A 57,671-nucleotide genomic window follows, 5' to 3' on the forward strand; every position below is an offset into this window, starting at 1 on the left:
TGCACAAGTACCTGCGATGGCTCAATGCCATTGCTCGAGACCAGGCGCCTTACGCTCCTCCGGAGATCGCTTCTGCATGACAGTTGACTCCTACAGGGAGCAGGGAGCGCAGGTTGGCGTTGCTTGCGGATGCCGGAGCGGCGACGTGGCGTCACCGCCTGCACCGCGCTCACGGCGACCGAATGAAATCCACGAACGCGCGTAGTGGCGCGGGCAGGTGGCGGCGCCCGGGGTAGTACAGGAACGGGCCGCTGAAGCGCTGCCACCATGGTTCCAGCACCGGCTCCAGTGCGCCGCTGTCCAGGTGCGGGCGTAGCCAGTCTTCGAACAGGTGGATCACGCCCAGGCCGCCGATGGCGGCGTCGATGGCCAGGTCCACCGCGGCGCCCAGGCGCACCAGTAGCGGGCCGGTCGGCTCGACCAGCACGATCTCGCCGTCGCGTTCGAATTCCCAGGCCGGGATCGCGCCGCTGGCGAACTGGCCGCGCAGGCAGGCGTGCGCGAGCAGGTCGCGCGGGTGCTGCGGATGCCCGTGTTCGACCAGGTAGCCGGGCGCGGCGGCGGTGGCGAAGCGCTGCACGCGCGGGCCGATCGGCACGGCGATCATGTCCTGCTCCAGCCGCTCGTCGTAGCGGATGCCGGCGTCGCAGCCGGCCGCCAGCATGTCGACGAAGCTGTCTTCCACGATCACTTCCAGCCTGATCTCCGGATAGGCCTTCAGGAACGGGGTGACGATCGCCGGCAGCACCAGGCGCGCGGCGACGCCCGGGACGTTGAGCCGCAGGGTGCCGCTGGGGCGGTCGCGGAAGCCGTTGACCACGTCCAGCGCCGCTTCCACTTCGCCGAGGGCGGGGACCAGGCGTTCGGCCAGGCGCGCGCCGGCCTCGGTCGGCAGCACGCTGCGGGTGGTGCGGTTGAACAGGCGCACGCCGAGGCGGGTTTCCAAGCGCCGCACGGCCTCGCTCAGGCGGGAGGCGGAGCTGCCGCTGAGCCGGGCGCCTTCGCGGAAGCCGCCGCCGCGCAGCACCGCCAGGAAGGCGAAGAGGTCTTGCAGGTCCGTGGTCATTGTTCGAGATCCCGCACAGCCCGTGCCGATTCGACCGGATTATCGCGCATCGGCGCGCGGCCTACAGTGCAGGCCTCATCCGGGCTTCGGCCCACCACTTCTGGAGGCAGTCATGAGCAAGCTTTCGACAGCTGGCACCTTTTCCCTCGGCGACCGCACGGTGACCCGCATCGGCTACGGCGCGATGCAGCTGGCCGGGCCGGGCGTGTTCGGTCCGCCCAAGGACCGCGCCGCGGCGCTGGCGGTGTTGCGCGAGGCGGTGGCCTCCGGCGTGGACCACATCGACACCAGCGACTTCTACGGGCCGCACATCACCAACCAGCTGATCCGCGAGGCGCTGCATCCGTATCCGCAGCAGCTGACGATCGTGACCAAGGTCGGCGCCGTGCGCGGCGACGACGCGTCCTGGCTGCCGGCGCAAAGCCCCGCCGAGCTGACCCAGGCGGTGCACGACAATCTGCGCAACCTCGGCGTGGATGTCCTGGACGTGGTCAACCTGCGGGTGATGGGCGACGTGCACGCGCCCAGCGAGGGCTCGATCGAAGAACAGTTCGCCGCGCTCGCGGAGCTGCAGCAGCGCGGGTTGATCCGGCATCTGGGCATCAGCAACGCCACCGCCGCGCAGGTGGTGCAGGCGCGCGGCATCGCCCCCGTGGTCTGCGTGCAGAACCACTACAACCTCGCGCACCGCGCCGACGATGCGCTGATCGACGCGCTCGGCCGCGACGGCATCGCCTACGTGCCGTTCTTCCCGCTCGGCGGCTTCTCTCCGTTGCAGTCCGACTCGCTGTCGTCCATTGCGCAGGAACTTGGTGCGACACCGATGCAGGTGGCGCTGGCCTGGCTGCTGGCGCGTGCGCCGAACATCCTGCTGATTCCGGGGACCTCGTCGGTTGCGCATCTGCGGGAAAACCTGGCGGCGGCGGAACTGTCGTTGTCGGACGATGTGTTGGCTGCGTTGGATCGGATCGGGCAAGAAGGCGGCTGAGAAAACTCAAACACAGATCAGCGTGTGTTCCGCAGCGACGCCGCCTCGCTACCTACAGAGAGAAGACGTTTGAATTCTCTCTGTAGGAGCGGCTTCAACCGCGACGAACGAAGCGGCAGATATTACGGCGACGCGAATGGTTGGATTGAAGAGCGTCCACTGTGGATGCCTGCCTTGAAAAAAATAGCCTGAGGTGCGGTGCGACTGCCTAGGTCGCCCGTACCCTCATCCGGCGCTACGCGCCACCTTCTCCCGAGGGGAGAAGGGACTTTGCTTCCGGACTGCTCAAAGCAGCGTCCCTCGATTTTCTTCCTCGACGACGGCCAGACGTTCTTCGTTACGTTGCTCAGATAGAAGACGCGACATCTTCTTCCGACAGGGCGAAATGGACAGCAAGGCGAGCCGTGGAATGCCTGCTAAGAGGCGAACGTTGAAGCGAATCAGGCCCTGATCAACGCATTGGGGTGCTCGGCCACATACGAGTTCAGCAGTGAACCCAGATTGTCCTCGTACTTGTAGAACTCGGCATCCAGCCTGTCGATCTCCGCCTCATACCCAGGCGTGCCGGAGAAGGATTCACGTTGCGACCACCTGACCCGGCGGTCTCTTGACGGCGTTGCGTTCGGAAACCACGAAACCGCTTTGGACAGAAGGTCGTGGGACTTGCCGGCGCCGACGGTTTCCAAGTGGCCAAGGATCTCGACGCAATGGTTGCCCAGCGAGTTGGTGAAAAGTTGGTCGAAGCCGCCATTGTGTACCTCTCCGTCGAAGCACCACAGCAAGTAGACAAGCCGCGCTTCAGGGGAGAGGCGATCGATATGCTCCGTAACGCCGTCGCCCTTGTCGAAGACCAGGGCGAGCGCAGTCGTGAAGACCGCATCTGCGGGATCGTCCTGCTTTATTGCATCCGCGAATCGCGTGATTTCCATAGGCCAAATTCCCGCGTTGGCCGCCCGAGGCGGCTTGAATGGACGGCCGAGCCGTCGGTCGGTTACGGCGTAAACCCCAGCCCCGTCGCCTTCACCCGCACCCGCGCCAGGATCTTGTGCGAGGTCATGTACAGCGTGCGGCCATCGTCGCCGAAGGCGCAGTTGGCGATGGGGCTGCCGGTCTTGATGCGGCCCAGGCGGCGGCCGTCGGGCGCGAACACCAGCACGCCGCCGGGGCCGGTGGCGAACAGGCGGCCGTCGCTGGCCACGGCGATGCCGTCCGGCAGGCCGGGGTTGGCGTCGCCGACGATGTCCGAGGCGTCGGCGAAGAGGCGCTTGCCGGTGACGTTGCCGCGTGCGTCGAGCGTGTAGGCGTTCCAGATCGGTCGCGCCGGGTCCGAATTGGCCACGTACAGGGTGCGTTCGTCCGGCGACAGGGCGATGCCGTTGGGCAGGCTCAGGCTGTCGTCGAGCAGGTGCACGCTGCCGTCGGTGTCCAGCCGGTACACGCCGTTGTAGCGCAGTTCCTTGACCGGGGATTTGTCGCCGTCCTTCAGGCCGTACGGCGGGTCGGTGAAGAACACCACGCCGTCGCTGCGCTGGATCAGGTCGTTGGGGCTGTTGAGGCGGTGGCCGTCGTAGGCGCTGGCTAGCACGGTCTTGCGCCGCGTGGCGGGATCTAGCCGGGCGATGGCGCGGGTGCCGGAATCGGCGAGCAGCACGGTCCCCGACGCTTCGGCATGCAGGCCGTTGGCGCCGGCCTCGCGCAAGGCGGCCAGTGGCGGGCCGGCGTAGCCGGAGGGCTTGAGGAACACCGACAGGCCGTCGCGCTCGGACCAGCGGTACATGGTGTTCTGCGGCACGTCGTTGAACAGCAGGTAGCCGCCATCGCGCACCCAGGCCGGGCCCTCGGCCCAGGTGAAGCCCTCGGCGATGCGCTCGATGCGCGTGTCCGCCGCCACGGTATCGCCGAACGCAGGGTCGAACGCGGTGACATGGCCGATGACCGGGAAGCGCGGCGCGGGCGCCTGGCTCTTCGCACAGCAGGCGAGCAATGCCAGCACGGAGGCGGCGAGCAGGACGCGGGTCGGGAATCGCATCGGGAGGTTCCTGTGTGGTGTCGGGCGATGATGCCATCGCGCGGCGCCTGCTTCTTCACTTCGGTGCATGCCGCGGCGCCGCATGCTCGCGCTGCCCGCACGGCGATGGCACCGAACTGCCGTACGCGGCAGCCACCGGGCTGCGTTGCGCGGACACGATGGCTACAATCGCGGCCACCATGCCGGCCGCGGACAGCCGCGACGGGCATTCAAGGAGAGGCGCACCATGGACCCTGTTTCCCCCAACGGCTACCGCCCGTTGCCGCCGCGCGCTGGCCACCGGCGCGGGCGCTGCGGCGCCATGGTGCTGGCTGCGGCGCTGCTGGCCGCTTGCGCCGGTGCGCAACCCCATTCCCCATCGACTACCACTGCAAAGGAGCGGGCCATGTCGGAAATGACGCCAGAACAACTGGCACAAGGCGTAGTGCGGCTGATCCTGGCGATCGGCGGCAAGCAGGACCTGACCCCGGCGCAGATCGCCGCGCATGCGGGCTTGCAGGTCGACGCCGGCGACAGCGCGCAGGAATTCAGTGCGTCCGGTCCGGTGGCCGGCGGCGGGCGCTATTCGCTGGAGTCGGTCGCCGATGCCGATGGACAGCCGCCATCGCGGCTGGACTTCGCGTTCGCGCCGGCATCCGCCGCGCCGGCGCGCTGCACGCAGCCGCTCGGCGCGTACAAGCAGGCGCTGACCGAGGCCGGTTTCGCCGCGCAGTGGATCGCGCCGCCGCGCCTGGGTAGCCCCGGCCGCTGGCACTTCGAGCGCGGCGCCGTGGTGGTGTACGCGTTCGTCGGCAAGGACGCTGCGCAGGACGACCTGCAGGCCTGCGTGTCCGCGCTGCAGATCCTGGCCACCGCATAAGGAGAGGGTGTGATGGCGAACGACGACGATCTGAAGAAGATGGTGGACAGGTTCGAAGCGGACCATGCCAAGGAAGGCCAGGCGCTGCGGCAGATGCTGGACAACACGCCCGAGCTCAAGGCGCGGGTGGAGCAGGCGATCGAGCAGAAGCAGCTGTCCGGGTTCGGGCCGCATCCGCGCAACGGTGGCGGTTCCTACAATTCGGAAACCGGCCAGATCCAGCTGCCGATGGACGTGCTGCGCACCGCCAAGATGGATGCGCCGCGAGACGATTCGGCCAATACCGCGCGGATCATCCTTGGCCACGAGATCGGCCATGCAATCAACAAGGTGGAAATCGAGAAATCCGACGCGGCGTTCAAGGACAGGATCGACGAGATCGCCAAGTCGCCCTCGCCGCATGACTACACCGCGGCGCTGAAGGCGCACGCTGCCGAGGAGCGCACGCGCGAGTCCAAGGACGAGATCGCCGGCGTCAACACGCTGGCCGACTACGTCAAGCACAGCAATCCCAAGGCGACACTGAAGGACCTGTACAACGCCAGCACGGAGATGGCCAACTACATCGACAAGGACGGCGAGGGCGCCAAGGCGACCTACAAGGCCAAGGATGGATTGACCTTCGGCAACGACCTGAAGATCGACGCGAACGCGCCGAAGAACGTGGAGACGATGGGCAAGCTGTTCTACGACGCGCGCGGCTATCCGCAGCACTACGGCGCGCGCGACCTGGGCATGGTGGCTGAGGCCGAGGATGCGGCGCAGTTGCGCGATCCCAAGCGTGCGCAGCCGGAAGTCCGCGCCGACCTGAAGGCGCTGGGCATCGACCAGGGCAAGGTACGGCCGGAGTGGATCCCGAACGGTTTCCGCGATACCGGCGCGACCCCGCCGGCGCCGCGCGCCGCCGCACCCGCGGCCGAGCCGACCGGTGCGGACCGCGCCCTGCACGACAAGGTCCGCGGCGGCGTCGCGCAGGCCGAGCAGGCGATCGGCAAGGGTTGGGACGACAACAGCGAACGCATGACCGCCAGCCTGACCCTGCTGGCCAGGCAGAACGGTTTCAGCGAGCGCGACCAGCTGTCGGTGGGGTTCAACCGGCCCACGGCGACGCACCCGGGCGGGGAACTGGCGTTCGTGTATCGCGACGGCCACACCGCCTCGCCCGATCCCTACGCCAATCGCGCGCAGATGCCGACCAGCGAGGCGATCGCGCGGCCGGCGCAGGAAACCTACCAGCAGCTGCAGGAGCAATCGCTGCAGCAGGCGCAGACCCAACGCACGGTGCAGGCGCAGGAACAGGCCACGCAGGCGCAGACCCAGGCCCAGGCGCCGCAGGTGTTGACGCGCTGAGCCACCGCCGGCGCGGTGGTACGTGCGCTGGCCTTCGCGGCGGTGCGGCTGGTTGCCTGACAAAAGGCCAGCGCGTGCTGCGGCGGTCGAAGCGGTTGCGTCTGCGCAGGTGCTCGTTGGCGAACTTGCGCGCCTGCTCGACGTCACGGGCGATGCGCTTGGGCTGGTGTTCCGCCCGGGCGCGCTACTGCGCCTGCGCCGGCACCGCCAGCACCGCGTCGAACGCAGGCTTGGGCTTGCGTTCGCGGTCGAACAGCAGCGGATAGTTGCGGCGCCCGGGCACCGGGTAGTCGTTCTTCCACGACATGCCGTCGTCCACGCCCCACACGCTCACTCGGGTCAGCTTGTCGCGCTTGCGCCAGAACAGCCGAAATAGTTCGGCGTAGCGGTCGCGCAGCTGCGCCTGCACGTCCGCCGGCAGGCCGTCGCGATACGGATCGAGGTAGCGCCTGAACTCGGGCAGCTGGAACTGCTTGTGCGCCATCCCGGTGCCGATCACCTGGCCTTCCTTGGTCAGCGGCAACACGTCCACGTCGAGCTCGGTGATCATCACCTTGACCCCGAGCGCGGCGTAGGCGTCGATCGCCGCCTCGATATCGTGCTGGCTGGGGTAGTCCAGGCCCCAGTGGCCCTGCATGCCGACGCCGTCGATGCGGATGCCGGCGCGCTGCAGCATCTTCACCATGCGCACGATGCCGTCGCGCTTTTCCGGGCGCCAGGCGTTGAAGTCGTTGTAGTACAGCTGCGCATCCGGCGCGTACTGCGCGGCGAAGCGGAACGCCTGCCGCACCAGTTCGTCGCCGTCGCCGACCCGCTCCACCCACTTGGTGTTGCGGTAGCTGCCGTCCTCGTCGATCACCTCGTTGACCACGTCCCAGGCCTGCACCTTGCCGACGTAGCGCCCGGCCACCGCCTGGATGTGCGCGCGCATGCGTTCGAGTTGCGCATCGCGCCCATTGGGCTTGCCCTGCGCATCGACGAAGAACCAGTCCGGGGTCTGGTTGTGCCAGACCAGGGTGTGACCGACCACGAACATGCGGTGGCGGCGGCCGTACTCGACGAAGGCGTCGGCGGCGGCGAAATCGAACACGCCGGGACGCGGATTGACCACTTCGGCCTTCATCGCGTTCTCGGCGGTGATCGCGTTGAACTGCTGCGGCACCAGCGCGGCGGAGGCCGCGTCCTTGCCGGAGACGATGTCGGCGTTGACCGCGGTGCCGATCAGGAACGCGCCGGCGTAGGCGTCCTTGAGGCCACGGCCGTCCGCGGCTACGTTCGGCGTGCGCGACGTGGCGGCAGGCTGGTCGGCGGCACCCGCCGTCGCCGTGCCGAGCAGGCAGGCCAGCAGCAGGGTCGCGATGCGCTTCTTGCGTAATGCGGGCATGGCGGTGGTCCTTGTTCGAGCGTGGTGGGTGTCACGCGAATGCGGAGTACGTGTGCAGCAAAGTGCAGGCGGCGCCTGCATGCCGGCGGGCGCGCCGCTCATGGCTGCACCCGCATCTGCGTGCTGGCGGCCTGCAGCGTGTCTGATTCGACATGCAACGTGATGGTGCCGGTCTTGCCCGGCAGCGCGCGCACGATCGCCAGGGCCAGGCCGTTGAACGCGTTGCGCGCGGGCGCGGCGAACGATTCCAGGTCGGTGGGATCGCCGTTGTCGGTGGCGACGAGTTCGCCCGGACCCTCGACACGGAAGCGCAGGCGGTCGCCCGCGGTGGGCGCGGGAATGCCGTCGCGGTCGAGCAGGCGCACGGTCACGAAGGCCAGGTCGCGGCCGTCGTTGCGGAGCGTGGTGCGGTCCGGCGTGGCCTGCAGCCGCGCCGCGGGGCCGGCGGTACGCACGCGCTCGCTGGCCCAGGGCTTGCCGTCCTTGTAGGCCTGCACGCGCAGTTCGCCCGGCGCGTAGACCACCTCGTCCCAGCGCAGCCGGTATTGCAGCGGCGCTTTTTTCTTACGCCCTTGCGAGACGCCGTTGACGAACAGTTCGGCCTCGTCGCCGGAGGTGAACACGTGCACCGGCGTGACCTGGCCCTCGCGGCCCGGCCAGGTCCAGTGCGGCAGCAGGTGCGCGATCGGCAGCTCCGGGCGCCAGCGCGCCTGGTACAGCCAGTAGCGGTCCTTGGGAAAGCCCGCGAGGTCGAAGATGCCGGAGTAGGAACTGCGCGAGGAGTAGTACGGGGTCGGTTCGCCCAGGTAGTCGAAGCCGGTCCACACGAATTCGCCGGCGACGTACGGATGCCGGTCGAGCGAGGCGAACACCTTGTCGGCGCTGGCGCCGAAATCCACCGCGTGCAGTTCGTAGGCGCTGACCTGGTGCGCCGCAGAATCGCCACCGCGGCCGTCGCGTACCGGCGCGCTGCTGTCCACGGTGACTGGGAACAGGTACACGCCGCGGCTGCTCAGCGCCGAGGCGGTCTCGCTGCTGAAGATCGGCTTGTGCGGGAAGCGCGCGTGGAACAGCGGATACTGCGGCGGCTTGCGGATGCGCTCGGTGCCTGCGAACTCGGGCGTGTCGCGAATGCCTTCGCCCTGGTAGTTGAGGCCGATCACGTCCAGCGTCGCGGGCAGCGGCATGTCCGGCGCGGCGTAGTTCATCGCCGCGGTGGCCAGGCGGGTGGGATCTTCTTCGTGCACGATGGCCTGCAGCCGTCGCGCGATGGCGGCGCCGGCCTCGCCGGTGTATTGCTCGCCGACTTCGTTGCCCACGCTCCACAGGATCACCGAAGGGTGATTGCGGTCGCGGCGCAGCAGCGCGCGCAGGTCCGGCTCGTGCCAGTCGGCGAACAGCAGGTGGAAATCCAGCGGGGTCTTCTTCATTTCCCAGCTGTCGAAGAGTTCGTCGATCACCAGCAGGCCCATGCGGTCGGTCAGTTCCAGCAACTCCGGCGCGGGCGGGTTGTGGCTCATGCGGATCGCATTGGCGCCCATGCCCTGCAACAATTGCAGCTGGCGCTCGGCGGCGCGCAGGTTGAAGGCGGCGCCGAGCGCGCCGAGGTCGTGGTGGTTGTTGACGCCGCGGATCGGCACGTGTTCGCCGTTGACCAGCAGGCCGCGCTCCGGATCCCAGCGCAGCGTGCGCACGCCGAACCGGGTTTCGTAGCGGTCGACCACGCGCCCGTCCTGCGTCACCTCGGTGACCGCGACGTAGCGGTGCGGCCGCTGCGTCGGCGGCGGCCCCCACAGTCGCGGCTTGGCGATGCGCGCATCGCCGTTGAGGGTGGTGCTGGCGCGCGCGGCGATGCGTGCGCTGGCCGGCGCGATCCGCGCGACCGGCGCGCCTTGGCGCTTGCCGTTGGCGTTCAGCGCGTAGATCGCGCTGGCCACCTGGACCTGCGCATCGCTGTCGCCGCTGTTTTCCAGCGTCACCGCCAGCTGCACGTCCGCCGCCTGGGCCGATACGCGTGGCATGGCGACCTGCGTGCCCCACTGGCCGACATGCACCGGCGCGGTCTTGCTCAGCCACACGCTGCGGTACAGGCCGCCGCCGGGATACCAGCGCGCCGACTCGGGCGGATTGTCCAGGCGGATCGCCAGTTGGTTGCTGCCGCCAGGGATCAGGTACGGGGTCAGGTCCACGCGCCAGGAGCTGTAGCCGTACGGCCAGCCGCCGACCAGGTGGCCGTTGAGCCAGACCGTGGCGTGGGACATCGCGCCGTCGATGTCGAGGAATACCGCGCGGCCGCGGTCGCTGGCGGGAATGTCCAGGCGCTTGCGGTACCAGCCCACGCCCCAGCTCGGCAGCCGGCCCATGCCGCCGTACGGCCCGTCCTTCAGGAACGGCCCGGCGATCGCCCAGTCGTGCGGCAGGTCCACGCGGGTCCACGCGCTGTCGTCGAAATCGGCGCGCACGAAGGCCACGTCGCCGCCCGGGTCGCCGGGCGGGCGTTGGTGGCGTCGCGCCGGGTCGGCGATGAAGGCGTTGCCGGTGGGCAGGATCCATGGCTTGAGCACCGGTCGGGTGCGCGTAGCGAGGCGGTCGGCGGCGTCGGGACGGGCATCGGCCACCTTGCCGTCGGCGCTGCGTTCGATCTCCGGGCGCACGTCGTAGTCCAGCGTGTCGCCGACGCCGGGCGCGTCGCCGCGATGGAAGCGCCAATCGGCATCCAGCGACAGCCGCTCGCGCGGCGACGGCGGCGTGGGTGCCGCGATCACGCTGCCGGCGGCGAGCCAGGCCAGCGCCAGCAGCGTCGCGATCGCGCGCCGCAGCGCGCGCCTGGGCGTCGTCACGGTCGCCTGCGCATCTTCGCGCGCCGGCGCGCCGGCAGCGCATGCCGCACCCGCCATCACAGCTTGTAGGCCCGCTTCGGCAGCCGGTAAGCCAGGTCGATCGCGATCTCGGTCGCCTCGTCCTCGTCGAGGCGATGCTCGGCCACCAGTTTGGCCAGGAACGCGCAATCGACGCGGCGGGCGACGTCGTGCCGCGCCGGGATCGACAGGAACGCGCGGGTGTCGTCGTTGAAGCCGACCGTGTTGTAGAAACCGGCGCTGCTCAGGGTCTGCTCGCGGAAGCGCCACATGCCTTCGGGCGCGTCGTGGAACCACCAGGCCGGGCCGAGCAGCAGCGACGGATAGTGCCCGGCCAGCGGCGCCAGTTCGCGCGCGTAGGTGCTCTCGTCCAGGGTGAACAGGATCAGGGTGAAGCCCGGGGTGTTGCCGAAGCGGTCCAGCAGCGGCTTGAGCGCGTGCACGTAGTCCGTGCGCAGCGGCAGGTCGGCGCCCTTGTCGCGGCCGTAGCGCGCGAACAGGTTGCGGTTGTGGTTGCGGAAGCAGCCGGGATGCAGCTGCATCACCAGGCCGTCGTCCACGCTCATCGCCGCCATCTCGGTCAGCATCTGCGCGCGGAACAGTTCCGCGTCCGCGGCGCTGGCGCCGCCGCCGCGCACGCGCGCGAACAACCGTGCCGCTTCGGCCGCGGGCAGGTCGGCGGTGGCCGCGCTGGGATGGCCATGGTCGGTGGAGGTGGCGCCCATCTGCGCGAAGAACGCGCGGCGCTGGCGATGCGCGCGCAGGTAGCCGTCCCAGGCGTACACGTCTTCGCCGGTCAGCTCGCCGAAACGATGCAGCGCCTCGGGGAACTGCTCGTGCTGCGGATCGATCACCGCGTCGGGGCGGTAGGCGGTGAGCACCCGCCCGCCCCAGCCGCTGGCGCGGATCGTCGCGTGGTGCTGCAACGGATCCAGCGGCGATTCGGTGGTGGCGATCACCTCGATGCCGAAACGATCGAACAGCGCGCGCGGCCGGAATGCCGGCGTCTGCAACGCTTCGCCGATGTGGTCGTAGTAGAGGTCGGCGCTGGCCGCGTCCAGGCGCACGCGCAGTCCGAACACCTCGTGGAAGACATGGTTCAGCCACAGCGCCGAGGGCGTGCCGCGCAGCAGCTGGAAGCGCTCGGCGAACACCCGCCAGGCCGCGCGCGGATCCACCGCGGCGCGGCTGCCGTCGGCGCGCGGGATGCCCAGCGCGTCCAGGTCCACGCCCTGGCTGTAGAGCATGCGGAACACGTAGTGGTCGGGGACCAGCAGCAGTTCGGTGGCGTTGGCGAACGGCGCATCCGTGGCGAACCAGGCCGGGTCGGTATGTCCGTGCGGGCTGACGATGGGCAGCGCGGCGACCTGCGCGTACAGGCGCCGCGCGATCGCGCGCATGCCCGGCTCCGGCGGTAGCAGGCGGTCGGGATGCAGGGACAGGGCGGGGGAGGACAGGGTCATGGTCGGGATGCGCGTAGGGAGTGATGGTCGGAAGAGGTGGGCGCCGCGCCACGGCATGCTGGCGGCATCATCGCGCAACCGGGCCGGCGCCGGCCGCGCGCTGCCGCCGTCGCGGAGCGGCCAGGCGGACGCGTGGCGGCGACACATCGCGAGGGCCTTGCACTCGCGTTTGCCGCAGCGGCATCACTCCGCCCCTTCCAGCCGTGCCGGCTGCAGCCGCGGCGCCAGCCATTGCACCAGCGCCAGCGCCAGCAGGTAGGCCGAGCCGGCCATCATGAACACCGGCATGTAGCTGCCGGTGGCCTCGAGCAGGAAGCCGATGAAGGTGGCGATCAGCATCCCGCCGACCGCGCCAGCGAAGCCGCCGATGCCGACCACGGTGGCCACCGCGTGGCGCGGGAACATGTCCGAGGGCAGGGTGAACAGGTTCGCCGACCAGCCCTGGTGCGCGGCGGTGGCCAGGCCGATCAGGCCCACCGCCAGCCACAGGTTGTCGGCGCGCGCGGCGAACACGATGGGCACCACCGACAGCGCGCAGATCAGCATCGCGGTCTTGCGCGCGCGGTTGACGCTCCAGCCGCGGGCGATGAAGCGCCCGGCGATCCAGCCGCCGGCGATGCTGCCGATGTCGGCGAGCACGAAGATCACGATCAGCGGCGCGCCGAGCTGCAGCAGGCTCAGCCCGTACTCGGCATGCAGGAACTTGGGCAGCCAGAACAGGAAGAACCACCAGATCGGATCGGTGACGAACTTCGCCACCACGAACGCCCAGGCCTGGCGGTGGCGCAGCACCTGCGCCCAGCTCAGGCGTTGCATCGGTTCGGGCGGGTCGCTGCGGATATGCGCCAGTTCCGCCGCGCTCAGGCGCGGCTGCTGCTCCGGCGCGCGGTAGGTCAGCCACCACACCGCCAGCCAGGTGGCGCTGAGCGCGCCGGTGAACAGGAACGCCGACTGCCAGCCCCAGGCGCTGGCGATCAGCGGCACCAGCAGCGGCGCGACGATGGCGCCGATGTTGGAGCCGGAATTGAAGATGCCGGTGGCCAGCGCGCGCTCGCGTCGCGGGAACCATTCGGCCACGGTCTTGATCGCCGCCGGGAAGTTGCCCGATTCGCCCAGGCCCAGGAAGAAACGCGCGATCGCAAAACCCACGACGCTGGCCGCCAGCGCATGGCTCATCGCCGCCAGGCTCCAGATGCCGATCGCCAGCGCATAGCCGGCGCGCGTGCCGAAGCGGTCGATCACCGCGCCGCTGCACAGCAGGCCCAGCGCATAGGCGGCCTGGAACGCGGTGACGATGTAGCCGTATTCGATCTCGTTCCAGCCGATCTGCGTCTGCAGGAATGGCGCCAGCACGCCGAGCACCTGGCGGTCGATGTAGTTGATGGTGGTGGCGGCCAGCAGCAGCGCGCAGATACGCCAGCGCATGCGCCCCAGGCGCGCGCCGGCGGTCGTCGGCGCGGCGGTGTCGGCGCCGGGCAGCGGCATCATGCGCGCTGCACCGATGTTGCGCGTATGCGCCGCACAGCGCGCTGCGGATGCCGGCAGCGCACGGCGGCGCGCGCGCGGGCGTGTCGGATGGTGCGATGCAGTCCGCAAACTGCGCTGTTCCCGGGTCGATGCATGCGCTTGGATCCCCGCAGGATGCGGCGGCCGCCGCGATTGGTAGCGCTATCAGTAACATGCCGGCGCACGCGATCCATCGTGCACAGCAGCATGAAACACGATGAGGTCGCATGGTGCCCATCGCGCATCGGCCATACCGCGACGCACGTTGGCTGGCCCGTGGCGGCACGGCCAGCCATATGTTGCCGTGCAGCGTGACACCCATCTTGGTAGCGCTACCATCTCGGCCACTGTCCGCATGGGCAGCGAAGTCGCTCAGGTTTTTCCGTCGCTCGGCAATTCGTCGGCTGGCCGCTCCGCGTGGCATCGCAGAGCCGCAGGTCACCTGTTTTGGGGAGGATCACGGTGAAGAACAGTTACGCGCGCACCACGTTGTCTCACGCATTGGCCACGGCGCTGCTCGGCATGGCCGCGGGTACGGCCTGGGCGCAGACCGCCCCGCCGGCACAGGCGCCCGCGGCGCAGGCGACCGCGCCGGCAGCGGCAAGCGACGATGCGGTGAAGCAGCTGGATACGGTGACCGTCTCCGGCTATCGCCGCAGTATCCAGTTCTCCACCGACGCCAAGCGCGATTCGGTGACCTTCAGCGACACCGTGTTCGCCGAGGACATCGGCAAGTTCCCGGACATGAACATCGCCGAGTCGCTCAACCGCATTCCCGGCGTGCAGCTCGCGCGCGACGTCAACGGCGAAGGCCTGAACATCGCCATCCGCGGCCTGGGCACCAGCTTCACCAAGACCACGCTCAACGGCTCCAGCATCGCGACCGCCTCGATCGGCATCAACGCGCAGAACCAGAACCGCGAAGTGGATCTGAATCTGTTCCCGACCGAGTTCTTCACCCAGCTGACGGTGAGCAAGACGCCGACCGCGAGCATGCTCGAAGGCGGCGTGTCCGGCGTGGTCGACATGCGCAGCGCGCGGCCGTTCGACCGGGTCGGCACGCACCTGACCTACCAGTTGCAGGGCGACTGGAACAGCACCAGCGAGAAGACCACTCCGCGCGGCGCGCTGATGGGCAGCTGGACCAACGAGGCCGGCACCTTCGGCGCGCTGTTCGGCGTGGCCTCGGTGCGCAGCAAGATCGGCGTGGAAGGCTTCGAGACCGTGGGCTGGACCAATCCCGGCCTGACCTACACCCAATGCGGCCTGACCCCGCCGGCCGGCACCCCGGCGACCGCGCAGCCGGCCGCGTGCAACGTCAACGGCGGCGGCAACTGGCGCATCCCCGACACCGTGCCGGTCACCGCGGCCGGCGCCGGGCTGACCCCGGGCCAGACCATCGACGCGGCATGGCTGCTGGCCAACAACCCCGGACTGAGCATCGACCAGATCAGCGATGCGCGGATCCCGCGGCTGGGCCGCAGCGTGTACATGCAGGGCGACCGCGACCGCGACTCGTCGGTGATGTCGCTGGAATGGCGGCCGAGCGACAGCGCGCATTTCTACCTGGACACGCTGTTCTCCAAGGCCAAGCGCGTTACCGACCGGCTGAGCATGAACCTGATCGGCCGCAACGGGAACATGATCCCGCTGGGCATGCAGCTGGACGGCAACAATGTCGTCACCGACGCCACCTTCGCCAACGCGCAGTACTTCCTGGAAGCGCGCCCGTACCGCGAGGAGGTCAAGTTCTGGAGCGTCAATCCGGGTGCCGAGCTGCTGTTCGGCGCCGAGCAGGACATCAAGCTCAACGTGCAGGCCAACGCCACCCGCAGCTGGATGTTCCGCGAATCGCCGAGCGTGCTGGTGACCTCGCCGTTCACCACCGTCCAGTACAGCAACCAGGGCGGCGACCAGCCGTCGATCGAAAGCCCGCTCGACCTCAACGACCCGAACCTGGGCTGGGGCTGGACCGGCGGGCGCCTGAACATCAACAACGAAAAGCGCGTCACCGAAACCCGCGGCGCGCGCGCCGACCTGCAGTTCGGCGAGGACAAGCGCAACATCAAGGTCGGTGTGGCCTACGACCAGGCCGAGCGGACGATCCAGGGCTTCGACAACAGTGCGGCCTGGGAGACGGTGGTGTGCCGCGGCGGCGGCGCCACCTGCACCGGCGGCCCCGGCTCGCTGGTACCGCAGTTGGCGCTGGCGTCGTACCTCAAGCCCGGCCCGGGCGGCTTCATCACCGTGGACTTCGACCGCTTCCTGCGCGATACCAACTACTACGCCTTGCGCGACGCCGCGCCGGAGACCAACGCCGCCAACACCGGCGCCTCCACCGGCGGCATCGAGGAAAAGAACTGGGGCTTCTACGTCGAGACCAACGCCGAGACCGACGTGTGGAACCGTTCGTTGCGCTTCAACGCCGGTGTGCGCTACGTGACCACCGACCAGACCATCAGCGGCCCGGTCACCATCGGCGGCGTGCGCCGCTACCAGGTGCTGGATTCGGACTACAAGGAACTGCTGCCATCGTTCAACGTGGCCTGGGACGTGGCCGACAACGTGGTGCTGCGCCTGTCCGGCTCGCGCACGCTGACCCGGCCCGATCCCAGCGCGATGCTGCCCAACACCAACTTCAGCGACCCGTCCGCGCAGACCGCGACCCAGGGCAATTCCAACCTGGCGCCGTACCTGTCCACCAACGTGGACATCGGCGGCGAGTGGTACACCGGCGGCGAGGGCTTCGTCGGCCTGACCGTGTTCGACAAGCGCATCGACGGCTTCACCGTCAACGGCGTGCGCCGCATCCCGTTCCTCGACCTGGGCGTGGCCTACGCCGACCTGACCGCGACCCAGCAGGCCGCGATCGACCAGCGCGGCGGCCCCAACGCGGCCACCGTGGACGTGCAGACCCAGGTCAACGCCGACGGCACGCTCAACATCCGCGGCCTGGAAGCGATCTGGGTGCAGCCGCTGGACCGCCTGTTCGACGGCCTGGGCTTCAGCCTCAACTACACCCACGTCAAGCAGGAATCCGAAGGCGACGGCATCCAGGCGGTGGCGGTGGGCGTGGCGCCGAACCTGTGGAACGGCACCGTGTACTGGGAGAAGAACAACGCCTCGGTGCGCCTGTCCTACGCCTGGAACGACGACATGATCATCTCCGGCGCCAACCAGAACGGCATCCCCGACGCGCGGCTGATGGCCGACGCGCGCGGGCAGCTGGACCTGTCGGCCAGCTACACGCTGGCGTGGATGCGCTCGGCGCCGCAGATCACCCTCAACGTCACCAACCTCACCGACGAACCGCTGCGCACCACCTTCCAGTACCCGAACGCGACCTACGACCTGTACAAGCCCGGCCGCACCATCATGCTCGGCATCCGCGGTTCGTTCTGATCGCGCCGCAGCCAATGGCCTTCACTCCCGACCCAGCCGCGCCGCAGCGGGCGGGCGAGCGGCGACCCGCACGGTCGCAGCGCCCGCGCCGCCCGCCGCAGGGCAGCGCGTTCGCCTTACCCTCGCCGGCGGACCCTCTTCCGCCGGAAGCGGGAAGCAACGCCCCCACCACCGGTTCCCCTAGGCCATGACCAACAGCGCGCACCGCCTCTCGATCACGGAAAAGATCGGCTACAGCCTCGGCGATCTGGCCGCGAACATCATCTTCCAGACCCTGATCACCTTTCTGGCGTTCTTCTACACCGACGTCTACAAGATCCCGGCCGCGTCGGCGGCGAGCATCATCTTCGTCGTCGGCCTGCTCGGCGCGTTCGTGTTCACGCCGCTGGTGGGCATCCTCGCCGACCGCACCCGCAGCCGCTGGGGCAAGTTCCGGCCATGGATCCTGTGGACCGCGATCCCGTTCGGCGCCGCCTCGCTGCTGGCGTTCACCACGCCGGATCTGGGCGAGCGCGGCAAGACCGTCTTCGCGCTGGCCAGCTATTCGCTGCTGATGCTGGTCTACGTGGCCAACAACCTGCCGTACTCGGCGCTGAGCGGCGTGCTGACCGGCAGCATGGCCCAGCGCAACAGCCTGTCCTCGTACCGCTTCGTGGCGGTGATGATCGCGCAGTTCATCATCCAGGTGTTGCTGCTGCCGCTGGTGCTGATCCTCGGCGACGGCGACAAGGCGCGCGGCTTCCACAATGCGATGGCGCTGTTCGCGGCGACCGGCACGCTGTGCTTCCTGATCACCTTCTTCACCACCCGCGAGCGGGTGCTGCCGCTGTCCGAGCGCGCCTCCAGCGTGCGCGAGGACCTGACCGACCTGGTACGCAACAAGCCGTGGCTGGTGATGCTGGCCCTGACCATCCTGGTGTTCGTCAACCTGGCGATGAAGGGCGGCATGTACGTTTACTACTTCAAGTACTACCTGGACGCCGCTGCGCTGTCGCGGTTCCTCGACGGCAGCGGTTTCAACACGCTGATCGCCGGCGCCAACGCGATGACCACCCGCGCCGGCCTGGCCGCGCTGCAATGGCCGCAGGACGCGCCGACCTCGGCGTTCAGCGCGTTCAGCGCCGGCGGCATCCTGTTCATGATCGTCGGCATCGGCTGTTCCAAGCCGCTGGCCGACCGCTTCGGCAAGCGCGACGTGTTCGGCGCCGCGTTGCTGGTCTCGACGCTGTTCCTGCTGGCGTTCTACCTGTATCCGCCCGATGCCATCGCGCTGGTGTTCGGTTCGTACATCCTGCACGGCTTCTTCTACGGCATCACCATCCCGCTGCTGTGGGCGATGATCGCCGACGTCGCCGACTACTCGGAATGGAAGAACCACCGCCGCGCCACCGCGATCATCTTCTCGGCGATGATGTGCGGGCTGAAGATCGGCCTGAGCATCGGCGGTGCGCTGGTCGCGGCGATCCTGGCGTTCTACGGCTACGATGCGGCGCTGCCGCAGCAGAGCGCCGCCGTCACCCACGGCATCCGCCTGGCGGTGAGCGTGTACAGCGCCACGCCGTTCCTGCTGTGCGTGGCCGCGCTGTTCCTCTACGAAATCAACAAGCCCATGGAAGCGCGCATCGAGCGCGAGCTGGAGGCGCGCCGCCTGCGCGCGTCCTCCGGCGCCATCGGCTGAACCCGACACGATCCCCCCGGAGCCCCACCGCGCCATGCCCCCCGCCATCGACGCCGACGACCTGCAGACCCTGGCCAGCCGCGCCATCTCGCCACCGCTGGTGACCCACATGTACACCGCCGATCCGTCGGCACACGTCTTCGACGGCGCGATCTACATCTACCCCTCGCACGACATCGACGCCGGCGTGCCGTTCAACGACGACGGCGGCCATTTCGACATGGAGGACTATCACGTGTTCCGCATGGACAGCGCCGACGGTCCGGTGGTGGACTGCGGCGTGGCGCTGCACGTGAAGGACGTGCCGTGGGCCGAACGGCAGATGTGGGCGCCGGACGCGGCGTGCAAGGACGGGCGCTACTACCTGTATTTCCCGGCCAAGCGCGCCGACGGCATCTTCCAGATCGGCGTGGCCATCGGCACGCGCCCGCAGGGCCCGTTCACCGCCGAACCGCTGGCCATCGACGGCAGCTACTCGATCGATCCGGCGGTGTTCGCCGACGACGACGGCGAGCACTACCTGTACTTCGGCGGGATCTGGGGCGGGCAGCTGCAGAAGTACCGCGACAACGTCTATGCGCAGGCGCACGAGGAACCGGCCGATGCCGAGCCGGCGCTGGGGCCGCGGGTGGCGCGATTGCGCGCGGACATGACCCAGTTCGCCGAGCCGCCGCGCGAGGTCAGCATCGTCGACGAACACGGCCAGCCGCTGCTGGCCGGCGACCATGCGCGCCGCTTCTTCGAAGCGCCGTGGCTGCACAAATACGATGGGCGCTACTACCTGTCCTATTCCACCGGCAACACCCACCTGCTGTGCTACGCGGTGGCCGACACGCCGTACGGACCGTTCACCTACCAGGGACCGATCATGCGTCCGGTGATCGGCTGGACCACCCACCATTCGATCTGCCAGTTCCAGGGCCGGTGGTACCTGTTCTATCACGACTCGGCGCTGTCCGGCGGCGTGACTCATCTGCGCTGCATCAAGCTCACCGAGCTGCACCACGACGCGCACGGGCGCATCGCGCCGATCGATCCCTACGGCGGTTGAGCGCGCGCAGGACGCCCGTGCCGCGGTGCGTAATTCCGCCGCGGCGCACGCGCAGCGCCAGCCGGCGCTGCACGTGCGCTGCGGCGCCGCCGGATTACGGCATCCACACCAGGTTCTGGGTCTGCGGATCGGCGGTGACCTTGTCGATCTTGCCGGCACCGTCGAAGGACACCTGGAACTCGCCGAAGCTGCTCCGCCAGTAGCGCCACAGGGCGCTGTCCAGGTTCGGGTTCTCGCTGCTGATCGGGTAGCCCAGCGCCATCAGCGTCTGTTCGCGGGTCATGCCCTTGGTGACGCGGCTGCTGCCGATCGCCTCGCGGATCTTGGCCGGATACGCCGCCAGCTTGAGCTTTGGATCCTGCGTGACCACGTAGCGCTTGGCGAAGGCATCGTTGTCCAGGTCGCGGCTGTAGTCGTTGCCGATCGATTGCTTCTGGCCGTCGATCAGCACGTTGACCCGGTAGCGGCCATAGCCGGTGACCTTGACCGGGGTGCCGGCGGGAATCACCCGCTTGCCGTTCTCGGCATAGTTGCTGTCGCTGATCCAGCTGCCGTCGCTGCGCATGTTGCAGCACAGGAAGCCGTCGTACTTGGCGTCGGCCGCGGCGGCCAGGCCAGGCACGGCCGTGCCCACGGCGAGGGCGAGGAACAACAGGGAAGGGCGCAAACGCATGGAGACTCCTTTCTGGGCGGCGATCCTGCCGCCGGTGATGCGGACGAGGGAAATGGCGCCGCCTCCGCCGCGGCGCCGCGTGCATTGTGCCGGCAACCGCGCCGCCGACAAAGCGCCGCCGCGGCGCACGGTGACGGCAGACCCGTCGCCTGTGTATGCTCGGGCCTCGTGGAAGACATGACGCCCGCCGAGATCTCCCTGCGCATCGACGCCCTGCGTCGCGAGCACCGTGCGCTTGACGAACAGATCCAGCGCACCCCGGCCAACCTCGACGACGAACTGCAGGCCAAGCGGCTGAAGAAGCGCAAGCTGCAGCTCAAGGATTGCATCATGCGCCTGGAAAACCTGCTGATTCCCGACGAACCGGCGTGAGCGCGGCGACGTTCTTCAGTATCGGCCACTCCACCCGTGGCCTGGACGCGTTCCTGGAGATCCTGCACGGCGCGCAGATCGAGCAGCTGGCCGACGTGCGCGCGTTTCCGTATTCGCGGCGCTTCCCGCAGTTCGACGGCAGCGCATTGGCGCGCACGCTGGCCGCCGAGGGCATCGGCTACCAGCATTTCCGCGCGCTGGGCGGGCGCCGCGGCAAGCAGCCCGGCGTGGACCCGCAGCGCAACGGCCATTGGCGTAGCGTCAGCTTCCACAACTACGCCGACTACGCGCTGGGCGCCGAATTCGGCGAAGCGTTCGCGCAGCTGCGCGAACTCGGCAGCCGCGGCGCGTGCGCGGTGATGTGCGCCGAGGCCTACTGGCGCCAGTGCCACCGCCAGATCGTCTGCGATCACCTGCTGCACCACGGCCACCCGGTGATCCACCTGATCGATGCCAAGCGCCGCGAGCCGGCCACCCTCAATCCCGCCGCACGTACCGACGCGCACGGGCAACTGGTCTATCCGCCGGATGTCGCGCCTGCAGGGCCGGTCACCGGCGATCTGTTCGGCGGCTGAGCCTTCGATCCGTACGACGTCACCTGTAGGGGCGGCTTCAGCCGCGACAGGGTCTTACTGGTGGTGTCTGTCGCGGCTGAAGCCGCTCCTACAGGTCTGTGCTAGCCGCGAGAAAGCGTCAGCGGATTGCGTTCGATACGGTAGCCGTTCAATCCTGCGGCACCACCGGCTCCTCGGTCTTCGCCGCTTCCGGGCTGACCCGCTCGATGGTGTGACGCAATTCGCGGCCTAGAATGAACTTGGCGTCTTTCGCCCAGGCGTCCAGGCGCTCGTCGAACAGCAGCTTGCTGTTCTCGTCCGGCCATACCAGCTTCAGTTCGCGCAGCTTCTGGATGAAGCCGCGGAACAGGGTCTTGTCGAAGAACTCCGGCGCGGCCGGGGCATACAGCAGGCTCAGGCGCTGCGCGGCCTGCTGGCACAGGCTTTCCAGTTCGCCGGCGCCGAGCTTGCCGGGGCCGTTCTTGACCAGCACCGAAATGGCGATGTAGTAGCGCTCGAACGCCTGCTGCAGCGAATGCCCGATCGCGCGCAGGCGGAACACCTCGTCGGTCTGCCCGGTGTTGCGCGCCAGCACGCCGCCGTCGTCGTCGTTGACCTGCAGCAGCAGCCCTTCGCGCACGAACACCTCAATGGTGCGCTCGATGCGCTCGGCGAACTGGTCCTCGCTCCACGGCAGGAACAGTTCGGCCTGCAGGAACGGGTACACGATGCGGCCCAGCCGCAGCAGCCCGGAGCGGCTCATGCGGCGGTTGTTCTGGAAGCAGCACGCCACCCACGAGGAGGCGGTGAACAGGTGCAGCACGTTGTTGCGGAAGTAGCTCAGCAGCACCGCGTTGTCGCCGTTGACGCTGAGCACGTCGCCGAGCGGATGCGGCGTGCGCGTCAGCACGTTGATCTCCTCGGCGTGGGCGATGATGCGCTCTGGCGAATGCGGGGTGACGGTGACCCGGTCCGAGTACGGCAGTTCGGCCAGCAGCTTCTTGCACAGTTCGATCTGCGCGATCAGGTCGGCCTCGCCCATCGCGTGCTTGGGCGTGGACAGCAGCGCCAGCGCCAGCAGGTTGACCGGATTGACGTCGGCGGCGGCGTTGATGTGCACCTGGATCTGCTGCGCCAGCGCATCCACGGTGCCGTTCAACCAGTTCGGCTTCTCGTCCTCGCCCAGCGGCTGGCCGTCCCATTCCGGCGCGCGCTGCGCCAGCACCTGGCTCAACGCGATCGGCTCGCCGAAGTTCACCACCACCTGGCCATAGTTCTGCTTGAGCACCTTGGGGATGCTCCACAGCAGGCCCCAGATCGATTCCTTCTCCTTGGGCCGGCCGCTGAGTTCGTCGAGATAGCTGTTGCCTTCCATCAGCTTCTCGTAGCCGACGTAGATCGGCTGGAACAGCACCGGCTTGCGCGGCTGGCGCAGGAACGCGCGCAGGGTCATCGCGATCATGCCGCCCTTGGGCTGCAGCAGCCGGCCGGTGCGCGAGCGCCCGCCCTCGACGAAGTATTCGATCGAGTAGCCGCCGGCCACCAGCTGCGCCACGTATTCGCTGAGCACCGCCGAGTACAGCGCGTTGCCGCGGATCGAGCGGCGGATGAAGAACGCGCCGCCCTTGCGCAGCAACTGCCCGACCACCGGCAGGTTGAGGTTGATGCCGGCCACGATGTGCGGCGGCACGATGCCGCGCTCGTACAGCAGGTAGGACAGCAGCAGGTAGTCCATGTGGCTGCGGTGGCTGGGCACGTAGATCACTTCGTGTCCGGGCGCGGCTTCCTTCAGCTTGTCCAGGTGGTGCACCAGCACGCCGGCGTAGATGCGGTTCCACACATGGGTGAGCAGGAAGCTGGCCGAGCGCACCACCGGGCTGGAATAGTCGGCGGCGATTTCCCAGGCATAGGCGTGGGCCTTGCGCCAGGCGTCCATCGGCTTGCTGTTGTCGCGCTTGGCCTGTGCGGCGATCGCCTCGCGCACCGGCTCGGCGGCCAGCACCTGGTCCACCAGCAGGCGCCGGGTCGACAGGTCCGGCCCGATCACCGCCTCGCGGATGCGCCGGAAATGGGTGCGCAGCACGCGCTGCAGCTTGCGCACGGTGCGCTCCGGCGGCAGCCCTTCCTCGATCGTCTGCCGCATCGACACCGGCGGGGCGAAGCGCACGATGGTGCTGCGGCCGTTGAGCAGCACGCCGAGCAGGCGCCGGAAGCTGCCGACCAGCGCCCAGTTCTCCGAGAACAGCACCGCGAACCAGCCGCTCTGCTTGTCCGGCGCGCGGCCGACGAAGATCGACACCGGCACCAGGTGGATGTCCAGGTCCGGACGCTCGCGGTGCGCCTGCAGCAGCTTGGCCAGCGAGTCGGAGTGGGTCTTGGCGCCGCGCTGCTCGGGGATCAGCGCGTTGTTGCTGCTGCGCCGCGACAGCGCCAGGTAGGCGCGCTTGCGCCCCAGCGGGTCGCCGGGCAGCGGCACCAGCGGCGACGGCAGGCCGGCCTCGCGGCAGGCCTTGTCCAGGATCAGCGCGTTGGACAGGCCGTAGTCCTCCAGCACGTAGACCACCGGGCGGCCGTCGTCGTACTGGCCAGGTTCGGCCGGTTCGATCTTCAGGCCCAGCCACGGATCGGCCACGCGCCCGAGCAGGCGCGCCCACAGCGGCCGCTTGGCGGTGCGCACGCTGGACGGCGGCACCGGCAGCGCCGCCGCACCTGGCGCTTCGGCGGCGTCGCCGCTGGCCGGGGCGGGCGGCGACGCCGCCGGGTCCGGCGCGCGCGCGCCCGCGGCGTCGTCGGGAAAGGGGAGGGGATTTTGTTCTGGCATCGGCGTCATTATCGCTTAGCCGGCGGCGCGGGGCCGGCGGCCGGGGGCGCCGGGGCATCGGCAGGCGGGGCGGGGCCCGCGATCGGTGCCGCCGCGGCGGCCAGCAGCGCGTCCACCTCGTGCAGGGTATCGCGCAGGTACCAGTGGCCCTGGCGGCGCACCAGCACCGCGGTGGTGTCGATCTGCGCGCCGGCCAGCGGGTACTGGATGCGCACCACGGCCTGGTCGCCCTGTTGGCTGACCAGCCCGGTGCGCAGTTCGCGCGCACTGGCGTCCAGATCCAGGCCGTAGTCGCCCAGCACCGCCTTCAGGTCGGCCAGGAATGGACCGAGCCGGGCCAGGCTCTGCTCCATGCCCAGGCCATGCAGATCGGCCTCGCTGCGCAGGCCGGTGCGGCGTGCGGCGGCACTGAGCCGGGCGATCGCCGCCTGCGCGCGCTTGCGCTCGGACAGCGGCGCGTGTTCGGCCCAGCCGCTCAGCGCCTGCACCAGCTGCACGTAGTGGCCGCGCTGCTCCGGCGTATAGTCGCCCTGGTTGCGCAGGTACTGCACGCCGAACAGGCCCAGCGAGTGCGCGGCCTGGCGCAGGCTCGCCGCCTGTCCGCCGAACTGCGCATCGAAGGCCCGTTGCAGCTGGCGCTCGGCGTCCGGCGCGGACAGGGTGTCGAGGATCTCCGGCAGGCGTTCGGCCAGCGGCAGCTGGGTCAGCGGCCAGCGGCTGCGGTCCTCGCTCCAGGCCTGTTGCAGGCGCCGGTACTGCTCCGGCGGGACCGCGGCGCGGGCATAGCCGGCCAGGTCGTTGCGTTGCAGCGTGCGCGCCAGCTCGCGCACCGCCGCGGCCGGTTCGGCGCTGGCGCCGGGCAGTTCGGCGGGGCTGCGCTTGCAGCCGGCCAGGGCCAGCACCGCCAGCAGCAGCGCGGGAACGACAAGCGTGGGCGTGAGCCGGGTCGGGCGTGGCGGCGACATACTCTATTCGGCTCGTTCCCCAAAACGTTCCGCATCTTGCTGGGCGCAGGCGATTCCGGCAAGCCGCGCGCCGCGGTCGGGAACCTGCGCGGCGCCAGCCGGGCCGTGCGCGGATGTCGCACCGGGACAATTCCTGACCCGTTCGGTTCCGCCGAGACAACGATGTCGGCACTGTGTCCGCGTATCGCACAGCGTGCCGCCACATTCCGCAATGTTGCGGCGCATCATGTAACCGCTTGCAGTTGCTGTTACCGTCCGCCCACCTCGACTTGAGGTGGTACTGGACGGGGGTCCCAGTGCGATACAGGTCCGACATCTTCCGAGCGCTGGGTCACGGTGGCATTGGCCGCTGCGGCTTGGCGCTGGCCTGCGTTCTGTGCGGGTTCGCCATGACCTTGCCCGTGCAGGCGCAGGACGGCCGCTTGCCGCCGCGCGATGCGTGGCGCGCCTCCAGTTCCTCCAGCCAGGTCAAGGCGCAGGCGATCGAATACCTGATCGACGGCGACGCGACCACTCGCACCGGCGGCGCCTTCAGTCCCGGGCATTGGTTCCAGGTCGACCTGGGCCGCGTGGCGCAGGTCGGCGGCGTGCATCTGCAATGGGATACCGCCAATCCGGAAGGCTTCCTGCTGCAGGCCTCCACCGATGGCCAGCGCTGGGACACGGTCTACACCATGGCCGACTCCATGGGCGGCAGCGAGACGCTGTTCTTCGCGCCGCGCCGCGCACGCTACCTGCGCCTGGCCAGCCCCGAACGCACCGCCGACTGGGGCGTGTCGATCTTCGAGATGGAACCGCTGGGCGCTGCGGCCAGCGCGCAGCTGCGCGGCGTGGCGGTGGCCGATGCGGCCGCGTTGTGGCAAGGCGGCGCGGCGGTGCCGATGCCCGGCAAGGGCAAGCAGGCACGGCAGCTGGACATCGCCTTCCCGCGCGCATTCGCCAGCACCGGCCTGATCGTCGAGTTCGCCGGCGCGCATGGCGCGGCGCGGCTGCAGGCGCAGGATACCGCCGGCCGCTGGAGCACGCTGGCCGAGGATCCGCAGGCCGGGCAGAGCGACAGCGCCTACCTGGCCGGCACCGCGCCGGTGCAGGCGCGCGCGCTGCGCCTGAGCGTGGACGCCGCGCCCGGCGCCGCCGCACCGGCGCTGCGCCGCCTGCGCCTGCTCGGGCCGAAGGCGCTGATGACGCCGATGAAGCGCTACCAGGTCGCCGCGCAGCGCGGCGAACGCGCGCTGTTCCCGGCCTCGCTGCACATGCAGCAGACCTATTGGACCGCGGTCGGCATCCACGCCGGCCGGCAGAAATCGATCTTCGACGAGTACGGCAACCTGGAGGCGTGGAAGGGCGCGCCGCTGGTGCAGCCGCTGTGGCGCGACGCGTCCGGCAGCGCCGCCGGCGCCGATGGGCATGCGCTGACGCATGCGCTGCGCGATGGCTGGAAGCCGATGCCGTCGGTGCGCTGGTCGCCGCAGCCGGGGCTGGAACTGCGCAGCGAGACCTTCGCGATCGAGCACAACGGGCAACCGGTGACGCTGCTGCGCCACCGCTTGCGCAACACCGGCACCACCCCGGTCAGCGGCACGCTGTCGCTGCTGGTGCGGCCGATGCAGATGAACCCGCCGTGGCAGAACGGCGGCCTGTCGCCGATCCACGACGTGGCCGTCGAAGACGCCGCGGTGCGCGTCAATGGCCGCCTGCTGCTGGAATCGCTGAGCGCGCCCAGCGGCGCCGGCGCCGAAGCGTTCGGCGCGCATGGGGAAACCGAGATCACCCGCCACGTCGCCGCCGGCACGCTGCCGGCGCAACGCCAGGCGCACGACGCCGACGGCCTGGCCGCGGCGATGCTGAACTACACGGTGTCGCTGGCGCCGGGCGCGCAGCAGGACGTGGTGCTGGCGTTCCCGCTCGGCACCGCCAACGCCGACAAGCAGGGCCGCCTGCCGCCGGCGCCGGCGCTGGACCGCGCCGCGCTGCTCGGCGCCGCGGGCCGCGATCCGGGCCGCAGCTTCGACGCGCTGGCCGATCGCGTCTCCGCGGATTGGCAGCGCCGGCTCGGCAACGTCGGGCTGACCCTGCCCGACGCCAGCCTGGTCGACATGCTGCGCGCGCAGGCCGCGTACATGCTGATCAACCAGACCGGCCCGGCGATGCAGCCCGGTCCGCGCAACTACAACCGCTCCTTCATCCGCGACGGCATGGCCACCTCGGCGGTCCTGCTGCGCATGGGCCAGGCCAAGGTCGCCCGCGACTACCTGCAGTGGTACAGCGACCACGCGGTGCATCCGAACGGGCTGGTGTCGCCGATCCTCAACGACGACGGCAGCGTCAACGACGGTTTCGGCTCGGACCTGGAGTACGACAGCCAGGGCGAATACATCACCCTGGTCGCCGACGTGGCGCGCCTGGACGGCGGCCCGGAGAGCGTGCGTGCCTACCTGCCGAAGGTGAAGCTGGCGATGCAGTTCATGCAGGAACTGCGCGAGCGCACCCTGGTGCCCGGCTACATGGCCGAGCAGCCGGCGCCGGAGCGTTTCCGCGGCATCCTGGCCCCATCGATCAGCCACGAAGGCTATTCCAGCCCCACCCACAGCTACTGGGACGACTACTGGGCGCTGAAGGGCTGGCACGACGGCGCATGGCTGGCCGAATCGCTGGGCGATGCGCAGACCGCGGCCTGGGCGCGCGAACAGTACGCCGCGCTGCGCACCTCGCTGGCCGCCTCGATCCGCGCCACGATGGCCTGGAAGGGCGCCGACTTCATCCCCGCCGCGGCCGACTTGGGCGACGGCGACCCGAGCAGCGTGTCGATCGCGCTGGATCCCACCGGCCAGCAGGACCTGCTGCCGGAACAGGCGCTGCGCACCACCTTCGCGCGCTACCTGGACGACGTGCGCAAGCGCAAGCAGCCCAACGCGCTGTGGGCGTACTCGCCGTACGAGATGCGCAACGTGCTGACCTACGTGCACCTGGACCAGCCGCAGGTCGCCGACGAGCTGCTGCAGGACATGATGCGCGACCGCCGCCCGTTCGAATGGCAGGTGCTGGCCGAAGTGGTGCAGTCGCGGCTGCGCTTCCCGCGCTACCTCGGCGACATGCCGCATACCTGGATCGGCGCGGAGTACGCGCGCACCCTGTTCGGCATGCTGATGCACGAAGGCGACGACGCGCTGGTGCTGCTGCCGGGCGCGCCGCCGTCGTGGCTGGCCGGCGACGGCCTGTCGGTGCAGCGCCTGCCCACCGCCTATGGTCAGCTGAGCATGCGCGCGCGCCAGCGCGACGACGTGCTGCGCGTCGAACTCGGCAGCGGGCTGCGTGCCGGCACCGCGGTGCGCGTGGTGTGGCCCTCGCGCACGCGGCCGACGCAGCTGCGCGTGGACGGCCGCCGCGTCGACGACTACGACGCCGGCGGCGTAGTGCTGAGCAAGCCGTTCCGGACCCTGGAGGCACGCTGGTGAACCCGCGGATCGCGCAAGCGCCGGAACAGCGCGCCAGCATCACCATCAAGGACGTGGCGCGCATGGCCAACGTCTCGGTGGCGACGGTGTCGCGCACCATGAACGGCCACCAGCACGTGGCCGAGCCGGTGCGCGCGCGGGTGCTGGAAGCGGCGCGCACGCTGCACTACGTGCCGCATCACGCCGCGCGCAGCCTCAGCAGCCGCCGCACCCACACCATCGGCGTGATCCTGCCCGACCTGCACGGCGAGTTCTTCTCCGAACTGATCCGCGGCATCGACACCGTCGCGCGCGAGCGCGGCCTGCACCTGCTGGTGTCCAGTTACCACGGCGAGCCGGAGGAGCAGCGGCTGGCGGTGCGGCGCATGCCCGGGCGCGTGGACGGACTGCTGATCATGTCGCCGTACCTGGGCAGCGGCGCCGACGAGGCCATCGACATGCTCCCCGGCGCCCTGCCGGCGGTGCTGATGAACTGCGCCGAGCGCATCGCCGACACGCAGGTGCTCAACGTCGACAACTACGGCGGCGCGCGTGCGATGACCCGCCACCTGCTCGACAGCGGCCACCGCCGCATCGCCTTCATCTCCGGGCCGGACGACAATTTCGATGCGCGCGAACGCCTGCGCGGCTACCGCGACGAGTTGCACGAGCGCAGCCCGCAGACGCCGCCGCGGGTGCTGCCGGGCGACTTCGACGAAGCCTCCGGCTACCGCGCCGGACAGGCGCTGCTGCAGGGCGAGCGCCCGGACGTGGTGTTCGCGGCCAACGACATGATGGCGCTCGGCTGCCTGTTCGCCTTCACCCATGCCGGCCTGCGCGTGCCCGACGACATCGCCCTGGCCGGCTTCGACGACGTGCCGATGGCGCGCTACGTGCACCCGGCGCTGACCACGATGCGGGTGGACATCGCCGGCTTCGGCGCGCGCGCGATGCAGCTGCTGATCGCCGCGCTGGAGCCGCAGACCGCGTCCGCGCCGTCCTCCACCGATATCGCCCCGCAATTGATCGTCCGTGCGTCCAGTGTCCAGCGGGGAACCGCCATGGACTGACACGCCCGACGCGTTTCACACCACCACCGTCTGCATCCAACTAGAAGAAACCACGAATGATCCCGTTTACCACCCTGGGAGGGGTACTGTCATGAAGAGCAAGCGTTCCGCTTCCAACCTGCCCGCACGCAGCCTGCTGTGCTGCGCGCTGGCGACCTGCCTGTTCGCCTCGATGCCGGCGATGGCGCAGTCCAGCAACGCGATCCTGCGCGGCCAGGCCCAGGCCGGCGCCGAAGTGGTCGTCACCAACACCGCCACCGGTTCGGTGCGTCGCGCGCCGGTGGGCCCCAACGGCAACTACACCGTGATCGGCCTGCCGCCGGGCACCTATACGGTCGAGTCCAAGGGCGTCACCCGCACGGTGACCCTGCAGGTCGCCTCCTCTTCCACGGTCGATCTCGACGCCAGCGCGGCCGCCGCGCCGACGGGCGACGCCACCACGCTGGGCACGATCAACGTCACCGCGCCGCCGTCGATCAAGGACGTCAAGACCTCCGAGGTCGGCAACATCGTGTCGCTGCGCCAGATCCAGCAGCTGCCGCAGGCCACGCGCAACTTCCTGGAGTTCGCCGACACCGTGCCGGGCATGGTCTTCACCATCGACGGCAACGGCAACACCAAGCTGCGCGGCGGCGCCGCCAACGCCAGCGCCGGCAACCTGTACATCGACGGCGTCGGCCAGAAGAGCTACGTGCGCAGCGGCGGCATCGCCGGCCAGGCCGACACCCAGGGCAACCCGTTCCCGCAGCTGGCGATCGGCGAGTACAAGGTCATCACCTCCAACTACAAGGCCGAGTACGGCCAGGTCAGCGGCGCGGCGATCACCGCGGCGACCAAGTCCGGTACCAACGAGTTCCACGGCGAGGCGTTCTTCCGCTACACCGACCAGGACCTGCGCGACAAGCGCCCGGACGAAGACAACGGCAAGATCGATTCGCAGACCAAGGAATACGGCTTCTCCCTGGGCGGCCCGATCCTGCAGGACCGCATGCACTTCTTCGTCGCCTACGAAGGCAAGGAGAACGTGGCGCCCAAGAGCGTGCAGGCCGAGGCCAATGCGCTGCCCTTCGTCGGCGTGCTGCCGGCCAACCTGTCCAGCCAGTACGGCGCGGCGAACATGCCGTTCGAAGAGGACCTGGTCTTCGCCAAGGTCGACTTCGAACCGACCGACCGCGACCGCATCGAGCTGAGCACCCTGTACCGCGACGAGACCCAGATCGCCAACGTCGGCGGCCTCAACACGCCCGAGCAGGCCACCAACAAGATCAACAAGGACAAGCGCTCGACCCTGCGCTGGCAGCACAGCGCCGACAGCTGGTACAACGAGCTGATCGTGGGCACCGAGGATTCGGAGAACAACCCGACCGCCAAGACCCTCGGCAACGGCATCCTCTACAAGTACCTGGCACCGCGCGCCGGCTCCACCGACGTCGACGAATACACGTTCCTGGCCACCGGCTCGGCTGGCGGCTCCACCGTGCAGCGCAAGAGCCAGAAGGGCTGGTTCCTGCAGAACGACCTGACCTTCACCAGCTTCGAGTGGCACGGCGAACACACCATCAAGATGGGCGTGAACTACAAGGACGTGAAGCTGACCTCGCAGGACGCGGCGGCGGTGAACCCGCAGTTCAGCTACGCCGTCGATGCCAATGGCGTCGCCGCCACGCCGTACCGCGTGGATTTCGTCGCCCCCTACACCACGCCCGGGCAGCGGGCGACGGTGGAGTCGCCGTCCAAGCAGTACGGCATCTACATCCAGGACGACTGGGCCGCCACCGACAAGCTGCTGATCAACGTCGGCGTGCGCTACGACTACGAAGACACCCCGGCCTACACCGACTTCGTCACCTCGCAGGGCTTCGTCGATGCGCTGTACGGCGACGATCCGGACAACCCCGGCCAGCCCTGGGCCAACCGCCTGCTGCCGAGCGGCATCAACGCGGCCGATTACATCAGCACCGGCAACAACCGCAAGAACTTCAAGGATGCGTGGGCACCGCGCCTGGGCTTCTCGTACGATTTCTTCGGCGACGAGACCGCGGTCCTGCACGGCGGCGCCGGCCGTTCGTACGACCGCAACCTGTTCGAGCAGCTCGCGCTGGAAACCAGCAAGGCCGCGCTGTCGCCGGTCGCCGTGTACTTCGAGAACCCGGCCACCGGCCAGTGCTTCCGCAGCGATCGCACCTGCGCTGCGTGGGATCCGCGTTTCCTCAATGGCGTGGACCAGCTGAACACCATTCCCGGCGTCAGCGGCAGCGCCGAGCTGTTCATCTTCAACAACAACATCAAGACCCCGTACAGCGACCAGTACAGCATCGGCATCAGCAACCAGGTCGGCGACTGGCTGACCGACGTGACCTTCCAGCGCGTGCTCAGCTACGACGGCTTCGTGATGTCGCTGATCAACCGCTATCCGAATGGTTCCTACTTCGAGAACGGCAGCGTGCCGTGGGGCGAGCCGGTCCCGGGCTACCAGAACACCATCATCGGCAACAACGGTCTGGAGCAGCGCAGCAGCCAGGTCCTGCTGTCGGCGGAGAAGCCCTACACCAAGGAATCGGGCTGGGGTCTGACCCTGTCCTACACCCACACCAGCGCGCGCCAGAACCGCAACATCGACGAGCCGTTCGCGTTCGACAAGCCGACGGTGGGCGACTATCCGTTCGTGAAGTCTGATGCGGTCTCGGCGCACCGCTTCGTCGCCTCCGGTTCGATCGACGGTCCGTGGGGCGTCACCTTCGGCGCCAAGGTGGTGCTGGCCACGCCCGAGCCGATCAACACCATCGCCTGCTACGGCAGGGTCGATGCGGACGGCGGCACCTGCCAGCAGGTCGGCGTCACTCCGCCGGGCAGCGGCAAGTTCCTGGTCGGCGGCAAGATCTGGGGCTATCGCACGGTCGACTTCCAGGCGAGCAAGGACTTCGCCGTGTACAACGACTTCAAGCTGTCGGCGCGCATCAACCTGCTCAACGCCTTCAACTTCAAGAACTACTCGTCGTATGCGTACAACGGTTTCGGCACCAACGGCAGTTTCGACCCGGACATCACCATCAACAAGACCGGCGAGATCCTGTACGTGCCGCGTACCGTGACCTTCGAGATCGGCGCCAAGTTCTGATCCACCGCAACACGGCCCACGCGCGTGCCCGACCGGCGCGCGTGGGGTTTTTCCGGACGGGGCCGCTTGGCCCCGTTCGCGTATCGGTCGCCTCCTTTCTTCCTGCCTAGGACCGCGCACGCATGATCGCCGCCCCTCTCCGCAACCTGGTCATCGTCGGCGGCGGCACCGCCGGCTGGATGGCCGCCGCCGCGCTGGCGCGCGTGCTGGGCCCGGACTACCGCATCACCCTGATCGAATCGGAACAGATCGGCATCGTCGGCGTCGGCGAAGCCACCGTGCCGCACATCAAGGCCTTCAACAACCTGCTCGGCATCAATGAAGCCGAATTCGTGCGCCAGACCCAGGGCAGCTTCAAGCTCGGCATCGAGTTCGTCGATTGGCAGCGGCCTGGCACCTCCTACGTCCATGGCTTCGGCACCGAGATCGGGCATCCGCTCGGGATGCTGCCGTTCCAGCAGTACTGGTTCAAGCAGGCGCTGCTCGGCAAGGCCAAGCCGCTGGGCGCCTACACGCTCAACACCGTCGCCGCCAAGCGCGGCAAGTTCATGACCTCGGCCAGCGATGCGCCGCCGAATTCGCCGCTGGGCAACATCGCCTACGCCTACCATTTCGACGCGTCGCTGTACGCGTCGTTCCTGCGCGGCTACTCCGAGCAGCGCGGGGTGACCCGGCGCGAGGGCATCGTCGAGGAGGTGCAACTGCATCCGGAATCGGGCGACGTGGTCTCGGTGCGCCTGGCCTCGGGCGAGGTGATCGCCGGCGACCTGTTCATCGATTGCTCCGGTTTCCGCGGCCTGCTGATCGAGCAGGCGCTGCACACCGGCTACCACGATTTCAGCCATTGGCTGCCGTGCGATCGCGCGCTGGCGGTGCCCTGCGCCAAGGTCGGCCCGCCGACGCCGTACACCCGCGCCACCGCGCGCGCGGCCGGCTGGCAGTGGCGCATCCCGCTGCAGCACCGCACCGGCAACGGCTACGTGTATTCCAGCGCGCACATCAGCGACGACGAGGCCGCGGCCACGCTGCTGGCCAACCTGGACGGGCCGGCGCTGGCCGACCCGCGCCCGCTGCGCTTCCTCACCGGGCGGCGCAAGCAGGTGTGGAACCGCAACGTGGTCGCGCTGGGGCTGTCCAGCGGCTTCATGGAGCCGCTGGAATCGACCAGCATTCACCTCATCCAGTCCGGCATCTCCAAGCTGCTGGAGCTGTTTCCGCGCGAGGGCATCAGCCCGGCGCTGGTGCAGCGCTACAACGACCGCATCGCTTTCGAGTTCGACCGCATCCGCGATTTCCTGGTGCTGCACTACAGCGCCACCGAGCGCGACGACAGCGACTTCTGGCGGCAGTGCCGCGCCATGGCGATCACACCCGAACTGCAGGCGACGCTGGACCTGTTCCGCGATAGCGGCCGCTTCTACCGCAACGGCGAGGAGATGTTCGCCGAGATCAGCTGGGTGCAGGTGATGGTCGGGCAGGGCATCCTGCCGCGCGCCTACCACCCGCTGGTGGACCAGATACCGGCCGCGGACATCGAACGCTTCGTCGCCGGCATCGAGCAGACCATCGGCCATTGCGTGGACGCGATGCCGGCGCACCAGGCCTTCATCGACCGCTACTGCGCGGCCGCGCCGCTCTGAACGGATGGCCGGGCGCTTCCCGGGCACAAAAAAAAGAGGCCACGCGCACCAAGGCGCGGGCCTCTTCAAAATCCGACCGAAGCCGGAGAACGGTTTGTGGCGCATCTCCGGCAAAGCCGGACGCTGCGCATGCTACCGACAGTACGAAGCTAATGCAATGGCTTAAGTTCTATCTTCTAAGTCATTGATATTCATGGGGCGATACTCAGCGGGTCGTTGCGCCATCCAGCGTGGCGGCGATTTCGCGCTGGATCGCCTCGGCCGCGGCGCGCGGGTCGGCGGCCTGGCGGATCGGGCGGCCGACCACGATCGCGTCGGCGCCGTCGGCGAAGGCCTGGGCCACGCCGACGGTGCGCTGCTGGTCGTCGCCGACCGGACCGCCGGGGCGGATGCCGGGGCAGACGATGGAGAAGCCGGCACCGGTGGCGCGGCGGATCGGTGCCGCTTCCTGGCCGGAGGCGATGACGCCGTCGATGCCGGCCGCCTGCGCGGCCAGGGCGCGCTCCACCACGACCTCCTGCGGTTCGCGGTCGATGCCCATCGAGGCGAGGTCGGCGCGGCCCATCGAGGTCAGCACGGTCACCGCCAGCAGGCGCATCTCGCCGCGGTTGGCCTCGGCCGCGGCCTGCATCATCGCCGGGTGCCAGCCGTGGATCGTGCAGTAGTCCACCGGCCACTGCGACAGGCGCCGGATCACCCCGCCGACGGTGGCCGGGATGTCGAAGAACTTCAGGTCCACGAACACGCGCTTGCCGCGCGCAGCCAGCGTCTCCAGCACGTCGAAGTACTCGCCGGAGGCCAGCAGCTCCATGCCGATCTTGTAGAACGCCACCGCGTCGTCGAGCCGCTCGATCCAGTCCAGCGCTTCGGCGCGGCCGGGCACGTCCAGGGCGAAGATCAGCCGTTCGCGCGCCTGCAGCGGCAGCGGCGCGCGGCTCACTGCGCCAGCTCCAGCGCGTCGCGCTTGGCCTGGTGGCGCGCAGCGCGCGGCTGCGCGAAGTCGTTGTTGAACAGCGCCGGCTCCCAGGACCCGTAGCTGGGGTTGGGCAGCATCCACCAGCGCTCGCCGAACCAGTCGTGGTACTGCTGCAGCAGTTGCGCGCGGCCGTCCGGAGTGTTGGCCACGACCTGTACGAAATCGCCGAGCTGGTCGCCGAACTGCATCAGCACCCGGTACTGCTGGCCGACCAGCCGGCGCCGGCAGTTCTTCTCCGACCCATTCTGCTCGCAGTCCTTGACCACCGTTCCCAGGCCCAGCAGCACGCTGTTGTCGGCCACCGGCAGGCCGGCGCTGCGCAGGTTGGCCAGGGTCGCATCGGTCAGGTGTACCGCGCGGTTGGACACGTACAGGATGGTGATGCCCTTGGCGCTGGCCGCCTTGGCGAAATCGACCACGCCGGGGATCGGCTTGGCCTTCTTCTCGGCCACCCACTGGTCCCAGCTGAGTTCGTCGTACTCCTTGCCGTTGCGGATCAGACGCGCCTGGTACGGCGAGTTGTCCAGCACCGTCTCGTCCACGTCCATCACCACCGCCGGTTTCAGCCCGGCGGCGGCGTTGCCGCGCTCCTCCGGCACCAGCGCGTCCCAGTTCGGTTCCTTCAGCGCCGCATCCAGGCGGTCGGCGGCGGCGCGATAGGTCTGCTCGGCGACGGCCTGGTACTCGGCCGAGCGCTGCATCCACAGCACCGCGTTGAGGTTGTCGTCGCCGGCCACCGCTGCGTCGGGCGCGGCAGTCGCGGCGGCGCTGGGCTTGGCGGCGGGATCGGCGGCCGGCGCCTGCGGCTTGCAGGCGGACAGGGCGAGCACGGCGCAAGCCAGTGCGGTACGGGCGATCGGGGTCATCGGGCGCGGGAACCTGGGCGGAGGAATCGGCGGATTTTAGCGGGTTGCGGCGGCGGCCGAGGGCCGGCCCGCGGCGGCTCGCGGCAGGCGCCTAGGGAATTTCCCGACAGCGGGTGGGGAAACGCCGGATTGGCGTGTCCTGGGGAATGCACCACAGTTCGCATCGCCTGCGCGGACGCGTAGCGCCGTCAAGGAAGCGATCCATCCCCCGCGCTTCAGCGCCTGGGAAAAACGCCGGATGCGTACAGGGGAAGCACGTGCACTCGTTGTGGAACAAAGGACTTGCTCTGGCGGTGTCGGCGGCGTGCCTGCTGGCAGGCGCGAGCGTGCCGCTGGCCGCGCAGGAACTGCCGACCACGCTGGACCGCCAGGAACAGCTGCGCCAGGCCGAGGATGTCCAGCGCAAGCAGGAGCAGGACCGGCAGGCACCGTTCGCCGGTCCGCGCGAGGCCGCGGCGCCGGCCGACATGCGCAGCACCGCGCTGCCCACCGAAACCCTGTGCTTCCCGATCCAGCGCATCCAGCTGGGCGGCGCCGGCGCCGATGGCGCGCGCTTCGCGTGGTTGTGGCTGTACCTGCGCCAGTACCAGGGCCGCTGCATCGGCCGCGACGGCATCGACCTGATCCGCCGCCGCGCGCTGGACCAACTGGTCGCGCGGGGCCTGGTCACCACCCGCATCGGCGTGCCCGAGCAGGCGCTGTCCAGCGGCGTGCTGCGTTTCGAGCTGATGCCCGGCCGCCTGCGCCAGGTGCGGGTGCAATCGGCCGACGGTCGCGCGTTCTGGCGTGGCGCACTGCCGCTGCGCCCGGGTGATCTGGTCGACCTGCGCGCGATCGAGCAGGCGGTGGAGCAGTTCAAGCGGGTGCCCTCGCAGGACGCCAAGATCGACATCGCGCCTGGCGAGCAGCCCGGCGAATCGGACCTGGTGGTCACCCTGCAGCACGGCCGGCGCTGGCGCACCGTGCTCAACGCCGACGACTCCGGCATGCGCGCCACCGGCCGCGCGCAGGGCGGCATCGACTTCGCCCTGGACGCGCCGCTGGGCATCAACGATCTGCTGTCGATCGGCTACAACCACGACCTGGCGGACAACGGCGCCGAGCGCGGCACGCGCGGCAACAGCCTCAGCTACAGCGTGCCGTGGGGCTGGTGGACGTTTGCACTGTCGCTGTCGTCCTACCGCTACCACCAGCGCGTGGACGGCTATCTGCAGAGTTTCCAGTCCAGCGGCGAGTCCAACAGCGCGCAACTCGACCTGCAGCGGGTCATCCACCGCAACGGCAGCAGCAAGACCTCCGCCGGCGTGGTGGTGGCCAAGCGCGAGGCGCGCAGCTACCTGGACGGCATCGAGATCGGCATCCAGCGCCGCCACACCACCAGCGCCGAGGCCTACCTGAGCCATCGCCGCTACCTGGGGCCGATGCAGTTGGACGTGCGCCTGGCGCACCGGCGCGGCACCCCGTGGTTCGACGGGCAATGGAGCGGCTACGACCCGGCGGTGGGGTTTCCCGGTTTCCGCTACGGAGTCACCACGCTCGACCTCAGCACCGGGCTGCCGTTCAAGCTCGGCGGCATGGCCGCCAGCTGGGACAGCAGCCTGCGCGCGCAGACCGCCTCGCAACTGCTGCTCGGCTCGGAATTCATCAGCATCGGCGGGCGCTACAGCGTGCGCGGCTTCGACGGCGAACGCACGCTCGGCGCCGAACGCGGCGCGTATTGGCGCAACACGCTGAACCTGCCGGTGCAGCGCCTGGGCATCGTCCCGTACCTGGGCGTGGATGCCGGCCGCATCGCCGGCCCCAGCGCCGGCGGGCAGGGCGGACGCAGCCTGGTCGGCGCGTTCGTCGGCCTGCGCGGGGCGCGCGGCGGGATCAATTGGGACGGCTTCGCCGGCTGGGATGTGCATGCGCCGCGCGATTTCGAAACCGCGCAGCCGGCCTACGGCGTGCGCCTGACCTACCAGTTCTGATCCCGGGCTGCCCTCTGGCAGCTCGGTTTTTTTGGTTTTTTGGCGCCTGTGGCGCAACGAGAGAGACGGTGATGGACAAGGATTCCGTGAGCCTGGGTACCGTGGTGGCCGAGCGCTGCAAGCGCGCCGTGGCGATGCTGCTGTGCTGCACGGTCACCTGGACCTCGCTGCCGCTCTACGCGCAGGTGGTGCCGGTCGCCAACCCCGGCGGCCAGCAGCCGGGCCAGCAGGTCGCGGCCAACGGCGTGCCGGTGGTGGACATCGTCGCCCCGAACGCGCGCGGCGTCTCGCACAACCGCTACTCGCGCTTCGACGTCGGCGCCAATGGCCTGATCCTCAACAACAGCGGCAACATCTCCAAGACCGAACTCGGCGGCTATGTCGCCGGCAACGACAACCTGAAGCACAGCGGCGCGGCCACGCTGATCCTCAACGAGGTCACCTCCAGCGCCAGCCGCCTGCAGGGCTACACCGAAATCGCCGGCGCGCGGGCGCAGCTGGTGATCGCCAACCCGAACGGCATCAGCTGCGACGGCTGCGGCTTCCTCAACGCCTCGCGGGTGACCTTGGCCACCGGCACGCCGCAACTCGGCGGCGACGGCGCGTTGAACGGTTTCGGCATCACCGGCGGCGTGCTCAGCATCGGCGGCAACGGCCTGGATGCGTACAACGTCGATCGCCTGGATCTGCTGTCGCGGCAGTTGAGCGTGGACGGCTCGGTCTGGGCCAAGGACCTGCTCGCCAGCACCGGCACCCAGCGCATCGGCTACGACGGCATGCTGCTGGACGTGCTGCCGGGCAGCGACGGCGCGGCGCCGTCGATCGGCATCGACGTGGCCTACCTCGGCGGCATGTACGCCGACCGTATCCGCCTGATCGCCACCGAAGCCGGTGTCGGCGTGGTCAGCCGCGGCACCCTGGCCGCGCAGAGCGGCAGCCTGCAGATCGACAGCGCCGGCCAGCTCAGCCTGAGCGGCACCACCGTCGCCCGCGACGAGGTCGACCTGCGTGCCGCGGGCGCGCTGACCCAGCAGGGCGTGCTCGGTTCGCAGCAGGCCGGCGTGCGCCTGCGCGGCGCGCAGCTGAGCCTGAGCGGCGACACCATCGCCAGCAGCCTGCTCGATGCGCGTGCCAGCGGCGCGTTCGTCCACAGCGGGCGCAGCAGCGCCGGCGCGATCAGCCTGTTCGGCTCCGAACTCGATGCCGGCGGCACCCTGTACAGCAGCGGTGCTTTGAGCCTGGACGCGAGCGGCACCCTGCGCAGCAGCGGCGTGGCCTACGCCGGCGGCACCGCGCGGTTGAGCGCCGGCGGCAGCTGGCTGCAACGCGCCGGCACGCTGCAGAGCGGCGGCGCGCTGAGCGTGCAGGCGGCGCAGATCGACGCGGCGGGTGTGCTCGATGCTGGCGCCGGGCTGCGTTTGCAGAGCGACGGCGACCTGCGCCTGTCGGGCCTGGCCCAGTCCGTGCAGGACGCGGCGCTGCAGGCCGGCGGTCGCGTCGACAACGCCGGCCAGCTCAGCGCCGGCGGCCGCGTGGACGTCGCCGCGGCGGCGATCGGCAATGCCGCTGGCGGCATGCTCTCGGCCAACGGCGACGTCGCGCTGGCGACCCCCGGCGCGCTGGATAACGCCGGCACCGTCTACGCCGGGCGCGACCTGCGGATCGACGCGGCGGCCTTCGCCAACGACGGCAGCAGCTATGCCGGCCGCAACGCCGACATCGCGACCGCAGCGGCCACCCGCAGCCGCGGCAGCCTGGTCGCCGGCGACGCGCTGCGCGTGGACGCGGCGCAGTTCGCCAGCAGCGGCGAGCTGGGCAGCCAGCGCGGCGCCACCACCTTGCATAGCCGTGGCGACCTCGCGCTGGACGGTGCGGTGGCGGCGAAGGGCGCGCTGACGGTGCAGGCCGCGGGCGCGCTGCACCAGTCCGGCACGCTCAGCGCGGCAAGCGCGCAACTGCAGGCCGGCGGCGATGCGTCGCTGGACGGCACGGTGAAGACCGACGGCGCCTTGCAGTTGAGCGCCGATGGGCAACTGCGCAGCACCGCCACGCTGGCGGCCGGCGGCGACGCCGAGCTCACCGCGCAGGGCGCGCTGGTGCAGGCCGGGCAGATCCAGTCCGGCGGTGCGCTGCGCCTGCGCGGCGCGGACATCGACCAGTCCGGCGTGCTCGACGCGGGCACCGCGCTGTCCCTGCGCAGCGACAACGGCATGCGCCTGGCGGGCACGCTGCAGGCGCGCGGCGACCTTGCGCTGGACAGCGCCGCCACACTGCAGAACCAGGCGCAGGTGGTGGCCGGTGGCGACCTGGCGGTAACCGCGGACGATGTGGACAACGCCGCCGGCGCGGCCTTGTCGGCCGGCGGCGATGCGACCATCGCCAGCGCCTCGGCGCTGCGCAACGACGGCAGCGTGCATGCCGATGGTGCGCTGCGCCTGAGCGCCGGCAGCTTCGCCCAGTCCGAGACCGGTAAGTCCTACGGCGGCGCGAGCCTCGACCTCGCCGCGACCGACGCGGTGAACAACCGCGGCGACCTGATCGGCGGCGGCGACGTGCGCATCGACGCCGGCAGCATCGCCAGCAGCGGCCAGCTCGGCAGCCAGCGCGGTGAACTCGCGCTCGACAGCCGCGGCGACCTGAACCTGGACGGCGTCGTGGTCGCGGCCGGTGCGTTGCGCGCCGCCGCACTCGGCGACGTGAACCAGCGTGGCAGCGTGCAGGCGCAATCGGCGCAGCTGCAGGCTGGCCGCGATCTGACTCTGGCTGGCACCCTGCGCAGCGCGACGACGCTGCAATTGCAGGCGCAGCGCACGCTGAGCGTTGACGGCCAGGCGGTCGCAGGCGGCGATCTGGGCATGCGCGGAGCCAGCGTCGCGGTCGGCCAGGACGCCGTGGTGCAGACCGCCACGGCGCTGCAGGTGGACGCGGGCACGATCGACAGCCGCGGCGCGCTGGATGCCGGCACGGATCTGAGTCTGCGCAGCCAGGGTCAGCTGACCCTGGCCGGCATCGCCCAAGGCGGCGGCGACGTGGTGCTGGATGCCGGCACTGGGTTGGACAACAGCGCCCAGGTCGTCGCCGGTCGCAATCTGCAGCTGAGCGCTGCCAGCGCGGTCAACCGTGCCACCGGCACGTTGGCTGCGGCGGACACGCTCGACCTGCGCGTCGCCGGCCTGCTCGACAACGCCGGCCGCCTGCGCGGCCAGAAGTCTCTTCTGCTGCAGGCCGGCAGCTTCCAGCACAACGGTGAGCTGTACGCGGGCCAGGCGCTGGATCTGCACAGCGCCGGCGCGCTGGACAACCGCGGCACGCTGATCGCCGGCGGCGACCTGCGCATCGATGCCGGCAGCCTCAGCAACAGCGGCCAGCTTGGCAGCGAGACCGGCCAGGTGACGCTGAGCAGCCAGGGCGACATGCAACTGGGCGGCAGCGTGATCGCCGCGCAGGCGCTGAGCGCCAACGCGCTGGGCGATCTGCACGTGGATGGCGCGCTCAAGGCGCAGTCGGCCACGCTCGCCGCTGGCCGCGACCTGAGCGTCGCCGGTGGCGCACAGACCGCCGCCGCGCTGGAGCTGCAGGCACAGCGCGCGCTGCGCGTCGATGGCCAGGCGTTGGCCGGCGGCGATCTGCGCCTGAGCGGCGCCAGCATCGCCACCGGTACGGCCGCGGTGCTGCAAGGCGCAGCTGCCGTGACCCTGCAAGGCGGCGCCATCGACAGCCGCGGCACGCTCGATGCCGGCACAGATCTGACGTTGCGCAGCGACGGCGCGCTGGTGATCGCCGGCGTGGCACAGGCCAAGCGCGATATCGCGCTCGATGCCGGTGCGGCGCTGAGCAATACCGGCCAGATCGTGGCCGGCCGCGACCTGAGCGTCGCCGCGCAAAGCATCGACAACGCCGCCAGCGGTACGCTGGCCGCGCAGGGCGCGGTGCAACTCTCCACCCCTGGGATGCTCAGCAACGCCGGCAGCCTGCAGGCCGGCCAGGCCATGACTCTGGACGTGGGCGCGCTGCAACACAGCGGCCAGGCCTACGCGGGCGATCGCCTGACGTTGCGCGCCAGCGGCGCGGTGGACAACCAGGGCGAATTGATCGCCAAACATGACCTGCAGGTGGACGTCGCCAGCATCGCCAGCAGCGGCCAGCTCGGCAGCGAGACCGGCCAGGTCGCGCTGACCAGCCAGGGCGATCTGCGGCTTGGCGGAATCGTCGCCGCGGCCACGCAACTGAAGGCGCAAGCGCAAGGCGATCTGCTGCAGTCGGGCACGCTCAGCGCGCAGGCGCTGGACCTGCACGCGGGACGCGACGTCGCGCTGGCAGGACAGGTCACGGCCGCGCAGTCGCTGCAGGTCCAGGCGCAGCGCGAACTGCACGTGGACGGGCAAACCAATGCCGGCCAGGCCGCGTCGCTGAGCGCGGGCGCCACATTGAGCACCGGCAGCCAAGCCGTGCTGCACAGCGCCGGCGCGCTCGCGCTGACCGGTGCGCGCATCGACAGCCAGGGCACGCTGGACGCTGGCACCACGCTTGCCCTGACCAGCAGCGGCGATCTCGCACTCGCCGGCATCGCCCAGTCGGCGACGACGCTGAACTTGAATGCCGGCGGCGCGCTGAGCAACGCCGCGCAGGTCGTGGCCGGCACCGACCTGACGCTGACCGCGGCCAGCGTCGACACCGCCGCCAATAGCCTGCTCGCCGCGCAGGGCGATGCGACCCTGACCGTAAGCGGCACGCTGACCAACGCCGGCGCGCTGCGTGCGCGCCAGCGCCTGCAGCTGGACGTCGGCTCGCTGCAGCAGACCGGGCAGAGCTACGGCCTGCAGCGCCTCGGACTGACCGCCAGCGGCGCCGTCGACAACCGCGGCGATCTGATCGCCGGCAACGCGCTGCGCGTGGAAGCGGCCAGCGTCGCCAGCAGCGGTCAGCTCGGTAGCGAAAGCGGCGACGTCGCACTGATCAGCCAGGGCGACCTGAGCCTGGGCGGTACGCTCGCCGCCGCCGGCGCATTCAGTGCCCAAGCCGGCGGCGCGCTGTCGCAGACCGGCGCGCTCAGCACCGCGACCACGCTGCAACTGCAGTCGCACGGCGACCTGAACGTGGCCGGCACGCTCTCGGCCAACCAGCTCACCCTGACCAGCGATGCCGCACTGCTTCAGCGCGGCACCGTCAACGGCAGCGACATCGCCTTGCAGGCGCAGCGCATCGACAACGCCGGGCAGACCCTGTCCAGCGGCAACCTGCGCCTGCGCGGCGGCGATATCGCCATCGGCGGCGTCGCCGCGGCTGGCGTGCGCAACGACGGCAGCCTCGGCAGCAGCGGTGCGCTGGATCTGCATGCCGACCGCACGCTGAGCGCCAGCGGCAAGCTGATCGCCGCCGGTAACCTCACCGCGCAGGCCACCCAACTCAACCTGGCCGGCAGCACCACCCGCGTCGGCGGCGATGCCAGCCTGACCGCGAGCAACGGCCTCGATCATCGCGGCGCCGATCTGCTCGCCGGTGGCCTGCTGACCGTGCGCGCCGGCGGCAGCCTCGACAACGGCACACTCAACGGCGTCGGCGGACAACTGCAGGCCGCGCGCCTGGATCTGGGCGCAGCGTCGTTGAGCAACACCGGCGGCAGCCTGGTGCAGAGCGGCAACGGGCAGGCCCGCATCGCCATCACCGGCGCGTTCGACAACGGCAACGGCAAGCTGGCCACGAACGGCCAGGATCTCAACCTCAGCGCCGCGTCGCTGAACAATGCCCAGGGGCGCATCGAACACGCCGGCACCGGCACGGCCACACTGAGCATCGGTGGCGCCGTCGCCAATGCCGGCGGCCGCATCCTGACCCAGGGCCAGCTGCAACTCGGCGCCAATGCCGGCATCGACAACCAGAACGGCGCGATCGCCGCCGCCGGCGACGCCACGTTGACCGCGGCCAGCCTGAGCAATGTCGGCGGCAGCGTGTCGGCACGCGGCTTGAACACCCAGCTCGGCGGCGCGCTCGACAACCGCAGCGGCGTGCTGCAGGCCTCCGGCGGCACCCTGACCGTACGCGCCGACAGCCTCGACAACCGCGGCGGCACGCTGCAGGCGGTCGCCAACGGCGGCAGCGGCGGCGATCTGCGGACCGAGATCGCGCACACGCTCAACAACGATGGCGGCCTGCTCGGTGCCAGCAACGACGCTAGCATCGGCGCCGAGAACCTCAGCAACAGCGCCGGCACCGTCCAGGCCGGGCGCGACCTGGCGCTGACCGCGCGTGGCCAGCTCGACAACCACCAAAGCGGGCGCATCGGCGGCGGCCGCGATCTCACTGTCGCGGTCACCGGCGCACTGCTCAACAGCGGCGGCCAGCTCGACAGCGGCAACGCGATGACCCTGTCCGGCGGCCGCATCGACAACAGCCAGGGCAGCATCGCCAACAACGGCGGCGGCCTGACCCAGCTCACCACCGGCGGCGAACTGCGCAATGCAGGGGGCAGCCTGGGCGGGCGCGGCAGCGTGGTGCTCAACGCCGGCAGCGTGGTCAACAGCGATGGCCAGCTGGTCGCCGGCGGCGATCTCACCGCCAACACCAACGCGCTCGACAACCAGCGCGGCAGCGTCTACGCCGGCAACAGTGTCCTGCTGCAGCGCGCCGGCGCCACGCTCGACAACCGCGGCGGCAAGATCAAGGCCGAACAGGCGGTACGCCTGAACCTGCAGAGCCTGAGCAACAGCGGCGGCCAGATCGGCGCCGGCAGCACAGTGGGCGGCGCTGGCGACGTGGTCATCGACACCGTCGGCTTCGACGGCAGCGGCAGCATCCTCGCGCAGAACCTGCTCGACCTGACCGTGCGCAACGACTACACCCATCGCGCCGGCGCCGCCATCACCAGCAACGGCGACTTCCGGCTCAACGTCGGCGGCAACCTGGTCAACGAATCCGTGCTGAAGGCCACGCGCGGCCTGAGCGTGACCGCCAACAACATCGGCAACCGCGCCGGCGCGACGATGCAGGCCGGCAACACGCAGTTGAGCGTCGGCGGCACCATCGACAACGCCGGCGACATTTCCGCCAGCAACATCCTGCAGCTCACGGCCGGCAGCATCTACAACACCGGCAGCCTGGTCGGCGGCAACGTGCTGGTGAACACCGGCACCCTGGTCAACGGCGCCGACCTGGGCGGCGCCACCGACAACGCGGCCTACGGTTCGGCGCTGATCGGCGCCACCAACGGCATGACCCTGCTGGTCCGCGACCAGCTGCTCAACCGCGACGCGAAGATCTTCAGCCTCGGCAACATCGCCATCGGCGCCGCGCGCGACGGCAACGGCACGATCACCGCGCGCACCGGCGTGGTCAACAACCTGTCCGGCAGCATCGAGGCCGATGGCAGCATCCTGATTGCGGCCAATCAGCTCAACAACCAGCGGCGTTTGGTAGCGACTGCCATGTCGCCCCTGTCTGCCGGAGAGCGAGCGGCGGCGAACCAGGCGATGCCCGAGCAGGAGCTTCGCAACGATGCGGAGCCGGCCAATTACCAGGGGCACGGCCTGGGCGTCTTCCGTACGTTCGACGCACAAGAACGGGAGAAGGTGACGGCTGCCAGCGCCGAAGGCCGCATCGCGGCCGGTGGCAACATCGCACTGTCGGGCAGTGTCACCAACACGGCTTCGACGATTGCCGCAGCTGGCGCGCTTTGGATCAACCAGCGTGGGGTAGGCGGCTTGGCCGACGGCATGCTCGCCGGCAACGAGAACGTGCTGAATCAGGCATTGGCGCTGAGGCAGAAGGTCAATTACACCGATACCGAATACAAGGCCGGCACCGGTCCCCAAGGCTGCGTGCCACCTCCGGGAAAGCTGGCCTGCAGCATCGAAGACTCGGAAGAGCAAGCGGGCGGAACTATCGGCGGCAACAGGGTAACCGTCGTCGGCTCGGGCACCTTCGAGAACAGCTACATCGCTCTCGCCGCCAACATGACCGGGGGCCAGGGCGTCTCCATCAATGGCGCCACGATCCACAACGGTGCAGTCGGCAGCGACGGTCGCAGCATCAGTGGTGCCGCGCTCGGTGCGACCCAAGGCACGGCCTTGAGTCGCCGCAGCGTGCAGAGCGCCAACGGCGCGGGCAGCAAGACGGTGCAGGCCCAGGCCGGCAGCGCGGTGGATGGCGCAACGGTCAATAACCGCATCGCCGCAGCAAGCCTGAGCGCAATCCGCATCGACGACGGCCAGCGCGCGCTGGCCGGCGGCACCGACGCGTCCGCCGCCAACGTACAGGCGCAGACGACCCAGACCAGCCTGTCCGTCGCCGGTAACGGCGGCCAGCGCCAGCAGATCGACCCGGGGACCGGCCAGGTGCCGCAGGTGGTCGGCGGCATCGGTGCTCCGCTCGGCAGCATTGCCTTGCCGATCGGCGGCCTGTATCGCCTGGTCGGCGCCAACGGCGGCAGCGTCAATGCGCTGGGGCGTGCCGCCCATGGCCTGGGTGGCATCAACGCCAACCGTAGCAACGGCCCCGGCCGCCGCTACCTGATCGAGACCGACCCGCGCTTCGTCAACTACGACAACTTCATCAGCAGCGACTACCTGCTCGACAAGCTCGGCGTGGATCCGGAGTGGACCCAGACCCGCCTGGGCGACGGCTTCTACGAACAGCGCCTGGTGCTGGACCAGATCACCGAGCTCACTGGTCGTCGTTACCTGGGCAACTACGACGACGGCGTGGCGCAGTACCGCGCATTGCTGGAAGCTGGCGTGGCGGCGGCCGGTTCGCTGCAGCTCAGCGTCGGCGTCGGCCTGACCTCCGCCCAGGTAGCCGCGCTCACCGACGACATTGTGTGGATGGTCGAGCAGGAGTACCAAGGCCAGAAGGTGCTGGTGCCGGTCGTGTACCTGTCGTCCAAGACCGCGCTGACCCTGCGCAGCGACGGCGCCCTGCTCGCGGGCGGCAACGGCGACGTGTCGCTCAACGCCACCGCCGGGCTGACCAACCAGGGCACCATCAGCGGCGCCAACGTCAGCGCCACGGCCGGCAACCTGCTCAACCAGGGCCGCATCGCCGCCAGCGGCACGGTGGAATTGCAGGCGAAGCAGGACCTGCTCAATCTCGGCGGGCAGATCGCCGGCCGCGACGTGTTGCTGAGCGCAGGCAACGACCTGCGCAGCACCAGTAGCGGCAGCCCTCTGGACGTCCGGTCCGGCATCAGTGCCGACCGCAATCTGCTGATCGGCGCCGGGCACGACCTGACCCTCGCTGGCGCCACCGTGCAGGCCGGCAACAGCGCGGCGCTGCAGGCCGGCAACAACGTGGTGATGCAACCTGCTGTCACCCGCGACGAACGCGGTCGCGTCAGCGGCGTCGCGGCGACCGACCTGAGTGTCGGCAACAACCTGTCCCTGCTCGCCGGCAACGACCTGCAACTGCACGGCGTGGCGATCACCGCCGGCGGCGACGCCGCCCTGCAGGCCGGCCACGACCTGTCGTTGACCCCGGTCACCGACGCCAATGGCAAGGCCACGGGGCGCACCAGCATCGTCACCGACGGCAGCCTGCAACTGGCGGCCGGCAACGACATCACCATCCGCCAGGCCGAAGTGAAGGCCGGCGGCGACCTGATCGCCGCGGCCGGTCACGACTTGAACGTCGAATCGGTCCTGGGCGACAGCCGCACCACCACCGACCACTCGCGTGAGGGCAAGACCAAAGTCACCACCACGACCACCGTCCAGGACCTCGACCAGCAGGCGCTCAGCGCCGGCGGCAACCTGATCCTCAGCGCCGGCAACGACGTCAACCTGGTCGCGGCCAAGCTCGACGCGGGCAAGGGCCTGGCCGTGGTCGCCGGCAACGACATCAACAGCACCACGCTGACCACGGTGGACAGCAGCGACACGCTGGAGACGCGCAAGCGCTTCAAGCAGACCACCAGCACCCGCGACGAGACCGTCCATGGCACCGAGTTCAGTGCCGGCAGCGACATCGCCTTGCAGGCCGGTCACGACGTGAATCTCACTGCCGCCAAGGTCTACACCGACACCGGCAGCGTGTCCGTGGCCGCCGGCAACGACGTCAACCTGCTCGCCGCACAGGAGCAGCACGACGCCGAACAGGACATGCAGAAGAAGAAAAAGGGCTTCCTGTCCAGCAAGACCACGACCACGCATGATGAGTGGCACGACAGTACGGCGGTGGTCACCACGCTCAGCGGCGACAGCGTGCAGATCGCCGCGGGCAACAATCTGTTGGCACAAGGCGCGCAGGTTGCAGGCACGGGCGACGTGGTACTCGCAGCCAGCAACAACCTGACGCTGGAGACCGCGCAGAACGAGCACAGCGAAAAGCACGACAAAAAGGTCAAGAAGACCGGCCTGTACAGCGGCGGCGGCTTCAGCGTCACGTTGGGCGCCAGCAAGAAGACCGATACGCTCGACGCTACCGAAATTACCAACAGCGGCAGCCTGGTCGGCAGCACCGACGGCTCGGTGACGATGACTGCCGGCAACGCGGTATCGATCACCGGCAGCGACGTGCTGAGCAAGACCGGCACGGCCATCGTCGGCAAGGAAGTGACGATCGCCGCGGCCGAGAACCGCGTGGACACGGTGCAGACGTCCAAGCAGCAGAGTGCCGGTCTCACGCTGGGACTGACGGGAGGCATCGTCGATGCGGCGCAGGCCGTGTACAGCACCGCCAAGCGCGGGACGGAGGTGGAAGACGATCGCCTGAAGGCGTTGTATGCCGCCAAGACAGGCTATGCGATCCAGGACAGCATGGGTGCCATAGCCGGCGCTCAGGCAGGCGCCAATGCGCTGGCCAACGGAGAGGGCTTGAAAAGTGCGTCGGGTGACTCGGGTGTCAGCCTGAGCATCGGCATCGGCGCCAGCAGTGCGTCGAGCAAGACCACCACGCACGAGGAGACGACCGGAGGCAGTCGCATCCTCAGCGACGGCAACGTCACCATCGCCGCCACCGGCGGCGACCTCAACGTGATCGGTAGCAAGATCGGCGGTGAGAACGTGGCGCTGGCAGCGGCCAACAACCTCAACCTGTTGAGCAATCAGGAAACCAACACCAGCAAGTCGGAGAACAAGAACGGCGGCGGCGAGATCGGCGTGAGCGTCGGCACCACCACCGGCGTCTACCTTTCTGCCTACGCTGGCAAGGGCAGCGCCAAGGGCAACAGCGACCTGCACACCGAAAGCGTCGTCACCGCCAACGACACGTTGACCCTTGCCAGTGGCAACGACACCACGATCAAGGGCGCGCAGGCGGTCGGTGACAAGGTGCTGGCCAACATCGGCGGCGATCTGCTGATCCAGAGCGAACAAGACACCAACGACTACCAGAGCAAGCAACAGCAGGCGGGCATCAAGCTGGTCTACGGCTACAGCACCGGCGGCAACGTCAGCGGCTCGTACAGCCAGCAGAAGGTCAACAGCAGCTACACCAGCGTGACCGAACAGAGCGGCATCCAGGCCGGCGGTGGCGGCTTCGACATCACCGTAGGCGGCAATACACATCTGATCGGCGGCGCCATCGCCAGCATCGCCGATGCCGAGAAGAACCGACTGTCCACCAATAGCCTGACGGTCGAGGACTTGCAGAACAAGGCGGAGTACAAAGCCAGCAGCGTCGGTGTTAGCACGGACATGGCGTCCAGTGCGACGAAGGCAGCGCTGGGAGCCGCCCTGAGTCTGGCTGGAGGCCAGAACGGCAACACCACCAGCGTCACCAAGAGCGGCGTCTCCGCAGGAACCATCGACGTTCGCAACGGAGACGACTCGGCAGTCGCAAACCTGGACCGCAGCGCGGCTGAGCTACAGGAGTCGGGTCTGAAGCAGATCTTCGACGAACGTAAAGTCCAAGATCAAATGGAGATGGCCAAGGTTGCGGGGGAGGTTGGTTTCCGCACGGTTGGAGCAATTGGAGACGCGCTGACCAGCAAGTACAAGGATGCAGCACTCATTGCTGATGGCGCTGAAAAGCAACTGAAACGCGACGATCTCACTCCGGAGCAGCGCGCCGCGATCCAGCAGAACCTGGACACTGCCAAAGCCACCATGGCGGAGTACCAGGAGCAAAACGATCTCTGGAAGGATGGCGGAACCGGCAAAACACTGCTGCATGCAGTCGCGGGTGCGGTCGCCGCGAGCCTTGGTGGCGGAAACGCGATGCAAGGTGCGCTAGGTGCAGGCGCTGCGGAGCTTGCGCGTCCTCTTACCGAGGGCGAATCGAAGCTTGTGCAGAACCTGGTCAGCGCGTTGATCGGCGGGGTCGCCGGTGGCGAGACCGGCGCGGGAGTGGCCGTGGATGGCGAGAACTTTAACCGGCAGTTGCATCCCGACGAACTGAAGAAGATCAATGAAAATGCGGCCGCCTTCGCCGTCATGGAATGCGGCCAGGCATGTACGCCAGAGCAAGTGGAAGCTGCACGGCAACGCCTGGTGATTCAAGCCATGCGTCAAACGGACAGCCGCTGGAACGACATCCTTGGCATGGGTGGGTTGGTCGCCCAGGACGGAAACGCACAGAGTTTCCTGGCGTCAATCACGCAGACAAAGGGCAATTACACAGACTTTGGCGCCGACCGGGCTCAGTACAACGATCACTCGATGTTCGCCGACGCCTTGCGCGGCACACCAGCGCTTGACCAGGTGTACGGAGCAGTGCTGCGCACGGCGACTAGCCAAGATGACCAGCGCCATCTATTGCAGTTGCTTAACCGCACTGATGCTGGCTGGGCCGATGACTATGTCAATGGTGTCTTGAACCGCGATGCGTGGGGTATCGGCACGACATTCACTGGCGATATCGGGTTCGTCGCGGATGTAACGCACAAGCTGGTGACGGGCGACACGAAGGGTGCGCTCAGTGCGGTCGCTGGCGCTGTGGTGCTGTCCAAGGTCGGTGAGGTGGGCGGGATCGTTGCCGGCAAGGCTGTCACCATCATCAAGGACGCGTTGAGTTCAACCAAGGGCGCTTCTGATTCGGTGTTGCCATTGGTGGTGAGGGAGACTGCCACGACTGGAACTACGGGGGATGTACTCACCGAGGTGCCGTTGTTGAAGCCAGAGGCGCCTAACCCAAGCCGCGTGGTCGACGTGCCCAGGGGCAATGAAATCGATACCTCTGGTTTGGCTGGCTTCCCTGAATTGCCTCCAGGCTATGGCACGTTGAAGTCGGGAGGAGCGGCCGCGAACGAGACGGGCGGGCTTCCGGACGGGTTTAGGCGCGTCCTGAATAATGAGGGCGATGTTGTAATCCAGGGTTCAAACGGCGTTATCTACAAGGAAGTGGATGTATCTGCTGGTCAAAAGGGCGGATGGAGTAAAGAGCTGAATAAGCCGGAACCGAATACTGTTTATAATGTTGACGGAAACAAAGTATATAGAACAAACTCTAACGGCGATGTTGAGTATGTTGAGGCGAATTTGTCTTTAAGCACTAAAGATAGAAATACCTATCAGCAATGTAAGGCAGGAAAGTGCGGCCTCGCAGACGATGAAGGTGGCCACCTTGTGGCAAGCATATTTGACGGGCCAGGTGAAAAGCTAAACTTGGTTCCTATGAACTCCAACCTCAATAAGGGTGCTTGGAAAGCAATGGAAAATGAGTGGGCTGACGCTCTGAAGGAAGGAAAGTCTGTCAAAATAAAAATTGAGCCATCTTATACAGGAAATGGAAGGCCCGATAAGTTTAATGTAACCTATCAAATTGGTTCAGAGCCACCTATTGTCCAAACGTTCCGAAATTCTCCTAAAGGAATATAAAGTGAAGAGTGATAATGAAATTTATAGCGAAATTGCTTCGGCGCTAATAAAGTCTGCGCCAGAAGATTCAAAGAAAATAAAAATGAAAGCGGAAATGAAGTATGGAGATGACCATCTTAAAGCGACATATTTCTATGAAAATATGGATGGAACGGAGAACTGGTTTTTGCCAACGGGAGATGATGTTGCAGGTGATATGTTAGATCTATTGGTTGAGTTAAAGTCATATTTCAAAGAAAACAATTTATTTAAAGATGATCGCCCGTGGGTAGGGGTGGTTTTGAATATTGACGTTGTAAACTCGAAGATCAAATGCGATTTTTTATATTCATAATGGGCGTGGTGTTTAAAATTATCTTAGTTAAAGAGGAGGCGAAATTCATCAAAATTCATAGGTAAATGATGCGGCAAGCCAGAAGTGATCGCGGGTCACGCCTTATACAAAGCGAAGTTCGGTCATATCATCAACCCTTTTGCAGGTGCGGATGGCGTTGAGCAGATGCGGTTTGTTGGCAACATCGTGCACCGGATAACAGGGTCAGGTTCTTAGGTATCCCAACGTTTACAGCGCCAGCGTCATCTGTTCGCTTACTGCCGCAGGCAGTGCGTGTAGGCGTTGGAGCCATCGCGATACCGGTGGCGGCTTACAAGGTGACGCACTCAAGCAATTGGAGGGTCTCTTGAGTTCTGGGAATAATGGGGTTAGTGAAATTTCAAAAGAAAAGCTTGTTGCACTATCTGGGAGTAAAAAATGAGTTCTTCTATTTTTGAGATATCCTTGAAGGATAAATTTTTATTTTCGGATGTCGCCAATGCACTTCTGGAGTGTTTGAATAAAAAAGTATGCGGCGTGGTGAGTGATTCGATATATTGGGGGCTGCCCCTGGAGCAGCAAATAAATAGTGTTGGACTGGAGGTAATTCTATCTGAAATCGGCTATAAGACTTTAGTGAATGGAGTTTGCTTGTTTGATTTGTATGGAGAGTCTCTGGGTAAGTTGGCTGCTTGCATATCTGTTAAGTTGAAAACGGAGGTTGTAATTGGCGATTGCATTAAAGACACGGGCCTCGTCACTGGCCGATATTTAGTTTTCTATCCGGACGGATCATTTAAGAATGCTTATGAATCTGTGAATGATGGAGACTCTTTTGATGTGGTTGTGGTGGAATAGTTCGCATCTAGTAGATTATTATTTAAAATGCGACGTGGTTAGCCAGAAGAGTGATTGGTCTTTGCAAATCCAACGGCGATTCGCGCGGCGGGCGATCTGACGATCCAGAGCGGACAGGACACGGTCGGCAACGCCAATACCTACAACAACAAGGCTATCGGCACGGTGATCATCTCCGACACCGAGCGCTTCGCCGGCTACCACACCGAGGACCATCGCGACGACAGCGCACAGGTCACGCAAGTGGCCAGCAGCGTGGGCAGCCTGGGCGGCAGCGTCAGCCTGACCGCGGGTGGCGCCTATACCCAGTCCGCCAGCAACGTGGTGGCGGCCAAGGACGTGGACATCACCGCTGCGTCGATCGACATCTTGACTGCCAACGACACGCACTCGGCCTCGTCGCAGGACGACACGCTGAAGTTCGGCGTGTTCGCGCGGGTGAAGTCGCCGCTGATCGACCTGATCAACAACGTGGATGCGGCACGCAACTCCGACGGCCGGTTGTCGGCGATGCAGGGCATGGCCGCGGCGGCCAATGGCTACCAGGCGGCCAGCGCGATCAGCAGTACCGCCCAAAAAGGGGGCAGCGGCTCGCTGGTCACCGTCGAAGCTGGCGTGGGCTATGCGACCAGCACGGAACAGTACAAGGGCAGCAGCCAGACCTCGCAAGATTCCACCATCAGCGGCGGCGGCAACGTCAGCCTGACCACCACGCAGGGCGACCTGCACGTCGTGCAGGGCAACCTGAAAGCCGGCGACACCCTGAGCCTGGACTCGGCACGCGACCTGGTGCTGGAAGCGGGCAAGTCCACGGCCTCGGAGCAGAGCAAGGGCAGCAATGCCGGCGTGGAAGTGGGCGTGGGCGCCTCGGTGGGCGCACAGTTCGGCGTGTATGTGTACGCGCAGGCCAGCGTGGGCAGCCACAAGTCGGATGCGGAAAGCACCACCTGGCAGAACACGCAGCTGGCGGGCCAGAACATCTCTCTCGCCACGCAGGGCGACACCACCTTGCGCGGCGCAGTGGCCAAGGCCGACCGCATCGACGTACAGACCGGCGGCGACCTGACCATCGAGTCGTTGCAGGACACCGCCAACATCCAGTCCAAGGAAAGCGGATACGGCGGACGGATACAGGTGGCCATCGGCAGCGCGTGGGATGCCAGCGGCTACGCGAGTTCGGCCAAGGCGAGCGGCAATTCTTCGGGAGTGACCGAACAGTCGGGCCTGTTCGCCGGGGAGGGCGGCTACCACGTCACCGCTGGCAAGGAAACCGGGGTCAGAGTGCACTTTCCCGACCAAAGCTCAGGCGCTTACCCGATGGGACGGCTCCTTTGGATAAACGACGCTGGTCCCACAGCGGAGCGAAGGATGGAACATGCCACTCCACCCCGACTGGATCTTCCCGGTGTCGCCCAGCATACGTGCAGCGGGGCAATGACCGGTAGCCATGCTTCTTTACCGACATCGACCGGACACGCTACCTGCAGGATCTGCACGAACTTTCGCTCAAGCTCAGAATTGCCGTGCATGCTTATGTGTTGATGACCAACCATGTGCACTTGCTGCTCACCAGCCAGCAACCGGCAAGACGTCAACGCTGATGCAGTCGCTCGGTCGCCACTATGTGCGCTAAACCAACACGCGATACCGCCGCACCAGCACCTTGTGAGAAGGCCGCTACAAATCGTGCCGGGTGCAGGATGAAGTCTATTTGTTCCGCTGCTACCGCTACATCGAACTCAATCAGGTGCGCGCCGGCATAGTCGCCGATCCGGCGAGCTGTCGGTGGTCGAGCCATTGCTGCAACGGACTTGGCTAAGTTAACGCGCTGGTGCAACCACATGGGAACTTCTAGCCATTGCCCCAACCGGCGAACGAGCAGACCACTATCGCCGCTTCGTTCTGGATGCCATTAGCCCTGATGAGACAGCTGCCATCCGTCTCAACCTACAGCGCCAACATGCGCTGGGCAACAAGCGCTTCCGTGCGGCCATCGAGCTCCAGCTTCGCCGCCGTGTCGGACCCGCTGCACTAATAGGTAGGTCGCCGAAGGTCAGACTGACAGGAGAGGAAAGTACACTCTGACCCCCCGTTTCCCGAAAAACAAAGTCAACTACAGCCACAGGAGAAATAAATAGACCTGATGTAAACTTGGTGAATGGTCATAAGCCATTGAAGCTTAAATTTCCATTGACTGGGGAAGCTGGGCCTAGGGGTTAAAGTGAAGCATATGAAAAAAGAGATTGTTAAAGAGCTGGCCATTATTATGGACGTGCTTATTCTCAGCGAAATGCCGGTTATATTCTTTGGGATGGATGGCACAGGGCTTGATGAGTATCCTGCGTGTTCTACATCCTCTCAGCAACTATCGGTAGACATGATTTATCGGTTTATTAAATGTGGGTTAGTAGAATTTCTTCCTGACGACTGGGTAGAGGATGCTGGTTTTAAAAGTATTGATGATTATTTTGAAAAATTAGCCAGCGTCGACAAAAATAAAAAATCAACTTCCGTTGAGGGAGTGTCTAGGCAACATGCTTTGGATATGGGGGTTTGGCTTGAGCCTCAGCTGGTTTCAACTGATTTTGGAGAATCGATTTTTAAAAGATGTTTTGCGGAAAAAGAAGTGAGTGATGATGAATCCCTCGATAGGTTTAGAGAGGAGCTGCAAAGTTTATTCAAAAAAAACAATGTTCCATGGGTAAATAAACCATTAGTTCCCCTTAAGTTAAAAGATGAGTAGGTGTTTTCGGGTAAATTTAAGTGATTGGCTTTATCCAATAACGGGGCAAGAGGAAATATCCGTTTGGAAATCCGCTGCAGGTACTCGGCGCCAGCGTCAACGCGCTGGGCCGCGCCACCAACGGTCTGGGCGGCGTCAACGCAGCCGCAGCGCCGGCGTTGACGCCGCTACCTGATCGAGACCGATACACGCTTCGTCAATTACGACAACTTCATCAGCAGCGACCAGTGGCTGGCCGGTCTGGGCTGCGAGGCCACGGGGATCGATCAATGGCTGTATCCGGCCAAACGGCGGCGCAAGCTGTACCCGACCCTGCGCGTGGGGAGGGAGGTGCTGGCCCGAAGTTGGCCCATGGAGCCGGTCTGGAGGTGGCTGCAGCGACTGCGAGAACTTCCGGAACACGTCCTCGACCAGATGGTTGCCCCTTCATGAAAAACGTGGGGATGCCTCCATTCTGATCATGTTTCACGGCGCAAACGTGCGCTGGCAGCACATCGTCCCTTGGAAAAGCGTAGTTTTCCAGAGCAGCGCGGCCCTTGTCGGACGATCAAACAGCTTCAGAATCTCCGCCAGCAGCCGCTATCGCTACCTCAAGTCACGATGAGGCCAGAATGGAACTCCTACCCAAGCTTTTTCTGCTGACCGCATTTTTCGCTGCAGCTTGCCCAGCCGCGGCCATAGCCGACGACGACGAGGACGAGCAGGCACGGGTCAACCCTGACAACCAGGCGCGGATCCGCTTTTTCGGGCAGGCCGTGATTGGCCTGGAGTTCTATCGCAACACCATGTGCTACGGCGGTGATGCTGAAAGCGAAACGCCCTCCAGCAGCGGCTTCGGCGGTGCCTTCGGCAGCAAGAAGAACATTTCCCTGGGAATGCCGGTCACCCCCAATGTCACCAACCTCAAACAGCGCAACGGCATTCTGGCCAAGGCGTTCTATCGCGAATACGTCATCACCGCCGGCGAGCCCATCGCCATCCACGCCTCGTATTATGAAACCACGGGGCCAAGCGGCATTTCGCGCGGCTGCAAGGATTTCGGCGTGTCCTTCGTCCCCGAAAAAGGCCAAGACTACGAGGTCGCCCTGGATCTCTCGCGCCAGTACTGCCATCTCACCATCTCCAGGATCAGCGAAACCAGCGACGGCGTAGCGCTGGCTCCGGTCGAATCCAAAGACGCGCAGGAATGTAGCGACGAATAGGGCCGCTTCGTTGCCGGGTGTGCCAACCGGTATGTGCGAACGCCGGCATTGGTCTCCGAAAACTTGGGGTCAGAGTGAAGTTTCCCTAGTCTCTACATCCGTTGGAACCTATGGCGCCAACATGCGCTGAGCAACAGCCCCTTCTTTGCGGCCATTGAGCGCCGGCTCGGCCATCGTGTCGGCCCCGCTGCGCGGGTGTAAACAGAAGGTCAAATTGGCAGAGGGAAAGTGCACTCTGACTCCTGTTTTCTGGCGGCCAAGGTCTACACCGACACTGACACCGGCAGCGTGTCCGTGGCCGCGGGCAACGCGCTGCCCGCGGCGGCGGGTGGGTGCCCGAGGCTGAACCCGAATAGCACCACAGGCACCGGTAGAAGAGAACGCGCGAAACGCGAATTGCGGCGTATCGCCAGCCTGCATTGTCAGGACTATCCCGACACCGCGTCGGAGATGCTCGGATGGTGGATCTGCCTACAGCACAGGACAATACAACAGCGCCGAATCGCAGTCAGGGGATTCCGTTTCGTCGCCGATCGCTTGCGTCGCACCAGCGACCCACCGCATTCCAGCGATGGGTCGTGCCGCTACGAATGCACAAACATCTCGTGCTGAATACCCAGCGAAGGATCGTCCATGGTCGGTAGAAAACTCTCGTGGCTGTGCTTGGCGTCGCTTGCCGCAACGACCGCTTCTTGCGCCATCGTCAAGAACGCCCCG

Annotated in this window: 34 protein-coding genes and 1 pseudogene (1 of these 35 running past the window's edge); 22 read left to right on the forward strand and 13 right to left on the reverse strand. The window is 67.6% G+C overall.

Annotation, left to right across the window (positions count from 1 at the left end; all coding sequences use genetic code 11):
- Window positions 1-169: 169 nt before the first annotated feature.
- Window positions 170-1,066, reverse strand: coding sequence for a LysR family transcriptional regulator (locus J2Y70_RS18395; RefSeq protein ID WP_309920798.1), 897 nt, complete (start codon window positions 1,064-1,066; stop codon window positions 170-172).
- 112 nt (window positions 1,067-1,178) lie between these two features.
- On the opposite strand from J2Y70_RS18395, the gene J2Y70_RS18400 reads away from it, so the two are divergent.
- Window positions 1,179-2,054, forward strand: a complete 876-nt coding sequence (locus J2Y70_RS18400) for an aldo/keto reductase family oxidoreductase (protein ID WP_309920803.1) — start codon at window positions 1,179-1,181, stop codon at window positions 2,052-2,054.
- Between the two features lie 440 nt (window positions 2,055-2,494).
- Here J2Y70_RS18400 and J2Y70_RS18405 read toward each other — a convergent pair whose 3' ends face one another.
- Window positions 2,495-2,983, reverse strand: a complete 489-nt coding sequence (locus J2Y70_RS18405) for a DMP19 family protein (protein WP_309920806.1) — start codon at window positions 2,981-2,983, stop codon at window positions 2,495-2,497.
- Window positions 2,984-3,045: 62 nt separating this feature from the next.
- The gene (locus J2Y70_RS18410) at window positions 3,046-4,083 is read right to left on the reverse strand and encodes an SMP-30/gluconolactonase/LRE family protein (protein ID WP_309920809.1); all 1,038 of its coding nucleotides are present in this window, start codon (window positions 4,081-4,083) and stop codon (window positions 3,046-3,048) included.
- A 385-nt stretch (window positions 4,084-4,468) separates the two neighbouring features.
- Between J2Y70_RS18410 and J2Y70_RS18415 the strand changes: the two genes are divergently transcribed.
- Both J2Y70_RS18415 and J2Y70_RS18420 read left to right on the forward strand, forming a co-directional pair.
- The gene (locus J2Y70_RS18415; RefSeq protein ID WP_309920812.1) at window positions 4,469-4,942 is read left to right on the forward strand and encodes a hypothetical protein; all 474 of its coding nucleotides are present in this window, start codon (window positions 4,469-4,471) and stop codon (window positions 4,940-4,942) included.
- A gap of 12 nt (window positions 4,943-4,954) precedes the next feature.
- Window positions 4,955-6,292, forward strand: a complete 1,338-nt coding sequence (locus J2Y70_RS18420) for an XVIPCD domain-containing protein (protein ID WP_309920815.1) — start codon at window positions 4,955-4,957, stop codon at window positions 6,290-6,292.
- A 184-nt stretch (window positions 6,293-6,476) separates the two neighbouring features.
- On the opposite strand, the gene J2Y70_RS18425 is transcribed toward J2Y70_RS18420, so the two are convergent.
- The 4 genes from J2Y70_RS18425 to J2Y70_RS18440 form a co-directional block, all read right to left on the reverse strand.
- Window positions 6,477-7,676, reverse strand: coding sequence for an endo-1,4-beta-xylanase (locus J2Y70_RS18425; RefSeq protein ID WP_309920818.1), 1,200 nt, complete (start codon window positions 7,674-7,676; stop codon window positions 6,477-6,479).
- A 98-nt stretch (window positions 7,677-7,774) separates the two neighbouring features.
- Window positions 7,775-10,474: a beta-galactosidase GalB gene (galB, locus tag J2Y70_RS18430; RefSeq protein WP_309921085.1), complete on the reverse strand. Its 2,700-nt coding sequence runs from the start codon at window positions 10,472-10,474 to the stop codon at window positions 7,775-7,777.
- A 98-nt stretch (window positions 10,475-10,572) separates the two neighbouring features.
- Window positions 10,573-11,991 carry a glucuronate isomerase gene (uxaC, locus tag J2Y70_RS18435; protein ID WP_309921088.1) on the reverse strand — a complete coding sequence of 473 codons (1,419 nt, stop codon included), beginning with the start codon at window positions 11,989-11,991 and terminating at the stop codon, window positions 10,573-10,575.
- 189 nt (window positions 11,992-12,180) lie between these two features.
- Window positions 12,181-13,482: an MFS transporter gene (locus J2Y70_RS18440; RefSeq protein WP_309921093.1), complete on the reverse strand. Its 1,302-nt coding sequence runs from the start codon at window positions 13,480-13,482 to the stop codon at window positions 12,181-12,183.
- Window positions 13,483-13,965: 483 nt separating this feature from the next.
- Between J2Y70_RS18440 and J2Y70_RS18445 the strand changes: the two genes are divergently transcribed.
- The 3 genes from J2Y70_RS18445 (at window position 13,966) to J2Y70_RS18455 (ending at window position 19,634) form a co-directional block, all read left to right on the forward strand.
- Window positions 13,966-16,905: a TonB-dependent receptor gene (locus J2Y70_RS18445; protein WP_309920823.1), complete on the forward strand. Its 2,940-nt coding sequence runs from the start codon at window positions 13,966-13,968 to the stop codon at window positions 16,903-16,905.
- 187 nt (window positions 16,906-17,092) lie between these two features.
- Window positions 17,093-18,583 (forward strand): MFS transporter, encoded by a 1,491-nt coding sequence (locus J2Y70_RS18450; protein WP_309920826.1) that lies wholly within the window; start codon window positions 17,093-17,095, stop codon window positions 18,581-18,583.
- Window positions 18,584-18,617: 34 nt separating this feature from the next.
- Complete coding sequence (locus J2Y70_RS18455) at window positions 18,618-19,634, forward strand: glycoside hydrolase family 43 protein (protein ID WP_309920829.1); 1,017 nt, start codon at window positions 18,618-18,620, stop codon at window positions 19,632-19,634.
- 94 nt (window positions 19,635-19,728) lie between these two features.
- Here J2Y70_RS18455 and J2Y70_RS18460 read toward each other — a convergent pair whose 3' ends face one another.
- Window positions 19,729-20,307: a hypothetical protein gene (locus J2Y70_RS18460; RefSeq protein WP_263396574.1), complete on the reverse strand. Its 579-nt coding sequence runs from the start codon at window positions 20,305-20,307 to the stop codon at window positions 19,729-19,731.
- 168 nt (window positions 20,308-20,475) lie between these two features.
- Here J2Y70_RS18460 and J2Y70_RS18465 point away from each other — a divergent pair, with 168 nt between their 5' ends.
- Both J2Y70_RS18465 and J2Y70_RS18470 read left to right on the forward strand, forming a co-directional pair.
- A complete protein-coding gene (locus J2Y70_RS18465) occupies window positions 20,476-20,679 on the forward strand; it encodes a YdcH family protein (protein ID WP_038231978.1) in 204 nt (67 codons plus the stop codon).
- A complete protein-coding gene (locus tag J2Y70_RS18470; protein WP_309920834.1) occupies window positions 20,676-21,254 on the forward strand; it encodes a DUF488 domain-containing protein in 579 nt (192 codons plus the stop codon). The genes J2Y70_RS18465 and J2Y70_RS18470 overlap by 4 nt, the downstream gene beginning before the upstream one ends.
- A gap of 148 nt (window positions 21,255-21,402) precedes the next feature.
- Here J2Y70_RS18470 and plsB read toward each other — a convergent pair whose 3' ends face one another.
- Window positions 21,403-24,063, reverse strand: coding sequence for a glycerol-3-phosphate 1-O-acyltransferase PlsB (gene plsB, locus J2Y70_RS18475; RefSeq protein WP_309920837.1), 2,661 nt, complete (start codon window positions 24,061-24,063; stop codon window positions 21,403-21,405).
- Entirely contained in the window at window positions 24,063-25,019 is a 957-nt protein-coding gene (locus J2Y70_RS18480) for a hypothetical protein (protein WP_309920840.1), read from the reverse strand. Before J2Y70_RS18480 ends, plsB begins: the two co-directional genes overlap by 1 nt.
- Before the next feature lie 389 nt (window positions 25,020-25,408).
- On the opposite strand from J2Y70_RS18480, the gene J2Y70_RS18485 reads away from it, so the two are divergent.
- The 4 genes from J2Y70_RS18485 to J2Y70_RS18500 all read left to right on the forward strand — a co-directional run bounded on the left by J2Y70_RS18485 (window position 25,409) and on the right by J2Y70_RS18500 (window position 34,281).
- Window positions 25,409-28,474 (forward strand): discoidin domain-containing protein, encoded by a 3,066-nt coding sequence (locus tag J2Y70_RS18485; protein WP_309920842.1) that lies wholly within the window; start codon window positions 25,409-25,411, stop codon window positions 28,472-28,474.
- Window positions 28,471-29,523 (forward strand): LacI family DNA-binding transcriptional regulator, encoded by a 1,053-nt coding sequence (locus J2Y70_RS18490; protein ID WP_263396579.1) that lies wholly within the window; start codon window positions 28,471-28,473, stop codon window positions 29,521-29,523. The genes J2Y70_RS18485 and J2Y70_RS18490 overlap by 4 nt, the downstream gene beginning before the upstream one ends.
- Window positions 29,524-29,614: 91 nt before the next feature.
- Window positions 29,615-32,641, forward strand: a complete 3,027-nt coding sequence (locus J2Y70_RS18495) for a TonB-dependent receptor (RefSeq protein WP_309920846.1) — start codon at window positions 29,615-29,617, stop codon at window positions 32,639-32,641.
- Window positions 32,642-32,763: 122 nt separating this feature from the next.
- A complete protein-coding gene (locus J2Y70_RS18500) occupies window positions 32,764-34,281 on the forward strand; it encodes a tryptophan 7-halogenase (RefSeq protein ID WP_309920849.1) in 1,518 nt (505 codons plus the stop codon).
- Between the two features lie 205 nt (window positions 34,282-34,486).
- Here the strand turns inward: J2Y70_RS18500 and pyrF are convergent, their stop codons facing one another.
- Both pyrF and J2Y70_RS18510 read right to left on the reverse strand, forming a co-directional pair.
- Window positions 34,487-35,221, reverse strand: coding sequence for an orotidine-5'-phosphate decarboxylase (gene pyrF, locus J2Y70_RS18505; protein ID WP_309920850.1), 735 nt, complete (start codon window positions 35,219-35,221; stop codon window positions 34,487-34,489).
- Window positions 35,218-36,123 carry a 5'-nucleotidase, lipoprotein e(P4) family gene (locus J2Y70_RS18510; RefSeq protein WP_309920853.1) on the reverse strand — a complete coding sequence of 302 codons (906 nt, stop codon included), beginning with the start codon at window positions 36,121-36,123 and terminating at the stop codon, window positions 35,218-35,220. Before J2Y70_RS18510 ends, pyrF begins: the two co-directional genes overlap by 4 nt.
- A gap of 266 nt (window positions 36,124-36,389) precedes the next feature.
- Here J2Y70_RS18510 and J2Y70_RS18515 point away from each other — a divergent pair, with 266 nt between their 5' ends.
- The 6 genes from J2Y70_RS18515 to J2Y70_RS22275 all read left to right on the forward strand — a co-directional run bounded on the left by J2Y70_RS18515 (window position 36,390) and on the right by J2Y70_RS22275 (window position 54,610).
- Entirely contained in the window at window positions 36,390-38,093 is a 1,704-nt protein-coding gene (locus J2Y70_RS18515; protein ID WP_309920856.1) for a ShlB/FhaC/HecB family hemolysin secretion/activation protein, read from the forward strand.
- A 71-nt stretch (window positions 38,094-38,164) separates the two neighbouring features.
- Complete coding sequence (locus tag J2Y70_RS18520) at window positions 38,165-51,838, forward strand: hemagglutinin repeat-containing protein (protein ID WP_309920858.1); 13,674 nt, start codon at window positions 38,165-38,167, stop codon at window positions 51,836-51,838.
- Between the two features lies 1 nt (window position 51,839).
- Complete coding sequence (locus J2Y70_RS18525) at window positions 51,840-52,172, forward strand: hypothetical protein (protein ID WP_309920861.1); 333 nt, start codon at window positions 51,840-51,842, stop codon at window positions 52,170-52,172.
- Window positions 52,173-52,589: 417 nt separating this feature from the next.
- The gene (locus J2Y70_RS18530; RefSeq protein WP_309920864.1) at window positions 52,590-53,009 is read left to right on the forward strand and encodes a hypothetical protein; all 420 of its coding nucleotides are present in this window, start codon (window positions 52,590-52,592) and stop codon (window positions 53,007-53,009) included.
- 54 nt (window positions 53,010-53,063) lie between these two features.
- Window positions 53,064-54,551: a hemagglutinin repeat-containing protein gene (locus J2Y70_RS18535; RefSeq protein WP_309920867.1), complete on the forward strand. Its 1,488-nt coding sequence runs from the start codon at window positions 53,064-53,066 to the stop codon at window positions 54,549-54,551.
- The gene (locus tag J2Y70_RS22275; protein WP_369011114.1) at window positions 54,500-54,610 is read left to right on the forward strand and encodes a hypothetical protein; all 111 of its coding nucleotides are present in this window, start codon (window positions 54,500-54,502) and stop codon (window positions 54,608-54,610) included. Before J2Y70_RS18535 ends, J2Y70_RS22275 begins: the two co-directional genes overlap by 52 nt.
- On the opposite strand, the gene J2Y70_RS18540 is transcribed toward J2Y70_RS22275, so the two are convergent.
- Complete coding sequence (locus tag J2Y70_RS18540) at window positions 54,601-54,852, reverse strand: hypothetical protein (protein WP_309920870.1); 252 nt, start codon at window positions 54,850-54,852, stop codon at window positions 54,601-54,603. The genes J2Y70_RS22275 and J2Y70_RS18540 overlap by 10 nt on opposite strands.
- A gap of 387 nt (window positions 54,853-55,239) precedes the next feature.
- Between J2Y70_RS18540 and J2Y70_RS18545 the strand changes: the two genes are divergently transcribed.
- The 4 genes and pseudogenes from J2Y70_RS18545 to J2Y70_RS18560 all read left to right on the forward strand — a co-directional run.
- Window positions 55,240-55,752, forward strand: coding sequence for a hypothetical protein (locus J2Y70_RS18545; RefSeq protein ID WP_309920873.1), 513 nt, complete (start codon window positions 55,240-55,242; stop codon window positions 55,750-55,752).
- Window positions 55,753-55,980: 228 nt separating this feature from the next.
- Window positions 55,981-56,184 (forward strand): annotated as a pseudogene (locus J2Y70_RS18550) (IS4 family transposase); the annotation flags it as partial.
- Window positions 56,185-56,363: 179 nt separating this feature from the next.
- Window positions 56,364-56,954: a hypothetical protein gene (locus tag J2Y70_RS18555; protein ID WP_309920875.1), complete on the forward strand. Its 591-nt coding sequence runs from the start codon at window positions 56,364-56,366 to the stop codon at window positions 56,952-56,954.
- Between the two features lie 633 nt (window positions 56,955-57,587).
- On the forward strand, window positions 57,588-57,671 hold the start of the coding sequence (locus tag J2Y70_RS18560; RefSeq protein ID WP_309920878.1) for a hypothetical protein. Its footprint extends 519 nt past the window's final position; the window shows 84 of its 603 coding nt (coding positions 1-84); its start codon is at window positions 57,588-57,590; the stop codon falls past the right edge of the window.

Source organism: Xanthomonas sp. 1678, assembly GCF_031455575.1.
GTDB lineage: Bacteria > Pseudomonadota > Gammaproteobacteria > Xanthomonadales > Xanthomonadaceae > Xanthomonas_A.

Excerpts from the sequence above, each read along its gene's own strand:
- J2Y70_RS18395 (WP_309920798.1), bottom strand. The coding sequence starts at position 1,066 with ATGACCACGGACCTGCAAGACCTCTTCGCCTTCCTGGCGGTGCTGCGC.
- J2Y70_RS18400 (WP_309920803.1), top strand. The coding sequence starts at position 1,179 with ATGAGCAAGCTTTCGACAGCTGGCACCTTTTCCCTCGGCGACCGCACG.
- J2Y70_RS18405 (WP_309920806.1), bottom strand. The coding sequence starts at position 2,983 with ATGGAAATCACGCGATTCGCGGATGCAATAAAGCAGGACGATCCCGCA.
- J2Y70_RS18410 (WP_309920809.1), bottom strand. The coding sequence starts at position 4,083 with ATGCGATTCCCGACCCGCGTCCTGCTCGCCGCCTCCGTGCTGGCATTG.
- J2Y70_RS18415 (WP_309920812.1), top strand. The coding sequence starts at position 4,469 with ATGTCGGAAATGACGCCAGAACAACTGGCACAAGGCGTAGTGCGGCTG.
- J2Y70_RS18420 (WP_309920815.1), top strand. The coding sequence starts at position 4,955 with ATGGCGAACGACGACGATCTGAAGAAGATGGTGGACAGGTTCGAAGCG.
- J2Y70_RS18425 (WP_309920818.1), bottom strand. The coding sequence starts at position 7,676 with ATGCCCGCATTACGCAAGAAGCGCATCGCGACCCTGCTGCTGGCCTGC.
- J2Y70_RS18440 (WP_309921093.1), bottom strand. The coding sequence starts at position 13,482 with ATGCCGCTGCCCGGCGCCGACACCGCCGCGCCGACGACCGCCGGCGCG.
- J2Y70_RS18450 (WP_309920826.1), top strand. The coding sequence starts at position 17,093 with ATGACCAACAGCGCGCACCGCCTCTCGATCACGGAAAAGATCGGCTAC.
- J2Y70_RS18455 (WP_309920829.1), top strand. The coding sequence starts at position 18,618 with ATGCCCCCCGCCATCGACGCCGACGACCTGCAGACCCTGGCCAGCCGC.
- J2Y70_RS18460 (WP_263396574.1), bottom strand. The coding sequence starts at position 20,307 with ATGCGTTTGCGCCCTTCCCTGTTGTTCCTCGCCCTCGCCGTGGGCACG.
- plsB (WP_309920837.1), bottom strand. The coding sequence starts at position 24,063 with ATGACGCCGATGCCAGAACAAAATCCCCTCCCCTTTCCCGACGACGCC.
- J2Y70_RS18480 (WP_309920840.1), bottom strand. The coding sequence starts at position 25,019 with ATGTCGCCGCCACGCCCGACCCGGCTCACGCCCACGCTTGTCGTTCCC.
- J2Y70_RS18485 (WP_309920842.1), top strand. The coding sequence starts at position 25,409 with ATGACCTTGCCCGTGCAGGCGCAGGACGGCCGCTTGCCGCCGCGCGAT.
- J2Y70_RS18495 (WP_309920846.1), top strand. The coding sequence starts at position 29,615 with ATGAAGAGCAAGCGTTCCGCTTCCAACCTGCCCGCACGCAGCCTGCTG.
- J2Y70_RS18500 (WP_309920849.1), top strand. The coding sequence starts at position 32,764 with ATGATCGCCGCCCCTCTCCGCAACCTGGTCATCGTCGGCGGCGGCACC.
- J2Y70_RS18510 (WP_309920853.1), bottom strand. The coding sequence starts at position 36,123 with ATGACCCCGATCGCCCGTACCGCACTGGCTTGCGCCGTGCTCGCCCTG.
- J2Y70_RS18520 (WP_309920858.1), top strand. The coding sequence starts at position 38,165 with ATGGACAAGGATTCCGTGAGCCTGGGTACCGTGGTGGCCGAGCGCTGC.
- J2Y70_RS18530 (WP_309920864.1), top strand. The coding sequence starts at position 52,590 with ATGAGTTCTTCTATTTTTGAGATATCCTTGAAGGATAAATTTTTATTT.
- J2Y70_RS18540 (WP_309920870.1), bottom strand. The coding sequence starts at position 54,852 with ATGTGGTTGCACCAGCGCGTTAACTTAGCCAAGTCCGTTGCAGCAATG.
- J2Y70_RS18545 (WP_309920873.1), top strand. The coding sequence starts at position 55,240 with ATGAAAAAAGAGATTGTTAAAGAGCTGGCCATTATTATGGACGTGCTT.
- J2Y70_RS18555 (WP_309920875.1), top strand. The coding sequence starts at position 56,364 with ATGGAACTCCTACCCAAGCTTTTTCTGCTGACCGCATTTTTCGCTGCA.